Annotated in this window: 42 protein-coding genes and 4 pseudogenes; 28 read left to right on the top strand and 18 right to left on the bottom strand. The window is 43.5% G+C overall.

Annotation, left to right across the window (positions count from 1 at the left end):
- From F6K64_RS30760 to F6K64_RS30745, 4 genes and pseudogenes are all read right to left on the bottom strand, one after another.
- Window positions 1–230: pseudogene (locus tag F6K64_RS30760) on the bottom strand (hypothetical protein); the annotation flags it as partial.
- Between the two features lie 730 nt (window positions 231–960).
- Window positions 961–1,263, bottom strand: coding sequence for a hypothetical protein (locus F6K64_RS30755; RefSeq protein WP_008181974.1), 303 nt, complete (start codon window positions 1,261–1,263; stop codon window positions 961–963).
- 20 nt (window positions 1,264–1,283) lie between these two features.
- Window positions 1,284–1,448, bottom strand: coding sequence for a hypothetical protein (locus F6K64_RS30750; protein ID WP_154659739.1), 165 nt, complete (start codon window positions 1,446–1,448; stop codon window positions 1,284–1,286).
- 345 nt (window positions 1,449–1,793) lie between these two features.
- Window positions 1,794–2,846 carry a F510_1955 family glycosylhydrolase gene (locus tag F6K64_RS30745; protein WP_287267362.1) on the bottom strand — a complete coding sequence of 351 codons (1,053 nt, stop codon included), beginning with the start codon at window positions 2,844–2,846 and terminating at the stop codon, window positions 1,794–1,796.
- A 346-nt stretch (window positions 2,847–3,192) separates the two neighbouring features.
- Here F6K64_RS30745 and F6K64_RS30740 point away from each other — a divergent pair.
- Window positions 3,193–3,483: pseudogene (locus F6K64_RS30740) on the top strand (type II toxin-antitoxin system RelE/ParE family toxin).
- Window positions 3,484–3,492: 9 nt separating this feature from the next.
- Window positions 3,493–3,780 (top strand): addiction module antidote protein, encoded by a 288-nt coding sequence (locus F6K64_RS30735; protein ID WP_008181971.1) that lies wholly within the window; start codon window positions 3,493–3,495, stop codon window positions 3,778–3,780.
- Window positions 3,781–3,987: 207 nt separating this feature from the next.
- On the opposite strand, the gene F6K64_RS30730 is transcribed toward F6K64_RS30735, so the two are convergent.
- Entirely contained in the window at window positions 3,988–5,190 is a 1,203-nt protein-coding gene (locus F6K64_RS30730) for a nucleoside hydrolase (protein ID WP_008181969.1), read from the bottom strand.
- Window positions 5,191–5,472: 282 nt separating this feature from the next.
- Here F6K64_RS30730 and F6K64_RS30725 point away from each other — a divergent pair, with 282 nt between their 5' ends.
- The 5 genes from F6K64_RS30725 (at window position 5,473) to F6K64_RS30705 (ending at window position 8,215) form a co-directional block, all read left to right on the top strand.
- Window positions 5,473–6,813, top strand: coding sequence for a cytochrome P450 (locus F6K64_RS30725; RefSeq protein ID WP_008181967.1), 1,341 nt, complete (start codon window positions 5,473–5,475; stop codon window positions 6,811–6,813).
- Window positions 6,814–7,092: 279 nt separating this feature from the next.
- Entirely contained in the window at window positions 7,093–7,266 is a 174-nt protein-coding gene (locus tag F6K64_RS30720; RefSeq protein WP_271968735.1) for a hypothetical protein, read from the top strand.
- Window positions 7,267–7,318: 52 nt separating this feature from the next.
- Window positions 7,319–7,495: a hypothetical protein gene (locus tag F6K64_RS30715; RefSeq protein WP_154659679.1), complete on the top strand. Its 177-nt coding sequence runs from the start codon at window positions 7,319–7,321 to the stop codon at window positions 7,493–7,495.
- A 130-nt stretch (window positions 7,496–7,625) separates the two neighbouring features.
- Window positions 7,626–8,015, top strand: a complete 390-nt coding sequence (locus F6K64_RS30710) for a tail fiber domain-containing protein (protein ID WP_143764191.1) — start codon at window positions 7,626–7,628, stop codon at window positions 8,013–8,015.
- Window positions 8,015–8,215: a hypothetical protein gene (locus F6K64_RS30705; protein WP_287267361.1), complete on the top strand. Its 201-nt coding sequence runs from the start codon at window positions 8,015–8,017 to the stop codon at window positions 8,213–8,215. The genes F6K64_RS30710 and F6K64_RS30705 overlap by 1 nt, the downstream gene beginning before the upstream one ends.
- 362 nt (window positions 8,216–8,577) lie before the next feature.
- Here the strand turns inward: F6K64_RS30705 and F6K64_RS30700 are convergent, their stop codons facing one another.
- Entirely contained in the window at window positions 8,578–8,907 is a 330-nt protein-coding gene (locus F6K64_RS30700) for a hypothetical protein (RefSeq protein ID WP_287267359.1), read from the bottom strand.
- Window positions 8,894–9,142 (bottom strand): DUF4160 domain-containing protein, encoded by a 249-nt coding sequence (locus tag F6K64_RS30695; protein WP_044492297.1) that lies wholly within the window; start codon window positions 9,140–9,142, stop codon window positions 8,894–8,896. The genes F6K64_RS30700 and F6K64_RS30695 overlap by 14 nt, the downstream gene beginning before the upstream one ends.
- Before the next feature lie 1,044 nt (window positions 9,143–10,186).
- Between F6K64_RS30695 and F6K64_RS30690 the strand changes: the two genes are divergently transcribed.
- From F6K64_RS30690 to F6K64_RS30645, 10 genes and pseudogenes are all read left to right on the top strand, one after another.
- Window positions 10,187–11,143, top strand: a complete 957-nt coding sequence (locus F6K64_RS30690; protein ID WP_071105777.1) for an ATP--guanido phosphotransferase — start codon at window positions 10,187–10,189, stop codon at window positions 11,141–11,143.
- A 152-nt stretch (window positions 11,144–11,295) separates the two neighbouring features.
- Window positions 11,296–13,140: an ATP-binding cassette domain-containing protein gene (locus F6K64_RS30685; protein ID WP_287267358.1), complete on the top strand. Its 1,845-nt coding sequence runs from the start codon at window positions 11,296–11,298 to the stop codon at window positions 13,138–13,140.
- 266 nt (window positions 13,141–13,406) lie between these two features.
- Window positions 13,407–14,081, top strand: a complete 675-nt coding sequence (locus tag F6K64_RS30680) for a glutathione S-transferase family protein (RefSeq protein WP_287267357.1) — start codon at window positions 13,407–13,409, stop codon at window positions 14,079–14,081.
- Window positions 14,082–14,467: 386 nt separating this feature from the next.
- On the top strand, window positions 14,468–16,864 hold the full coding sequence (locus tag F6K64_RS30675) for a heavy metal translocating P-type ATPase (protein ID WP_287267355.1): 2,397 nt from the start codon (window positions 14,468–14,470) through the stop codon (window positions 16,862–16,864).
- A 114-nt stretch (window positions 16,865–16,978) separates the two neighbouring features.
- Entirely contained in the window at window positions 16,979–18,958 is a 1,980-nt protein-coding gene (locus F6K64_RS30670) for a WD40 domain-containing protein (protein WP_287267353.1), read from the top strand.
- Window positions 18,959–19,111: 153 nt separating this feature from the next.
- Window positions 19,112–19,699 (top strand): Uma2 family endonuclease, encoded by a 588-nt coding sequence (locus F6K64_RS30665; protein WP_008179851.1) that lies wholly within the window; start codon window positions 19,112–19,114, stop codon window positions 19,697–19,699.
- A 99-nt stretch (window positions 19,700–19,798) separates the two neighbouring features.
- A complete protein-coding gene (locus F6K64_RS30660) occupies window positions 19,799–20,134 on the top strand; it encodes a class I SAM-dependent DNA methyltransferase (protein ID WP_008179852.1) in 336 nt (111 codons plus the stop codon).
- Between the two features lie 79 nt (window positions 20,135–20,213).
- Window positions 20,214–21,689, top strand: coding sequence for an RNA-guided endonuclease InsQ/TnpB family protein (locus F6K64_RS30655; RefSeq protein WP_008179854.1), 1,476 nt, complete (start codon window positions 20,214–20,216; stop codon window positions 21,687–21,689).
- An 8-nt stretch (window positions 21,690–21,697) separates the two neighbouring features.
- Window positions 21,698–21,955 (top strand): annotated as a pseudogene (locus F6K64_RS30650) (SAM-dependent methyltransferase); the annotation flags it as partial.
- Window positions 21,895–22,065 (top strand): hypothetical protein, encoded by a 171-nt coding sequence (locus F6K64_RS30645; protein WP_154659680.1) that lies wholly within the window; start codon window positions 21,895–21,897, stop codon window positions 22,063–22,065. The pseudogene F6K64_RS30650 and the gene F6K64_RS30645, both read left to right, overlap by 61 nt.
- A gap of 14 nt (window positions 22,066–22,079) precedes the next feature.
- Here the strand turns inward: F6K64_RS30645 and F6K64_RS30640 are convergent, their stop codons facing one another.
- On the bottom strand, window positions 22,080–22,748 hold the full coding sequence (locus tag F6K64_RS30640; RefSeq protein WP_008179856.1) for a hypothetical protein: 669 nt from the start codon (window positions 22,746–22,748) through the stop codon (window positions 22,080–22,082).
- Window positions 22,749–22,969: 221 nt separating this feature from the next.
- Window positions 22,970–23,809, bottom strand: a complete 840-nt coding sequence (locus F6K64_RS30635; RefSeq protein WP_008179860.1) for a M15 family metallopeptidase — start codon at window positions 23,807–23,809, stop codon at window positions 22,970–22,972.
- A gap of 152 nt (window positions 23,810–23,961) precedes the next feature.
- On the opposite strand from F6K64_RS30635, the gene F6K64_RS30630 reads away from it, so the two are divergent.
- From F6K64_RS30630 to F6K64_RS30610, 5 genes are all read left to right on the top strand, one after another.
- Complete coding sequence (locus tag F6K64_RS30630) at window positions 23,962–24,543, top strand: TetR/AcrR family transcriptional regulator (protein WP_008179862.1); 582 nt, start codon at window positions 23,962–23,964, stop codon at window positions 24,541–24,543.
- Window positions 24,544–24,634: 91 nt separating this feature from the next.
- Entirely contained in the window at window positions 24,635–25,291 is a 657-nt protein-coding gene (locus tag F6K64_RS30625; RefSeq protein WP_008179864.1) for a peroxiredoxin-like family protein, read from the top strand.
- 353 nt (window positions 25,292–25,644) lie between these two features.
- Window positions 25,645–25,992 (top strand): thioredoxin, encoded by a 348-nt coding sequence (gene trxA, locus F6K64_RS30620; protein WP_008179866.1) that lies wholly within the window; start codon window positions 25,645–25,647, stop codon window positions 25,990–25,992.
- Between the two features lie 300 nt (window positions 25,993–26,292).
- Window positions 26,293–26,892 (top strand): glutathione binding-like protein, encoded by a 600-nt coding sequence (locus tag F6K64_RS30615; protein WP_008179868.1) that lies wholly within the window; start codon window positions 26,293–26,295, stop codon window positions 26,890–26,892.
- 752 nt (window positions 26,893–27,644) lie between these two features.
- Window positions 27,645–29,096: a pre-peptidase C-terminal domain-containing protein gene (locus F6K64_RS30610; protein WP_008179870.1), complete on the top strand. Its 1,452-nt coding sequence runs from the start codon at window positions 27,645–27,647 to the stop codon at window positions 29,094–29,096.
- 774 nt (window positions 29,097–29,870) lie between these two features.
- On the opposite strand, the gene F6K64_RS30605 is transcribed toward F6K64_RS30610, so the two are convergent.
- On the bottom strand, window positions 29,871–30,587 hold the full coding sequence (locus F6K64_RS30605; RefSeq protein ID WP_008179877.1) for a thermonuclease family protein: 717 nt from the start codon (window positions 30,585–30,587) through the stop codon (window positions 29,871–29,873).
- A 781-nt stretch (window positions 30,588–31,368) separates the two neighbouring features.
- Here F6K64_RS30605 and F6K64_RS30600 point away from each other — a divergent pair.
- Both F6K64_RS30600 and rpsD read left to right on the top strand, forming a co-directional pair.
- Window positions 31,369–32,331: a deoxyhypusine synthase family protein gene (locus F6K64_RS30600; RefSeq protein ID WP_287251123.1), complete on the top strand. Its 963-nt coding sequence runs from the start codon at window positions 31,369–31,371 to the stop codon at window positions 32,329–32,331.
- Between the two features lie 508 nt (window positions 32,332–32,839).
- Complete coding sequence (rpsD, locus tag F6K64_RS30595) at window positions 32,840–33,448, top strand: 30S ribosomal protein S4 (protein WP_008179879.1); 609 nt, start codon at window positions 32,840–32,842, stop codon at window positions 33,446–33,448.
- A gap of 384 nt (window positions 33,449–33,832) precedes the next feature.
- On the opposite strand, the gene moaA is transcribed toward rpsD, so the two are convergent.
- Both moaA and F6K64_RS30585 read right to left on the bottom strand, forming a co-directional pair.
- On the bottom strand, window positions 33,833–34,819 hold the full coding sequence (moaA, locus tag F6K64_RS30590; protein WP_008179882.1) for a GTP 3',8-cyclase MoaA: 987 nt from the start codon (window positions 34,817–34,819) through the stop codon (window positions 33,833–33,835).
- A 51-nt stretch (window positions 34,820–34,870) separates the two neighbouring features.
- Window positions 34,871–36,082, bottom strand: coding sequence for an RNA-guided endonuclease InsQ/TnpB family protein (locus F6K64_RS30585; protein ID WP_008179885.1), 1,212 nt, complete (start codon window positions 36,080–36,082; stop codon window positions 34,871–34,873).
- Window positions 36,083–36,613: 531 nt separating this feature from the next.
- Here F6K64_RS30585 and F6K64_RS30580 point away from each other — a divergent pair.
- Window positions 36,614–37,537, top strand: a complete 924-nt coding sequence (locus F6K64_RS30580) for an alpha/beta hydrolase (RefSeq protein ID WP_008179887.1) — start codon at window positions 36,614–36,616, stop codon at window positions 37,535–37,537.
- 3 nt (window positions 37,538–37,540) lie between these two features.
- Here the strand turns inward: F6K64_RS30580 and F6K64_RS30575 are convergent, their stop codons facing one another.
- On the bottom strand, window positions 37,541–38,800 hold the full coding sequence (locus tag F6K64_RS30575; protein ID WP_008179890.1) for an RNA-guided endonuclease InsQ/TnpB family protein: 1,260 nt from the start codon (window positions 38,798–38,800) through the stop codon (window positions 37,541–37,543).
- A gap of 777 nt (window positions 38,801–39,577) precedes the next feature.
- Here F6K64_RS30575 and cbiD point away from each other — a divergent pair.
- The gene (gene cbiD, locus F6K64_RS30570; protein WP_008179892.1) at window positions 39,578–40,717 is read left to right on the top strand and encodes a cobalt-precorrin-5B (C(1))-methyltransferase CbiD; all 1,140 of its coding nucleotides are present in this window, start codon (window positions 39,578–39,580) and stop codon (window positions 40,715–40,717) included.
- A gap of 430 nt (window positions 40,718–41,147) precedes the next feature.
- Complete coding sequence (gene guaA / locus F6K64_RS30565) at window positions 41,148–42,791, top strand: glutamine-hydrolyzing GMP synthase (protein WP_008179893.1); 1,644 nt, start codon at window positions 41,148–41,150, stop codon at window positions 42,789–42,791.
- Window positions 42,792–43,666: 875 nt separating this feature from the next.
- On the opposite strand, the gene F6K64_RS30560 is transcribed toward guaA, so the two are convergent.
- Window positions 43,667–44,185, bottom strand: coding sequence for a choice-of-anchor E domain-containing protein (locus F6K64_RS30560; RefSeq protein ID WP_008179897.1), 519 nt, complete (start codon window positions 44,183–44,185; stop codon window positions 43,667–43,669).
- Window positions 44,186–44,300: 115 nt separating this feature from the next.
- Window positions 44,301–45,400 (bottom strand): annotated as a pseudogene (locus F6K64_RS30555) (IS701 family transposase).
- 361 nt (window positions 45,401–45,761) lie between these two features.
- Between F6K64_RS30555 and F6K64_RS30550 the strand changes: the two are divergent.
- Window positions 45,762–45,911, top strand: coding sequence for a hypothetical protein (locus tag F6K64_RS30550; protein WP_154659681.1), 150 nt, complete (start codon window positions 45,762–45,764; stop codon window positions 45,909–45,911).
- Window positions 45,912–46,029: 118 nt separating this feature from the next.
- Here the strand turns inward: F6K64_RS30550 and F6K64_RS30545 are convergent, their stop codons facing one another.
- From F6K64_RS30545 to F6K64_RS30535, 3 genes are all read right to left on the bottom strand, one after another.
- Entirely contained in the window at window positions 46,030–46,500 is a 471-nt protein-coding gene (locus tag F6K64_RS30545; RefSeq protein WP_008179902.1) for an IS66 family transposase, read from the bottom strand.
- A 50-nt stretch (window positions 46,501–46,550) separates the two neighbouring features.
- Window positions 46,551–47,048 carry a hypothetical protein gene (locus F6K64_RS30540; RefSeq protein ID WP_048815169.1) on the bottom strand — a complete coding sequence of 166 codons (498 nt, stop codon included), beginning with the start codon at window positions 47,046–47,048 and terminating at the stop codon, window positions 46,551–46,553.
- A gap of 174 nt (window positions 47,049–47,222) precedes the next feature.
- Window positions 47,223–47,420, bottom strand: a 198-nt coding sequence (locus F6K64_RS30535) for a transposase (RefSeq protein ID WP_287265468.1), incomplete at its 5' end; no start/stop codon positions are given.

The following is a 47,420-nucleotide window of genomic DNA, read 5'->3' as shown; positions in this document are numbered from 1 at the left end:
GGGGTGGTCGGCTGAGGGAGTGGGGGGTCGGGAGGAGGGAATCGGGAATCGGGATTCGGGAGTCGGGAGTCGGGAGTCGGGAGTCGGGAGTCGGGAGTCGGGAGTCGGGAGTCGGGAGTCGGGAGTCGGGAGTCGGGAGTCGGGAGTCGGGAGTCGGGAGTCGGGAGTCGGGAGTCGGGAGTCGGGAAGAGAGAATAGTCTTTAATCCTCAGGTGGGCAGTGCCTAGCAACCTACATTGCCAGCTTGGTGAATCTGTCTGCGACCCTGCCCACCCTACAGGAACTTAATCCTCAGGTGGGCAGTGCCTGTGTTATGGAAGTTCTCAATTCGGTCAGGTACTTTAGTCCTGGGTTTTAAGGAGTAGGGAGCAGGGAGTAGGGAGTAGGGGTAAGAATGTGGAGAGTGGGGGGAGTGGTAAAAAATCCTGTGTACCTCATGATTATGAGAATTGCTATATATTAAGTTGAGTTAATATAGCACTACGCATTAAGGTGTTTGACATTGTCTTGATGCAGTCGCTCATGGGGGAAACCCCCAAGACCGTAATGGTGCGTTTTCCGTTGGCGAATTAAATTCGCCACGGGTCGCACCTCTGCATCGCTCCTAAACTCTGAAACTCAGTCATAGCTTACTTCTGACTTCTGACTTCTGACTTCTTACTTGCGCGTAGCGCTATAACTTCGTTTATGACCGCTTGTTTGTTGTAATTTTTTATTAAATGAAGTGTGGATTAAACTACCGATAGGATGTAAGCATTCAGCTATCAGCGTGTCGCGTATCAGCTATCAGCTAATGGGCTACTTGAGGTGCTTTTGAATAAAACAAGTAAGCATTGGTTTAATCTCTGTTACATCACCTGAAGGTTCCATAGCCTGAGCTTTTAGCTGACGGCTGACGGCTGACGGCTGACGGCTGCATGCTTACGATAGGATAACGTTTATGGTCACACTATAGGGTTTTCATTCCCTATTTCGTGAGCGCTGCCCTATAACCCGTCGCCGAGTCTGAAACCACATAGAAATACCTGTAATTGCTAAGGTTAATAAACCAAAGGCATTGAGAAACGGATAAATCATTTGTAAGTTAATGGCACCAAATTTTCCTTTGTGCAGATCCAAAAGCCAAATAAATTCACTACTTTTATCAGTAAGAGCTGCCACCTGAAACAAGGAACCGGTAATCACAGTCAACAACACTGGCAATACCATAATTGGGGCAAACCAAGCGTGTAATTGACGTAAACGAAATCTATTAATAGCCATAGTAATATATATAGCAATTTTCAGGACGATTGAAGTATAAATATCTGGGTTTTAGGGAGCAGGGAGCAGGGAGCAGGTAATAGGCAAGAGGCAAGAGGCAAGAGGCAAGAGGCAAGAGGCAATAGGTAATAGGTAATAGGTAATAGGTAATAGGCAAGAGGCAATAGGCATGGGGTGCATCTCATATTTGTAAAAAAGTTGCGTAGGGTGCGTTAGGGGGGCCTCATTTTCCGCCTCGTAGCCAGGGTTTGGATAGCTCGCCCCGTAACGCACCACCGTGTCAAACAGCAAAAATGAGATGCACCCTAGGCATGCTAGCAATAGGCAAAAAATAATGTGTACATCATAGCTATGATAAACGCTATATAATAGTAATCTAATAGTAATATAAATTCTATAGGGTACCTAAATGAATTGTGATAATTTTTGATTACCGACTCCCGACTCCCGACTCCCGACTCCCGACTCCCGACTCCCGACTCCCGACTCCCGACTCCCGACTCCCGACTCCCTTTACTCTAGTAATATAATTAGAATAATGGTTGCCAAGTTTTGCCGCTATCTTTGGATTGTAATATCCCATTCTGATCATTAGCAGCGTATAAAAATTCGGGATTAGACGGGGCGATCGCCATATACAAAAATAAGTCTCCTGTTTCTGAGCTTATGGCTTCCCAATTCTTACCCCCATCGGTACTTTTAAAGAATCCTCCGGAGTCTTCGGAAAGAATGTGAAATCCATAAATTACTGTCTTTTCTGCTTCGGATTTCAGAGCCAAACTAGCAACAAGGGACTCTTGAGAATTAGGGACTAAAATCCAGCTTTTTCCACCATCCCTAGTCTCAAATAATCCCAGAGTTGTAGCGGCAAACAGGTGCTCAGGATTGCGCGGGTCAACTACTAAGTTATGGGGATTATCCTCCAGTCCCTGCGCTGGTAATTGATTCCAGGTTTTGCCACCATCTTTTGAAACCAACAAGCCTTGTTTTCCAGAAACCGCCCATCCATAAATTACCTTGGGATTAGCTGGTGCGATCGCTAAAGTCAGAAAGTCTACCCCGAGCAGGGATTGGAGCTGCCAATGTTGCCCTTGATTGTAGCTAGTCAGAAAACCGAGCTTGCCTCCTGATGGTGGATGTAAGCTAGCATAAAAGCGTCCGCTATCCTTAGGATGAGCCACAAAGCTGGTGAAATTAGAACGAGTTTCCCCAACTTGCAGCCATTTCCCTGCTTCAGAACGCTGCAATAAGCCATGATGGGTGGCTACATAGAGGATTTCCGGATTCTCTGGACTAACAGCCATAGCGTGAATATTAGTCTTCTGCCACCAGTTCTCAGGAGCATCACTAAGAATAACGTTGTTATTAGTGACATTATTGGTCACTCCTGTTATGGTTGACTGAGTGATATTGGTTTTAATTGTGGTGGTTTGACAACCCATCACCGTAATAGCAACAATACTGTAAATAAACCAATTTTTAACCATATCGTTTATCTCTACATTCATCTCTACATCAATTGCTTGATTGAAACCAGCACAAGCGACTCTACTACCAGTAATCCAAAGATGAGTTCTCCCCATCCAAGGAGTGGACTGGTAATTTCAATTCTGGTAGTTAACGTTTTACTATCCACTGTTGCTGCTTCGGAAACTGTAGCGGTTGCCACAGGATGAGTTATTGGTACTGATACCGATTCTAGATCAAGCTGGTTTGATGGTGATGGCGTAGTTGCTACTTCTGGGGTTTGTTGAGGTATGTTTGTTTGTGAAAATGTCCGGTGTGGGCAAGCAAAGGTTCTTTAATGTATTATATGTCTGGTGTATAACTCCATTATTTGGGAGTTGTCGCTCAGGAGTGGCGAGCTACAATATCTTAAAATATTAGTTAGACATTCGTTGTCTTTTTGTATCCCTTAGGATACAAGCCATGATCGAAATCCGGCAGACCGAAGCTTATTCCAAGTGGTTCAGTGGCTTGCGCGATCGACAAGCAAGGGCAAGTATTGATATTCGTATTCGTCGTTTGTCGATGGGCAACCCCGGTGATGTGAAACCAGTGGGAAGAGGAGTTTCGGAACTGCGTATTAACTATGGACCTGGCTAGAGAGTGTATTTCGTGCAGCGCGGGAGTACCTTGATAATCCTCCTTGCAGGTGGTGACAAGCGCACCCAAGACCGGGATATCAAGACAGCCCTAGATCTAGCACAAAAGGTATAGGAGATCGTGATGACCAACATCAAAACCCATCCCTGGGATGTGGCAGAACATCTGAAAACCAAAGAAGATATGGCTGCCTATCTTGAAGCTGCTCTTGAAGATGGGGATCCTGCCTTGGTAGTGGCTGCTCTACGGGATATTACTCGTTCCAAAGCAATGACACAAATTTCTCGCGAAACGGATCTCGGACATGAGAGTCTTGATCAGGCGTTGTCGATGAAAGGTAATCCAGAGTTAGCCACTTTTCTCAAGGTAATACAGGCACTTGGTCTACGGTTGCGGGCTACTCCGATATGAAGTATTGGGTAGCTCGATCATTGTGATCTCGTAGTGGACTGATTACTTTTTTGCTATTTACTTGTAAGTTAGTCAGCCCCCCGCATGGTTTTTAACGGGGTGCTGAATCTATTTAGAATACTATAGAGTTTCTCATCTTAATAAGATACAGACACATATTTTTGCCATGTTCTGTGTTCCATAAAATCTCAAACTTATGTACTTGAGCTATTTAAGAAATGCTATATATCCTTTATTAGTTACTCGCTTTACCTTCAGAACTCCTCCTAACAATCCTGCTGCCAAAATACCCACAATAGAAGCAGGCTCAGGAACAGAAGCGGGTTCAGAAATGGATGCGAAAACGCCACTAGCACTGTATGGGAGATTATCAAAACTAGGATCGAGAGAGACTAAAACATTCGGACTAAGATCTTGAATCGCTTTGGTCTGTCCTTGTGTTGTTCCTGGATCTGACTGTGTATCAACTTCAATATGCAAAGGTGTTTCAGGGGAGAAATTGGGTTCACTTAGATTTAATGCCGCAACTAAATCCCAAACGGGATTAGGGTCATTATCACTTTGGATAACAGTTAGGGCAAAGTCTAATAACTCGGCAGCAATTAAGCTCTCAGGTGTTCCAGTTTCTATCCATGCCGCTTGATCTTCACGAGTGAATTCGATTTGGTTTGTTGCATCCAGGGGAGTTAATTCAATTTTCAAGCCATTGTTTCCCGCCTCAAACACTTCTTGAGCAGCTACTGGGTCAATCCAGATGTTAAATTCAGCCACTGTATTGGTTGAAAAAGGCGGATCAGGCAGCACAGGTAGATTTCCGGGCACAAACACTGCACCACCCATGATTTGGACAACAGAGATATTTTCAACAATAGTGGGGTCAAGGCGAAGTGCTTCTGCAATATTAGTGAGTGGACCCGTTGCCAGGATAGCCACAGGAGAAGGTGAATCCTTAACGGTTTCTACAATTAATTCCGCTGCATTCCTTCTTTCAACAGATGGAGCACTATCGGGCAAGGTGACAAAGGGTGACCAAAAGGTATCCGAAGCATCTCGGATGAATGAAGGAAACTCGTTGTTTCCTGCAAGTGGATCAGGTCTGCCGATTCCCACAGGGATGCCTGTGATATTGAGTCGCCCTAGCATCCCCTCGACATTATCGACAAAGATGTTGGGGCGAGCAATCCCTTGGGAAAGAGTGAGTGCTTTAACGTCAAATTGAGGATTGCCTAGCATGTAAGCCCAAGCAGTCATTCCATCCTGGCTGCCATCATCATCAAGAATAACGGCAGTTTTTTGTGTCACCGAGGCAGCAAAGGCGGCCTGGTTAGGAAGACTGAGATTAAGCGCGATCGCTCCTGATAAAGCAGTTGTCACTGCTGCAAAGCTAAGAAAACAGGGATTGCTTTTCATGTGCTTATGTTATGGTGAATAATTACGAACTAGAAGTCTATGAGAAATCCATCCATTTCATGGAATAACTGCTGCTAACAGTAACAGTAAAGATGCGCCCAAGACATTCTACCATTAGCAATATCCCCATAAGTTAAACCTTTCTTAGTCAGGACTTACGCTACAAATTTATCTTTAGGGTCTCCCTAAAGACCCTACTACTGGGACTTGATATTAGGGTTTCCTCGATGAGTGGATCAGGCAAGAGATAATAAGTCTTGACCCTGCAGCTTGCTTATTTCCATGGAAACCACCACTCAAGATATGCGTTCGCTTCCATTGCCCCCTGGTAATGTCTGTTTACCCATTATCGGTGAGACCATCAGCTTTTTAACGGATCGAAATTTCCACAAAAAGCGGTTAGACAAGTATGGGCGCATCTACAAAACCCACATTTTTGGTAGTCCTGCGGTGACGATGACTACTGCAGAAGCGAATCAATTTCTGTTTACTAACGAAAATAAGTATGTTGCTGCTAGCTGGCCCAAAAGCACAGCAACCTTACTTGGAGCGGCCTCACTGACTAACCAAAATGGAGAATTCTACCAGAAGCGCCGCAAGTTAATGTCCCAGGCGTTTCAACCGAGAGCATTAGCTAGTTATATTCCCACCATGGCCAACATTACTAGCAACTATCTTGAGAAATGGGAAGAGATGGGAACCTTAACCTGGTATCCTGAACTGCGGGACTATACCTTTGATATCGCTAGTACCTTGCTGATGGGAACTGATGCAGGTTCCCAAACCGCTTTGGCTCAAGTATTTAAGAACTTTTGTGAGGGATTGTTCACTATCCCAATTTCTCTACCTTGGACAAGGTTTGCTAAAGCATTGCGTGCTCGTCAAGGATTGCTGACCCATATTGAAACCATTGTGCGACAGCGACAGCAACAGAAAAATTCCGGACAGGACGCCTTAGGATTATTGTTACAAGCCCGGGATGACGAGGGGAATTCCTTGAGTTTAGATGACATCCAAGACCAAGTAATTCTGTTGTTGTTTGCAGGCCACGAAACCTTAACCTCTGCGATCGCATCCTTTTGTCTGCTGACAGCGCAGCATCCAGATGTTCTTGCCCATCTCCGTGCTGAACAACAGCAGTTTTCTGGTTCAGAACCCCTAACCATGGAACATCTCAAGCAGATGACGTATCTAGAGCAAGTGCTCAAAGAAGTGCTGCGCATAATTCCGCCTGTTAGTGGTCTGTTTCGGAAGGTTATTCAGTCTTTTGAATTTAACGGTTACTTGATTCCTCAAGGTTGGACTATACTGTGCCAAATTACCGAAACCCACAAAGATGAGGAAATTTATCAATATCATCAACGCTTTGACCCAGATCGGTTTGGCCCAGAGAGGACAGAAGATAAACAAAAAATATTTGGATATATCCCCTTTGGTGGCGGTTTACGGGAATGTTTAGGCAGGGAGTTTGCCAAATTAGAAATGAGGATTTTCGCGGCTCAATTGCTCCGGGATTATGACTGGAAATTAGTGCCCGATCAAGATTTAGAAATGGTGGTGATTCCAACTCCCCATCCCCGGGATGGACTTAAGGTTAAGTTTAGCCGTAGAGTAAACTATTAACTATAGGATTTTTATTGGATAAGAAAATGTCGCCCTGTCTAAGCCATCCTAAGACACTGCTGTAGCTAAATGAACTTGTGTTAACATTTGATACAACTTATGAATCTACAGGTGCTGTTATTGACAGCTTAGATCGGTCTCCTATAGAATAACCCCGTGACTTGCTACGCTTAAACACAGGTGCAACCTTTACTGGCTCAGAACCCATAAATGATTTCTATGTAGTTTGGAGATATCTGTGTTTTGGCGTTAACAATCAACTATCTAAGGAGAAATCCAATGAACCTGAAAAAGTGGCTAACTACTGCAATATCTGTCCTGGTTGTGGTATTTCCCATTGTAATCACATTTTTGATGATCGCAGAGCCTGCACTAGCTCAGCGTAGCGATCGCAACCTCAAGCAAAACATTGCCGATGTTGATGTAGATCAGGTTTTGGCCTCTTTGCTCTGAATGTTGGCTTGGCTTTCAACTTTACCTAAAAATCTATCTAAGGAGAAATCCAATGAACCTGAAAAAGTGGCTAACTACTGCAATATCTGTCCTGGTTGTGGTATTTCCCATTGTCATCACATTTTTGATGATCGCAGAGCCTGCACTAGCTCGTACTCGTAGCGATCGCCACCTCAAGCAAAACATTGCCGATGTTGATGTAGATCAGGTTTTGGCCTCTTTGCTCTGAATGTTGGCTTGGCCGTAAACTTTAGGAAAGCGGAGATCTCGACAGGGGCTCTGCTTTCGTTTTGACCATAGATTTGTTCCAGAATGACCATTATGTTCTCAAATAAAACATGAGCATTGTTAACGACATCATGAAGCGTTTATCGCGGCGGGCAATTCCATTGTCGGCTGATCCGGAGTTTGTGGAAAATGTAGAGGCGACCAATCCTCAAGTGGTTTTGAAAAAATTAGCAGACATCCCCATCCAAACCTGGAACTATAAATCTGAGGATCCTGCAATCCGTCATATGGGGCCAATGGCACAGGATTTTTACGGAGCGTTCGGTCTTGGCAACACGGACAAGCACATATTTCATATGGACGCCATTGGTGTTTGTCTGGCTTCCATCAAGGGGCTAAATCAGCTGATTGAAGAGCAAAACCATCGCATTGCACAAAATCAGGAAAAGCTGGAGAAAAACGCCCGCTTGCTGGAAAAACTTGCCGATTTGGTGTCGGAGCAAAGTGAGGGAATAGACTAATGCTTGATACTGCTTATAAGAGATTGAATGTCGGTCACAAAGATGTGTCAATTGATGATAATGGCATCATAATGGCTGCGCTCCAAGCCCTCTATAAAAAATTTCTGGAACAGGAAAAAATTATAGCTCAACAGGAAGTATTACTACAGGAACAAGAGCAGGCAATCAGTCGGATCAAGTTGCCTGATCAGTTACGTTGAGAAGCTCGGATGGTGGGCAACCCTGCAGGTATTTCTGTATGGCTGTTTGATCAGAAGGAAGATGGTGTGATCAGTCCTGAATAATTTTATAATTTGCTCAAAACCTGGGGAGTTAGCGATGAAGAATTAGAGATTGCTTGCTCTAAGCTAAATCTGAAAGCAGGTAACACCTGTCTTATGGATCAGTTTAAAGACTTGCTTGAAAAATTTCACAAAAGTGATGACCCAGATTCTCCTGGTAATTATCTTTTCGGTTCTTTCTAAGTTCGATAATTTGATATTGTAGATCTCGTAGGGTGCGTTAGGCGAAGCCGTAACGCACCATCAATCATCTCAGGGCTGACTTTTTAGGTAAGTGCCATTCAGTCGATTTCTAAAACAAGGTTTCGATCGTCTAGAAATTCAACAGGTTCTTGATCTTTGCCATTTTCCCAGGTTAGTGAGAAAAACCAGATACCACTTTCACCAATACAAAAGCTAGCAGGGGTAAACTCCATTTGAGAGTCTAATGGTGGATTAGCTTGCTCAGAGGTATATTCCGCTGACCAGCTAAATGCTTCCCCTGTCCAGGTTAGCCCTTGGGCATGGAGTTGGTGGGCAAATATACGAACTTCATCCAGATTGGGAATGTAAATGGGAATAATCGGATTGTAGTTGTCGTCAATCTGGAGTTGAACTTTAGTTGCTATCACTTTTTTTCAGCTCCTTATACCAAACTTCTAAAATAAAGCTCTGATTTGCTTTTAAGATACGTTCAATTTCGTTAAGTTCATGTTGTTTGAACCCAACTGACTTAGCAAGTGCGATTGGTTCTAACCAAAATTTTGCCTCATGCTTATCCTTGTTGACATGAATATGAGGTGGTTCAGCTAGATCAGCCATATAGAACGAAAACTTATATCCTTTAACTCGCAAGACAACAGGCATAGCGCAATCATTGTGATCTTGTAGGGTGGGTTAGGCCAAGCCGTAACCCACCATTATTTATTATAAAAAATACACAACATTTATAATCTCCTCAATTCAGTGATCCCAAAACAGTAGCAGCCGATCACACGAACTGCCAACAATAGTAAGCCCATTAGGTTAGCTTCCGCCTTTGCTGATGTCCGACAGACTATCACTCAGGCATGGGAAAATTCTCAGATGCGCTAGTTCTAGTGAACTTGTGGTGGCAGGGTTGGGTTGTTGCGATCGCTTTCTGGATCAGTTGTTTGTGATCGGGGTGGGACGATCATTTGCTTGCGCGCGATTCGATCATAATCCCTGACTGAGCCAGGATTATGATTAAGGGAATATTAAGAAAAGATTAAATTATACGTCTGATTCCATAATTGCATTACACGTCTCAAGTATAATTCTCTTGTTGCTTCAATTCAATGATTATGATAAAACGTAAAAAATATAATGATTATGACTCTTGGTAGATAGGAGATCTGAATCATGTATTATGGGTCAGGTTTATAACTCCATTATTGAGGAGTTTTACATCAGGAGCAGTGACCTACACTATTAGTTATACTAGTGCTTCCTTCATCAAGGTTTTTGGTTGGGGTTGCGGGGTGATCGTTCTTCTCAGTTGCCAAACAGAGTGCGATAAATCTCACTGTTAGATTGGGGTGCATCACCTCATGATACATTGTTAAGCTGCTAAAATTGCCAAAATAAACAGCAAAATTTCCCTAACTACATCAATTCCAACTACAACTAGTATTATTGTTTTTTGAATACACCTATTTTTTGAATACACCTATAAGGTTGGGTTTCCTGCTTAAAACAAACCTACAGAGAAGGTCATTCGCACTGGTCTATCCCTGGAAATTTATCATTACTCTAGAAATATTAAAGCCTTATCTATTAGGATGGTTTAATATTTTTAAGGAAGCCCTAATTATAGCATTGTTAGTGTTAAGCTAACGCTCCTATAGTGATGCTATATTAATCAATTCAGGCAAAAACAAAGATTAACCTATGTCTTCCGCTAGACTATTGCAACGAGTATTAAATCCAAGAATGACAGAACATGGAGTCACTTGGTCTCATATTTGCAAATCAGGTTTAGAAAACCCTGATAGCAAAATTGGTATTTATGCGGGTGATGAAGAATCCTATTCTTTATTCTGGGATAAATTTAAGCCCATTGTCGTTGACTACCACTACAATAATTCCACTTCAGAGTATGGACAATTCAACTGTCAACATTTGCCCTCTTGTTTTCATACACCGCCTTTTGTTCATCTTCCTGATGTGCTCACAACCCGCATTCGCTTAGCCAGAAACTTAAAGGGATGGGCATTCCCATCCTCTATGACTCTTGAGCAGCGCATACAGGTTTGTATGCAGATTGAACATGTCTTAAAAAAAGTCCCTGGTATGTTCTTGAGGCTCAGTGATAACATACCACTGTCTCTACGTAAAAAACTCCAGGACTGTGGGTTTTGGTTTGATAATAGCGATCGCTTTATGCAAAGTGCAGGTATCTATGACCATTGGCCTAAAGGACGAAGCATCTTTGTTTCTAGGGATTGGCATGTTAGTGTCTGGATTAACGAAGAAGACCATCTCCGGTTAATGTGTGTTGTTCCAAATTTCGATCTCCCAAAGGCGGTTTCTTACCTATTACCCGTCTTAAAATTTCTAGAGCAACAGTTGTCATTTTCACAAACCCGACAACTTGGATTTATCACAAGCTGCCCCACGAATCTGGGCACAGGATGTCGTATTAGTGTCCATGCCTATTGCAGCCCTGAAGCCGTTGCCAATCTCCAATCTCGTGGCTTAGTGATTCGTAATCAGCATGGTGAACACGTGTCAGTATCTACGGATACTTACGGCATTTATGATATTTCTGTTGCTGAGCGTTTGGGTATTACAGAAAGCCAAATTATGAAAAAACTACACCAATCACTAGTAGATGTTTTAGGCTAAAAGGTACCAGCTTTAGACTAAATTTTAGTCTCTGATTCTGGGTGGCTTAAAACTATCCCCTTCAGGGGAAAGCTTCAGCAGGTTTTCTGAGGGTGTAAGTTTGCAACTCGAAAAAGTAATGATACTCTGTAAAACACGTTTGACCTAGGCTTATGCAGTCAATTGATATCCATCTTACACAAAAAAATAATTTCAAACTTCTAAGGCACTATAGCAAAAAGCTTGGTGGGGTTCTGATCATTATTTTAGTGACCAGTATTTTTATTGGTAGCTACCCATCTGCTTTAGCATTTCTGTTTACCAAAGTTGTTGAAAATATTATGGAAGTTAAGTCTCGTAATTCGGGACTATTGATTCTGATTGGTGGAATTTTGGGCACCTATAGCTTAGCTGCTGTCTGTGAAGTAATTAAGTTCTTTACTGTTCCTCACTTTATTGCTGGTTTTACATGTCAGATCCGCAAGGACTTACATGAAAATTTGTTGCAGCGATCATATCTAGACATCAATAATGATCAACGAGATGAAGGTAAACAATCTGTCACGTTTCTTCGGGATTTAACTATTATCGAAGAAATGCTACATCGAGTTCTTGATGTCTCAACTATTTATATTTCTCGAATTTTTGCTTGTTTTGCGATCATCTTTTATTACAGCCTTAGTCTTGGCTTGTTGATGTTAACTGTCTTTTTAGCCGTACAATTCGCTATTTGGAAACTGAATCGGATCTATGCCGAGTCCAGCCAAGCACGAGCGACAACTGAGGATGAAATTTCAACGATGTTAAGTGAGACTCGTGATGCATTGGAAGTTCTACATTACTACAATGCTACCCAAACTGTGAAAGAAAAATTTATCACTAATCTCGACATCTTCCAACGGAAGCTCAATTTAGAATTGCGCTACATTACCATGAGTCCAGGGATTCCCCGTATTATCTTTCGGGCATTTGTTTGCATTATGATCGCGATCGCCAGCCTCATGGTTATTCAGGATAACATGAGCGTGGGTGAACTGACTGGATTAATTGCAATAGGAACCAATATTGTTGATCCTCTGCAAGAAATCAATATTGCTTGGAGCAAGTGGACAAGAGCATCTATCAGTCTAGAACGCATTGAAAATGAGCTACCGTCGGTTTTTTCTCCAGTAGCTTCGACAGACTCTGTAGAGGAGTCAATATCTGATCAAATCAGATCAGAGGAAACCTCTCAACTGTTGCCTGGTCAACAACTATCTGAACAAGTTCAGCCTATCATTAATCCTGGAGATGTCACTTATCCTCTAACCAAAAGTTTACGATTGCAGAGCATTTCGTTTGGATATCGAGAAGAAACGTTAGTGCTGAAAAATATTCAACTAATGCTTCCGCCTACTGGTTTATTTTGGATTAAAGGGGTGAATGGTTCTGGTAAGACGACATTTTTTCGATTGCTTTCAGGTGACATTCCACCTAACAGCGGAGAGATTTATTGGGATGAGCACAAGTTGAGCGATTTTTCCTCTTTTCAAAGACGAAAAATGATTCGAACGATCCCTCAACGGGTTTTTCTATTTGACACCACCATTCTGGATAACTTGCTGATTTGTAATGCAGGTAAAACAGAACAGGATGTCCTAAATATGTTTAATGTCCTGGGGTTAACATCGTTGATTGAAGATTTTCCTGACGGGCTATCAACCCGTGTTGGTCGTCGGGGAGCTTATCTATCTGGTGGGCAGGCTCAGATTATTTGTTTGGTACGGGCATTGCTTTCTGAACCAGAAGTGTTACTACTCGACGAACCCTTTGCAGCAATCGATGCTGGTAAATCCGAAATGATGATCGGTGTTCTTCAGACCATTGCGAAGAATCACCTATTATTGATCATTGCTCACGATGATATGTTAAGCCAACATGCTGATCAGACACTTCTGTTTAGCAATGGAAATGTGCAGCTAATCAATCCGGAAATGAGCACATTTTTTAGCTTACCCCAGGCTGAAGCACGGGGGTAAGCTTACAGTAACTGCCAACAATAATAAGCCCATAGGTTGCGTTCCACGTTTGGTGATGTCCGATAGACTCTGGCTCAAGACCTGCACCCAACCGTTTGGGTTGCAGGTCTTGAGCAGTAAGCCGTTCTGTGGAAAAATAGCTAACTTTTTGAGTTCACAGACCCTGAAGTTTCAGAAATAACCTTACCTTTTAACAAGCAACCACAACCGTTTTTTTCGGCAAACTTAAGCTAAACTTCAAAGGTAAACTTCAGGATAAATAATCGATGCTAAAATTCTACTACAATACCCTCTCGCCCAATGTTCGTCGTGTCTGGCTAACTTTACTAGAAAAAAAACTTACCTTTGAAACAGTATTAGTTAAATTAGATGGCGATCAATTTGAACCAGAGTTTTTAGAAATTAACCCCTTTCATCACATTCCAGTTCTGGAAGATAACGGCTTGCGGTTAGTAGAATCCTTGGCAATTATGGACTACTTGGAAGCCAAATATCCCACACCTGCGCTGCTGCCAACTTCACCAGAGGCATTAGCCAAGGTACGGATGGTACAATTGTTGACTGCTAATGAGCTATTTTCCCCAGTAGTTCAACTAATCTGTCAAAAGCAAGATTCACCACAATTTAAACTAGCCAAGCGGAAGCTAGATAGAGTACTCAAATTTTTATCCGAGTTATTAGGAAATAGCCCTTACTTTGCTTCGGAGCAGTTAACCTTAGGAGATATCGTTGCTGGAGCAGCAATATCGTTATTGCCGAAGTTAGAGATTAATCTTACTGATTATCCTAACATGGATCAGTGGTTTAAAAGATTGATGCAACGGGAACCATGGCAGAAGACAGACATGAGTGCAGAGGATTTTGAAGAATTCAAGCGCCGAATAAAAGTTCTGGTAAAACTGCGTGCTCGTGAACTGATTGGGGGAAATAAGACAAAGTAAATGTAAGCTATCAGCGGTCAGCGGTCAGCTATCAGCTATCAGCTATCAGCTATCAGCTCACAGCTTTTGAATAAAACAGGTAAGGGACTTGCATGTAAAAAAAATACCAATTAAAGTAGGGTGGGCAAAGTTATCTTATCTATAAGACTCATTTGAACCAAAATGTTTTTGCCCACCCTACAAGCTAAAATCTGGTATTTTATTTTTTGGCTACTCCCTAAGCATTGGTTTAATTTCTGTTACGTCAGCTGACGGCTGACGGCTGAAGGCTGTTCGCGTAGCGTGCGCGTAGCGCTTAAGCTGAATCCTTACCCACTAAAACTCATCCCCTTGACACTCCACTAAACTAGAGAGTTTATCCTTTAACCATAGGGTGAGGGTAAATCATGAAACAACAAAGCTTTCGTTTACAAGGAATGAGCTGCGCTGGTTGCGCCAGACGCATTGAAACCCTGATTCAAAGGGTTCCAGGTGTGGTAGAGTGCAGGGTCAATTTTGGTACAGAAGAAGCTAGTATTACCTACAATACCGAGGAAACTAACCCCAAAAAAACTAACCAGCAACTAACCAAACTGATTCAACAGGTAGTAAGTGATGCTGGCTACCAAGCTTTCCCGATCGAGGATATCAGTGATCAGCCTGATAATCTCGAATGGCAACGTCAAGCCGAAACCCTTGACCTAAAACGAAAATTCCTTGTCGGTGCTGTGCTTAGTACTGTCTTAGTGATTGGTTCACTGCCGATGATGACAGGATTATCTATTCCCTGGATTCCATCTTGGTTACATCACCCTTGGCTACAGCTGGTATTAACCACACCAGTTCTGTTCTGGTGTGGACAGTCCTTTTTGACTGGAGCATGGAAAGCCTGGAAACACAAAACAGCAGATATGAATACCCTAGTCACCCTTGGGACTAGTGCTGCCTATGTCTATTCTCTGTTTCCCACAGTGTTGTCCCCGGTTGTTTTGAAATCTTTCCTACCCCAAGGGGTAACTCTCCCTGTGTACTATGAAACCACTGCTGTAGTGATTACCCTGATTTTGCTAGGGCGATTGCTGGAACACCGGGCTAAAGGAAAGACATCTGAAGCAATTCGTAAGTTGATGGGATTACAAGCTAAAACGGCTCGTGTGATTCGCCATGGTCAAGCCGAGGATATTCCCTTGGCCGAGGTGCAAGTTGGGGATGTGGTATTAGTGCGTCCAGGAGAAACTATTCCGGTAGACGGCATAGTTATGGAAGGGGTTTCTACTGTGGATGAAGCCATGGTCACAGGAGAAAGTGTTGCGGTCAAGAAACAGCCGGGGGATGAAGTGATTGGAGCAACGATTAATAAAACCGGTAGCTTCCAGTTCCAGGCGACTCGGGTCGGGAAAGAGACCGTACTGGCACAGATTGTTAAGTTAGTACACCAGGCCCAAGGGTCTAAAGCACCGATTGAAACCTTAGCAGATCAGGTAACAGGGTGGTTTGTGCCGGTAGTGATTGCGATCGCAATGGTCACTTTTGGAGTTTGGTGGATGACCACGGGAAATCCTACCCTAGCCATGATTAATATGGTGGCGGTGTTAGTCATTGCTTGTCCCTGTGCTTTAGGTCTAGCTACTCCAACCGCAGTGATGGTAGGGACAGGTAAAGGCGCAGAAAACGGGATTTTAATTAAAAATGCCGAAAGTCTGGAATTGATTCATCAACTGCAAACCATCGTGCTAGATAAAACCGGAACCCTAACGGAAGGGAAACCTACGGTAACGGATTTTATTACAGTTGGAGGCATCTATGAATCCTCGTCGGAACTGGGCAGGTTCATCGGGAGCAATGAAATCAACTTGCTGCAACTAGCGGCAGTGGTGGAGAGTCATTCCGAACATCCCTTAGCTGAAGCAGTGGTGCGCTATGCCCAATCTCAGGGAATAGGGTTCCAGTTACCAACACCAGAGAATTTTACCGCTGTTGCTGGCAGTGGGGTACAGGCAATTGTTGATCACGATCATCCTCTGTTATCTACCAAACCGGCGGGGGGTGGGCTTAAGGGCAAGAGATTGGTGCAGATTGGGACAAAACGATGGATGGAAGAATTAGGGATTCAAACAGATGTTACAGTGCAACCGAATCGGTCTTTAGCAGACTATCATGGGGATTGGGAGGCGAGCAGTAAGACGGTAGTTTGGATCGCAGTTGATGGTAAAGTTGAAGGCATTGTGGGCATTGCTGATGCCCTCAAACCCGCTTCAGCTGAGGTGGTGAAATCCTTGAAGCGGTTGGGATTAGAGGTAGTAATGCTAACGGGAGATAATCAAAAAACTGCTGATGCGATCGCAAACGAGGTTGGCATCCATCGGGTATTTGCTCAAGTCCGACCTGACCAAAAAGCTAGCATCATCTCTACTCTCCAAAAAGAAGGCAAAATTGTAGCAATGGTAGGGGATGGGATTAATGATGCCCCAGCTCTGGCTCAAGCAGACGTGGGGATTGCCATTGGTACAGGTACTGATGTTGCGATCGCAGCCTCTGACCTTACCCTAATCTCGGGAGATTTACAAGGTATCATTACAGCCATTCAACTAAGTCGTGCTACCTTCCGCACTATTCGCACTAACCTCTTTTTTGCCTTTATCTACAATGTACTAGGAATTCCGATTGCGGCTGGTGTGTTATTCCCGATCTTTGGCTGGTTACTCAATCCCATTATTGCTGGTGCAGCGATGGCATTTAGTTCAGTATCTGTGGTAACTAATGCATTGCGCTTACGGAAATTTAAGCCCATTTCTGGGTTATGAGAGACTGTTATTGGTGGGTTACGGCGGATAGGTCGGTTAAAAGGTGAGCTTTTAGAGTATTCGCCGCCTAACCCACCCTACCCTTGGATTTAAGTAATCTAACCAGCTGTTTGTGTGAGCTACTGTCTCAATCCCAACTGCCCTAAGCCTTACAATCCTGATGGCAACAAGTTTTGCCAAACTTGCGGCACTAAACTCTTGTTAGCAGAGCAATACCGCCCTATTAAGCTGATTGCAGCAGGAGGCTTTGGCAGAACCCTTTTGGCCATCGACGAGGGAAAAGCCTCTAAATCCTACTGTGTGATTAAGCAATTTTACCCCCAAGGTAACAATCAAGCTAATAATCAAGGTAACAATCAAGGTAACAATCATCCTACCAGAGCTGCTCGATTATTTCACCTGGAAGCCTTGCGCTTGGAACAGTTGGGCAAACACCCCCAGATTCCTGAACTCTTCGCCCATTTTGAACAAGATCATCACTGGTACATAGTTCAGGAATTTATCCATGGGCAAAATTTAGCTCAAGAGTTGGCAGCAACTGGACCATTCCGAGAAGGTCAGATTCGTAGACTCCTGAGTCAGTTGTTACCAGTGCTGCACTTTATCCACCAAGGTAAGGTGATTCATCGGGATATCAAGCCAGAGAATATCATTCGTCGTGCTACCATCCCCCCAGGTGCTGGCGTTGGGATTGTCACTCCCCCAGACCTGGTACTAGTAGATTTTGGTGCAGCAAAGTATGCCACAGCCACGACCTTAGCCAAAACAGGCACAACTATTGGTAGTGCTGGTTATGCCGCCCCCGAACAAATCTTTGGTAAAGCAGTATTTGCCAGTGACATCTATAGTTTAGGGGTCACCTGCATTCATTTATTGACCCAAACTGAGCCATTTGATTTATACGATCCGATGGAAAATGGCTTTGTCTGGCGGGATTTTTTGGTTCATAATCCCGTCAGTAGACAATTGAGTCGGATTCTCGACAAAATGATTCAGAGTTCCATCAAGCTCAGGTATCAATCCGCGATCGCAGTGATGGACGATTTAGGAATCACCCAAGAAACCGAAACTGGTCTGACCTGGGAGCCATTCCACCGTAATCAACTAACTCCCCAATCCACTGGTAAAACTGGTAAAACTGGTAAAACTGGTAAAACTAATGTAACAAGCAACTCTCGGCCACCAAGAGTTAATCCCAGGATTATCGTTTTTGCCGCAACCACTCTCAAAGGTCATTCCGATGAAATTTATTCTGTAGCCTTTAGCCCTGATGGACGTACCCTAGCCAGTGGATGTAGGGACAAAACTATCAAGTTGTGGGAGTTGAAAACAGCCTGGGAAATCCTTACCTTTGGAGGTTGGTTTTCTAAGCATTCCGCTGAAGTGCGTGCTGTGGCATTTAGTCCTCAGGGAAAAAGTCTTGCCAGTGGTAGCGCTGACGAGACCATCAAACTCTGGAATGTCCGTAATGGTAAAGAGATTTTCACCTTCACAGGGCATTGCGGTGACGTGAATTCCATTGCCTTTCACCCCCAAGGATACCACCTTGCCAGTGGCAGTAGCGATGGTACCATTAAGCTTTGGGATGTTCGTACCCTAAAGCAGCTCACTACTCTGACCGGACATTCATCATGGATTCATTCAGTAGCCTTTAGGCCAGATGGCCAAATCCTTGCTAGTGGTAGTGCTGACGCTACCATCAAGCTGTGGGATGCTTTAAGTGGTCAGGAAATTCACACCCTTGAAGGACATTCAGACCAGGTGAATGCGATCGCGTTCACTCCCAATGGACAGACCCTAGCCAGTGCTAGTGCTGACGGTACTATCAAGCTTTGGGATATTAGCACTGCCCAGGAAATTACCACCCTCAACGGTCATAATGGTTGGGTTTATGCGATCGCATTTGACCGTAGTGGCCAAATCCTCGCTAGTGGTAGTGCAGATACTACTATAAAGCTATGGGATGTTGATACAACTCAAGAAATTGGCACTCTCAACGGTCATTCAGACACCATTCATGCTCTTGCCTTTGGTCCGAATAACAGAACTCTTGCCAGTGGTAGTTTCGACAACACTATCAAGATTTGGCGCTAGGTAGCTAGGGGGCAACAGGCAATAGGCAATAGGCAATAGGCAATAGGCAATAGGCAATAGGCAATAGGCAATAGGCAATAGGCAATAGGATGATTAAAAAATAATAATTAGACGTAGGATAAACAGAATAACAAAGGAAAATTTTAAATACCTATGCAACTAATATCTGAACCCAAATATTCTTCTCCAGAAGACTATTTAAAACTAGAAGAAACAGCAGAATACAAGAGTGAATATCGGGATGGAGAAATTATACCAATGACTGGTGACACTACCAATCATAATCAAATTGCCCTTAATATTGCTACCCTTTTCAAACTCGGATTAAAGGGAAAACAGTACAAAGTTTACATTGGTGATGTGCGTTTGTGGATACCTCGTTACCGTCAGTATACCTATCCAGATGTTATGGTGATTCAGGGTGAACCAGTTTACACAGGTAAGGGTACAACTACAGTAACGAACCCGATGTTAATTGTCGAAGTTTTATCAAACTCTACTAAAAACTATGACCAAGGTGATAAGTTTTTATACTATCGTTCTATTTCAGAGTTCAAAGAATATATTCTAATCGAACAAAGTGAGTATCGTCTACTGCAATATAATAAAACTGCTACCAATCAATGGCAGTTCACTGAGTATGAATCAGAAAATTCCGTTATTTCTCTTAACTCCTTAGAGTTAAGCGTTTCTTTTCAAGATATTTACGAAGGGGTAAATTTTAAACTTACTCAAGATTAATTTTTGGATTAATCATTAAATTTGCTCCCTCCTCTACCATTTAACTATTCAAGCTACCCTACACCGAAAATCAAAAGCGAACAATATTTAAACGTCATAATGAGTAGTAATTTTTTTAGCATCAAAGAAAAGTTCTTTGATCTGTGGGCACCAAACTACGACATCCTGTTCACCACAGTATTTTACCAAGCACTCCATAAACGGCTGTTAGAGTATATAGAACTCACAAATCAGCCCAATGTATTAGACCTTGGCTGTGGCACAGGTCGTTTACTGAATCGTCTTGCTCAAGAGTTTCCCAATCTTCGAGGCACTGGGGTAGATTTATCTACTAAAATGCTCGCTCAAGCCCGACAGCAAAACCAGCATCGGCAGCGAATAATCTATCAAAAAATCCGGGAACGTGAGAACCCTGCGTCTAAAGACCGGGGATGAAACGGACGCGACGGGGTTTACCCCGCCGTATCCATTCAATTCAATTAAGCTATAATAGGAGCAATTAGGTGATAGTAACATGTATAGAACAATCCCAGTTAAGGGGACATTTACAGATGAAGAAAATGCTTTCTGGGTGTTTCAATGCGAACAGGCCAATAGCCTAATCAATTGTGCGATATATTACGCCAAGCAAAAACACTATAGTTGGTTACGTGAACAACCTGAGGGCTATACGACTTACTGGCGTGATGACGTCCTTAAGTTTGGTTGGAAGACCTACAGATGCGCAGTTAAATATCCTGAATTAGACAAGGCTCTTAAGATGAGTCCTCATTATAAGGCTATGGCTGCCCAGTCAGCTCAACAAACGTTGAAGTCTGTAGGGGAGTCGATGACTAGTTACAACCAATTAGTTAGGCAATATTATAAAGGCGAAGTTGACAGGCCAAGGCTTCCTAGATATCGCCAAAAAGGTGGCTTAGCTGCTGTTACTTTTCCAAAGCAAGCATTAACTTACAAAAAAGGGCTGTTCTATCCATCGGTTAGCAAAGAGTCTAAACCCGAGTTACTCTGCGAGATAACATTGGAACCGCCAGAATTTATAGATCCCGACTGGGTCAAAGAGGTAACTATTCGCCCCTACCTAGGGCAGCTTTGGCTCGATTGGGTTATTGACGATGGGAGGCAGTCGTACGAACACAATCCTAATCTTGATTATTCGCAGGCTTGGAGCTTCGACCATGGGGGCGACAACTGGCTCACCGGCGTCTCTACTCAGGGCAAAAGTCTCATAATCGACGGTCGTAAACTCAAGTCGATGAATCAAGGGTACGCCCGCTTGGTAGCAAAGTACAAGACCGGAAAGCCTGAATTTTTCTGGGACGCTAACCTCGATCGGGTTCAAAGAAAGCGTAATAATCAAATGCGCGATGCAATCAACAAGGCGGCCAGATTTATTATTAATCGGTGCTTAAATGATAGAGTTGGTAATATCATTTTTGGCTGGAATGAGCGGCAAAAAGATTCAATCAACATTGGGCGACGAAGCAATCAAATCTTTGTTGCAATTCCCACCAAAAGATTGATAGAGAGGTTGAAGCAACTTTGCCCCGAGTATGGCATCAAGCTAACAATCACTGAAGAATCTTATACCAGTAAAGCGTCTTACTTAGACGAGGATCCATTACCGAAACATGGTGAAAAACCCAAAGGATGGAAGCCCTCAGGAAAACGGGTAAGACGTGGTTTGTATGAAACAGCCAAGGGATATCTGATTAACGCAGATACTAACGGAGCGGCAAATATCGCGCGAAAAGTAGCCACACAGTTAGGTCTTGATCTGGCCAAGGTGGGTAGCGGGAGCTTGACACTCCCACATCGGTACGATCTTTTTAACTCTCTAAAAAAATCATACCGAACAAGAAGCGAAGCAGCACGGGTTCACCCTGCTGCTTCGCAACCTTGTAGAATCCCCCGTGCTTCAGCCGGGGGAGATGTCAAAGAAAAGGCAATGCTGAATTTCTACCCTTTGCTGACAAAGAATTTGAAGTAGTATTTAATACCATCAGCTTTTTACACTACCTAAATCCTCAACAAGTTTTCTCAGAAGTTAGTCGGATCCTGGAACCCAAAGGACATTATTACCTAGTAGACTATTCTGTTAGAAAGCGAAAAAAGTCTTTACCAATTTCCCCTAACCAGATTCGTTTCTATAGCCGACAGCAACGGGAAGAATTTGGCCAGGTAGCAGGTTTGTCATGCTTAGGGCATCACCATCTCCTCGGACCAGTTGTGCTAAGTATCTTTCAAAAACCTTAATAACTATAATAATAATTCCCTCTCTTCACACCTCCGATCACCTACCACACCTCCTTCTCTTTCCCGATTCCCGACTCCCGATTCCCGACTCCCGACTCCCGACTCCCTAACCAAAGCGCTATAGTTACTGAATCACCTCACAGCACTCTGCCACAGATGCCCGTTTTTCCATAGCAGCCACCAGTGCTTCATAAGATTCCCAGTGTTCAGTAATCATACTAGTCGCCTGACGCTCAGCCCATCGTGCTTTCACTGAGTACTCACTACCAGAAAAACCTAACCCTTCCAAAGCATCTCGGAGTTTTTCGCAGTCTTCTGCTCCGCCCTCAACATTCTCATAGACTATAGTTTCCGCAGCAATCCCTGCCATCCAAACCGTGCAAAATCGATCTAAGGTTAATCGCATTTCTCGAAGATTATAAGCCTTAGCCGATAGTGCTTCAGTATCAAAGCTCACACCACCATTACCCAGTTGTCCCTCCTTCAAAGCTTCCCAAGCACTTAAGGTGTAACCAGTGATTGGAATACCAAGTAAGTAAGCCACCAGAAAATGACCCGCTTCATGGCGAATTATGCGTCCGCGATGTTCAGGATTAGTACTCGCCAATACATCTAACAGCAGCGTTAACCCTTTGCCTTGGAAGCTGAAGCCATCTAAAGTAACAAGACTCAAGACACCAAAAGTAGTTACCGCAGGGATTGCCGGAGAAATATTCAACAGTGGTCCTAGCAAAACCGAAAGGGTCATGCCAAAAACACCAATAGCAATTAAATTCAGCGCAATTTGTTGCATTTGTTCTTGGTTACTTGTTAGTTAGTTATTAATTATACTTGGTTAATTGTTAATTATTAATTGCCATTTTTACTGTCGATCCATCCAAGTATCCAAGCCTTTCAACCAGATAACCAGCTAACCTTCAACCAGCTAACCTTCAACCAGCTAACCTTCAACCAGCTAACCTTCAACCAGCTAACCTTCAACCAGCTAACCTTCAACCAGCTAACCTTCATACTTCATACTTCATCCTCAAACTTTGGTGTTTCCGATGGAAGAGGAAGAGGAGTAGGTTTCTTACCTTTGTAGAACGTTTCCAAGCTCTTGGTATCTCCCACAAACCTCCAGTGCCAAGGCTCATAACTAATTCCTTGGGGATTGTCTCTAGGAAAAGACAACTCAAAGCTGTAGAAAGCCGCATTCTTTTCCAACCACTTAAAAGCTGCCGTATTCTCAAACTCAGGATTCAGGTTGGTAGCTGGTGCCATGGCATCCCCAATATCGATCGCATAACCAGTGTGATGCTCACTGTAGCCAGGGGGAGCACTTACTTCAGCCCGTTTACTAGCTACCTGTCCTCGCTGTTCCTTTACTTGAAAAAACAGGTACTTTTGCTGGTCCACAGAACGGAAACCCGAAATTGGCACTAGGATTACCCCCTGTCTTCTTGCTGCTGCTGCCATGGCTTTGTATTTCCGAGCTGCAGCAGCCTCCAATTTAATCCGACCATCACGGGTAATTGGTTGCAGTTGTGAGCTTAGCACTTCAGAGTAGGGTAAGTGTCCCAGAATGTTATCAGCATTATTCCCCTGTGAACTAGCTTCTGTCTGACTTTGAGTCGATGTTGCTTTACCCGACGGGGTAAGATTGGACTGAGCTTCAGGAGTTGGTTCCATTGGAATCAGGCTAAAGGCGATTCCTCCTATTGCTAATAGTCCAATAATTAGTAAGGTGACCTGCCAACGAGACCGGGGTTTTATATCTTGTCTATCCCTTACTGCCTCGGGAATATCATCTACTGTTACCTCTGTTACCTCTGAAAGGTTTGCTGGTTCGCCCGGGAGACCTGCGTTATTCAATAGTCCACTCCTGCACTGACATCCAAATTATTACATTTATTTATGACATACTTATAGTTACTGCAAATCCCAGCAGTGTCAGCGAAGCAACTGGATTACTTGACCAATCGTTCCAGAATTGTTATAGTAAAGATACGAGTTAAGCAAAGGTGATGGCAAGGCACAAAACCTTTGACCCAGAAGATGTTCTAGAAAAAGCCATGGAAACCTTTTGGCTTTATGGCTATGAAGGAACCTCAATGCAGGACTTGGTCAAAAGCATGGGGATTAACCGAGGCAGTCTATACGACACCTTTGGTGACAAACGTTCCCTATTCATGGCTGCGATCGCTCATTACAATGATACCTGTGTAAAAAATGCGATCGCATCCCTAGAAGCACCCACAGCCTCAAAGCAAGCCATTATCGACTTTTTCTACAACCTGATCGAAGGGGCTGTAGACGATAAAGACCATCGAGGCTGCTTGCTCACCAACACCGCTGTTGAACTGTGTCCCCACGATCCACAGACTAAATCCCGGATTGCTGCTAATCTGCGCTCAGTGGAAAACGCCTTTAAAAAAGCCTTATCCACAGCAAGGGAGCAAGGGGAAATCACAACCAACCATGACCTTCAGGCATTAGCCCAATATTTCACCAGTAGTATACAAGGGTTGCGGGTTATCTCCAAAGTCAACCCAGACCCAGAAACCCTAAGAGCTATTGTCAAGGTCATACTTTCCGTTCTCGATTGACAGAGTAAATTGAGACAGTAAATTGACAGAGTAATTTTTTTTGCTCTTAATTGGAACGATTGTTCAAATATAACCTAACTAGGAGTAAATCATGACCTTAAGCCAAGACTTGATTAACCTAAATACCCAGCTTCGCGCTCAGCAACCAGAAGAAGCCAAACTCATCATGGCAAAAGCAGGAGAAGACCTCGCTAATTCTGGCATTGTAGACAATAGCCTCAATGTTGGCGACAAATCCCCTAACTTTACCCTGCCTAATGCTGTAGGTAAACTGGTAGAATTGCAAGACCTACTAGCCACCGGAGCCGTAGTAATTTCCTTCTACCGGGGTCAGTGGTGTCCTTACTGCAACTTAGAATTACGAGCATTGCAGCAATTCTTACCAGAAATTCAGAAATTAGGTGCAACCCTAGTCGCTATTTCCCCTCAAACTCCCGATAATTCCCTGTCCACTACAGAGAAAAACCACCTAACCTTTGAAGTACTAAGCGATGTTGGGAATAAGATTGCCAAAGAGTTTGGTCTAGTCTTTACCGTACCAGAAGAACTCCGACCAGTTTACCAAAACTTTGGCATTGATTTACCTGCCCACAACGGTGATGAAACCTTTGAATTACCCATTGCCGCCACCTATGTAATTAATCCCGATGGAACCATCACCCATGCCTTAGTTGACCTAGATTACACCAAGCGACTTGACCCAGAAGAGATTGTCAGCGCATTACAAACCCTGGCTGTAGCGGTATAAGTAGCTCAATAAAAATCGTAAGCATTAAGCCGTCAGCCGTCAGCCGTCAGCTAAAAGCTCAAGTAACTCAGATTAAACCAATGCTTACCTGTTTTATTCAAAAGCACCTCAAGTAGCGTGGGCGTAGCGCATTAGCACCTCAAGTAGCACCTCAATTAGCCTGGCCTACGGTCAATGACTCATAGCTGATAGCTGATAGCACCTCAAGTAGCGTGGGCGTAGCGCTTAAGCTGATAGCTGATAGCACCTCAAGTAGCGTGGGCGTAGCGCTTAAGCTGATACGCGACGCGCTGATAGCTGATAACTGTCAGTCAACACTCAACAATCATTCCTAGTTTAGGAGGAATTAAACTATGTCAGAAACAGCCAAATATATTACCCTAAATGACGATAACTTTGAAACCGAAATCCTCAACAGTTCCATTCCAGTCATAGTAGATTTTTGGGCACCATGGTGTGGACCTTGTCGGGTAATGAATCCAATCGTCACTGAATTAGCCACAGAATTTGATGGGGTTGTCAAAGTAGGCAAATTAAATGTTGATGACTACGAACAACTAGCCAGCCACTATCACATTGAAGCAATTCCTTCCCTATTTTTATTCAACCAAGGTAAAGTAGTTGAGCGGTTGGAAGGTCTTGTGCGTAAACCGACTCTAGTTGACAAAATTAATGCCCTAACTAATCTCATTTATGTTTAAGGATGTGATAACGATTCTCGGATAATGGGTAATCGGTAATGGGTAATCGGGAAAACTTTATTTGTAATAGCTAATTGCCCATTACAAATTACCTTTATAGAGTCAAAAATTGTGGCACGCACTTAGATAAAATCAGGGAGAAATTCAGGGAGGAATTTAGATCAGCGCGTTGCTCATACTGTTGAGCATACTTATCAGGTAAATTTAATTTATTACCACTACTCCCTACTCCCTACTCCCTACTCCCTAAAATCCAGAAATAAAGTCCATCACCCAATTGAGAGTTCCTATAAAATAATCATGATTGATCTATATACCTTTTCCACGCCTAACGGACGCAAACCTGCTATCATGCTCGAAGAAGTAGGACTTCCCTACACCGTTCACACAATTAACATAGCAAAGGGAGAACAGTTTACTCCCGAATATGTAGCAATCAATCCCAATAGTAAAATTCCTGCTATCATTGACCAGGATACTGGTATAAAAGTTTTCGAGTCAGGAGCAATCCTAATTTATTTAGCAGAAAAGACAGGCAAGTTGTTGCCAACCGATACAGCAGCAAGAATACAAGTGATTGAATGGTTGATGTTCCAGATGGCAAGCGTTGGACCAATGTTTGGTCAACTGAGTCACTTCCGACGCTTTGCTCCAGAACAGATTCCCTATGCTATCGATCGCTATGAAAAAGAAACCCTACGTCTGTTTGGTGTCTTAGATCAGCAATTAGCAAAACAAGAATTCATTGTTGGAGATTACTCCATTGCCGACATAGCTACCTATCCTTGGGTAGCTGCCTATGACTATTTGGGAGTCACCCTAGATAACCATCCCCACCTCAAACGCTGGGTCGAGACAATGCAGCAGCGACCCGCTGTGGAACGGGGCATGGCAGTCTGAACGTTTGTTGAAAGTTGAAAGTTGAAAGTTGAAAGTCATGAATCCTAGGTGGGCAGTGCCTATCAAGCCTATTAACAGCTGATCTGATCTGTCTGGTGCACTGCCCACCCTACATGAACTTACTGAAACTCAAGGATCTACTTTTATTGAACAATTGAAAAGTAATAATTATGATTTAAAACTATTTGAAAGAGGGGATTATAAGCTATAAACCTGGCTGACCATAGAAGATATTATGGTATTGATTCCAACCGTTTTAAATAACCTTTTCCGCACCCTGATTATGAAAGTTGTTAGGATCCGGTAGACCACTATAGCTATAGTAGGAGAGTTGACCGTTGGGCTTTAGAGCGACTAGGCTTAGAAACTTTCCTCAACATTGCCTCAACATTTTCCGGACTCAAAGGGGATGTTGAGAATTTAGAGTAATCCAGCAGAGCTAATTTATAAAGTAAATATAAAGAGCTCAAATCCTTTGACAGACATGGATTTCCGGGAACAGGGCGTGCACAAGCGCCCGAATTATTGAAAGCCTTTCAGCGCCATGGTTATAGCTTCTTTTACCAATCAGCTCTGACCGCTGTGATAATTCAGCTAATTTCGTTCAAAATTAAGAGCTGATAAACTTTGCTTACAAATCTTAAAAAACTAGGTGTGGTTTATTACCCTGTAGATGTAGGAAAGCGCCAGTAAAATCCAGTTTTTGGGCTAATTTACAGTGCTTTTCACAGAAAAGAAACAAGTAGTTAATCATGGGTACTTTCAATTTAGGCACTTTCAGCGGCAATCCCATCAGCCGCAATCGGTACACACTCACTACCTCAGACGCCACTGATGTGTTTAAGTTTAGGGTCTCAAACAACCGTCAAATTAACCTAAATCTACACAATATCAGTGCGGGAGATGATGCTAACCTCAGACTCTACCGGGACACTAACAACAATGGCATCTTTGACTTGGGCGACCAACAAGTGGCTAGCTCTTTACAGGGTGGCAATGCTAACGATGTTATCAACTACAGTGCTACCAGTGGCACTTACTTTGCCCAGGTAAAACGCTACGCTCCTAGTAGCAATGGAATTGTTTCCTATAATTTAGAGTTGTCTGGAACTAGCAAACCAAATACCTATCAGCCCTTGAGCCCGAACCAAGTCTTTTCCCTCAACAGTAACTTAGAGGCAGACCACATTATCTACCTTGACTTTGATGGTCATACTACCACAGGTACCTCATGGAACAAGAACTTCGGGAGTTCCATTGTGACCCCTGCCTATGACACGGATGGGAATACTTCCAATTTCTCCACTGCTGAGAGAGAGACTATTTGGCGCATTTGGCAACGGGTGGCAGAAGACTTTAGTCCCTTTGATGTGAATGTGACTACTGCCCAACCTTCCGATGACCAACTCAAAAAAACCAGCGGTAGTGATTCCCAATGGGGCATTCGCGTTGTCATTGGGGGAGATGGTTCCTGGTATCAAAAAGGTACCGGTGGTTTGGCTTATATGGATTCATTCAACTGGGACAGTGATACCCCCGCCTTTATTTTTTCAGAGAATCGCGCTGGAGGCAGTGAGAAATCGGTGGCTGAAGCTATTAGCCATGAGGTAGGTCATACCTTGGGTTTGTCTCATGAGGGTGATTCCACCAACGACTACTACTATGGTCATGGCAATGGCAGTGTCGAAACCGGGTGGGCTCCTATTATGGGAGAGGGCAACGATCGAAATCTCAGTCAATGGAGCAAAGGTGAGTATACCGGTGCCAGCAACCAAGAAGATGACCTAGACATCATCACTGGGCAAAATGGTTTTGGCTATCGCCGGGACGATTATAGTAACCAGCTAACCAGTGCAGCAGCGCTATCGATCAATGATGGTCAGGTGGAAAATTATGGCATCATTGAAAAAAATAACGACATTGACTGGTTTGAGTTCAATTCAACAACGGGCAACATAGCCCTAGATATTAAGCCTTTTGAGCGAGGACCTAATTTAGACATTCTGGCTAAGCTATATAATGCTTCCGGTCAACTGATTAGCTCTTCTAATCCCATCGGTTCTCTGTCCGCTAGCTTTAATCTTGATCTCAGTCCAGGGCAGTATTATCTAAGCATTGATGGTACGGGTCAAGGAAACTTAGCTACCGGATACAGTGATTACGGCAGCTTAGGACAATACTCTATTACTGGCACGGTTGCTTAGACTCTGCAATCTAATGCTTTAGAAACGTTCCTCAACATCTTCTGATCTCAAAGGGGATGTTGAGAATTTAGACGAGTTTAACCCTTCCTCACCCAATTCCGAAATTCTGCTACCAACTGCAAATAATCTTTGGTGTCCACCTCTGCTAAAAATCCCTCAATTTCCCCTATAGGTAAACCAGGAAAAGCCAAACTTTATTGACTATATTCTCGATCTCGTAACTGATAAATCTCAAAAGATTCACCATCATAATGCCAAACTTCTGAAACCCCTAACTCGGCATATATAGCGCTACGCTTAGCGTCAGAAGTGAGAAGTCAGAATTCAAAAGTAAGCTAGGACTAGGTTTCGGAGTTTATAAATGTCCTAATCTTAATGCGTAGTGCTATACTGCCAAACGGTTCATAGAACTACTGGTAATATCAATTTATACTACATCTGGAGCTGGAGCGGTTTCTAAGTTAATCCTTTTTTTGCCCTTAATTATGCTAATATTTTGGATATAAAAGTTTTTAGGTAACTTCGGAATAGGGAATAGGGAATAGGGAATAGGGAATAGGGAATAGGGAATAGAGCAGTTGGCATTCAACCTAAGTATTGATTATTGCCAATATATAAGTGGACTGTATCTTTTTTGTCCAATTTTATTAATTAACTTATCTGCCAATGGCTATATGACCTACATTCAATGTTCTTAACCCTACTCCCTACTTCCTACTCCCTACTCCCTAAAACCCAGAACAAAAGTACCTCAACCAATTGAGAACTGCTATATTACTTCAGCGTCTGCTTAAAGGTATCCTCAAACTGATCTTTAGTAAGATTTCCAGCTTCTAGGTCTTCACAGAGGGTTTGAATTTTTTCTGTAAGCTGCTGATATTCATCTGGGTCTGCAAGTAGGGCTTTTTGCTTTTTCTTAAGGGGACGAAACAACCAAGGCTCGATAAATCCGGACTTCGGTTCTTGCCATAACCCTTTTCCTTGGCGTTCCGCATCTGCCTCTGCCAACAGAAGGGAAATAGCCATCTCACGAGGGCACTTACTAAAATAATCGTAATAAATCAGTGCTAATCCTTCTTTTACTAAACTATGCTGAATAAACGTGCCATCCAATAAGTAAACTTCGCCAATTCTACGATTGTAGCGAGTGTCGATGTCGGTAATTCTCAATTTAACTTTATTCCTGTTTTCTTCTACCAACTGTTTGACCCAGTCTTTCCCTTCGTTGCCCCACTTAAATTGACTTTGATAGAACGCATTGTCCTGATTTTTATCCTCAAGTTTTTTGTAACCCCACCCCTTAGGAGTTTCTGGTGCATCAATGTAAACGAACCGCACTGTAATGTCTTCTCCGGAGGCATCAATCACATCAATAGTGTCAGCATCGGAAACTTTCTTAACAGCGTAGGTTTCTAGGGACTCAAAGTATGGCGGTACTTGAGGAGCAACTGACCCTACTTTACTTAAAATTTCACTAATCAAGTCTGTCATGGCGTTAATTGTATCAGGACTGAGGTAGGAGTAGTGGATGAACAGGCAATCAGTGCCTCAAACCCACAGCCGATTCTACTCTAGATTTTAGACTAACCATAGCAAAACACTTACTAGCTGTCCATTCCCTTCAATCATCCTACAACAAAAGCAACGCCAGATGAGGGAGGTCACTTATTTCCCTGTCCGCTCCACCAGTGACCTTCAAGACAGGTGTTACCGGATTGATATACAATAAGAGATTGTGATAATTGTTAAAAACAACACCAAATAGAGAACCGTTGCTGGTGATCAGGCATTTCTTGATCTCAAACGCAGTTGAAACCCCTTGTGTACAAGCGGCGGGGATAAAAACAACTTAGGGGCGTTATTTTCCTTGTCTACGAAATTTGTGGCGAGGAATCATAAACGTCAAAAGCTAGTTTACTAGATCAGGATTTTATAGCAGTGTTTGGTGGTGAAAAAAACCCTAGCTGCTTCCCCCTGAGAGACTGCATCAAGGCTTAAGTATAGTCAAAGTCAGCCCTGGGAGTTTTGCTCCGGAGCCAACGGTACTATGTTTTAAATTATATGAAGACTTGATCTCCTAGCTTGTTTTCTTCCTGCTTTAACTGAGGGAGAGTTCAAGTTCGCACTAGCAGGTTTTTAATCAAGGCTGTTAACTAACTGCTGCTTCCGTTTTTTTACCATTTTATCAATGGGTGATTCTGCTGTTTCTAAAACGTTTATCTATAGTTCTGTAAAGTACTCAACTGTAAGACCCACTATTGGAGGAAAAACTATGATTCGAGAGTTCATGAAGAGAAATTTTCGACACTTTAATGCAGCTGTGTGTGTTGAGGCGGCTGAAGGATGGGTGAAACACCTGGAATCTGGTAATAAAATGTTTCTGACTATGGCTGGTGCCATGAGTACAGGAGAGCTGGGTATCTCTCTGGCTGAAATGATTCGCCAAGACAAGGTACATGCCATTTGCTGTACCGGAGCGAATCTTGAAGAGGATATCTTCAATCTGGTTGCCCACTCTCAATATAAGAGAGTACCGGATTATCGTTCACTGAAACCAGAAGAGGAAAAGGTTCTTTTTGAGTCCGGTATGAATCGAGTTACTGATACCTGTATCCCTGAAGAAGAAGCGATGAGGAAAATTGATCGGCATATGGTGAAACTGTGGCAAGCAGCTGATCAATCTGGCAAAAGCTTTTTCCCATACGAGTTCATTTATCAACTTATTGAAAGTCAAGAGCTTAAAGACTCTTATGAAATTGATCCTTGTGACTCATGGGTGATGGCAGCATGGCAGAAACAAATTCCTATTTTTGTTCCTGGATGGGAGGATTCAACTCTGGGAAATTCCTTTGTTTCTGAAGTTATCAAAGGCAATATCAGTCGCTTGAATGTTGTGCGGAGCGGTCTGGAGCTGATGGTATTTCTTGTGAATTGGTATCAGGAAAATACTAGAGATTTTTCCATGGGGTTCTTTCAAATTGGGGGTGGAATTGCTGGAGATTTTCCCATCTGCGTTGTGCCACTGATCCACCAGGATCTCAAGGAAGACTGTAAGTTGTGGAGTTACTTCGCCCAAATTAGCGATTGTACCACCTCATACGGTTCCTACAGTGGCGCACTACCTAGTGAAAAGATTAGTTGGGGCAAACTTGATACGGACACCCCTAGTTACGTGATTGAATCGGATGCATCAATTGTAGCTCCGCTGATTTTTACTTACGTCCTGGGTCACTAATATCATGTCCGGTTGAATACTTACACCCTTGGCCCAATCGAAGGCATGTGGCACAAGTAAAGGAATAAGGTTTAATCGGAGATGGTTTTTTATCACTAATTATCCGGACATGATATAACCCTAGAAGTGATTATTTATGGTAGTTGTGTCATAATCATTGAGCGGTCAGCTTATTTTATTCAAAGGTGCGCTTTCCGCATCTAATTATTAAATTCGCCACGGGTCGCACCTAAAAGCACCGATTGCGCTACGCGCACGCTGCGCGAACAGTACCGTGGCCACAGGCCAATCGCTGAATGCTGAATGCTGATAGCTGAATGCTGATAGCTGACCTTCTCAGGTGGTTTGCACTATGGAAATTCCCGTAGATAGGGCTATTGAGCTAACACCTGCCCGGAATCTTCCCCATGGCAATTTCCTTATGCCCACGGCCCTAATAAATTGTATGATAATAGTTTTGGGAAATCTTTAGTCAAGATAGTACACAAAATAGTAAAGAGGAAGTTATATGGCTCGATATAGAGGCCCGCGTCTGCGGGTCGTTCGCCGTCTGGGTGATTTGCCCGGTTTAAGTCGTAAAACGCCGCGCCGTGCCTATCCCCCAGGTCAACATGGTCAAAACCGTCGGAAACGCTCAGAATATGCGATCCGTCTCGAAGAAAAGCAGAAACTGCGCTATAACTACGGAGTGACTGAAAAGCAGTTAATTCGCTATGTCCGTAAAGCTCGTCGAGCCACCGGTTCCACTGGACAAGCTTTGCTGCAACTGCTAGAAATGCGACTGGATAACACAGTCTTCCGCATGGGTATGGGAGGTACCATCCCAGCGGCTCGTCAGCTCGTGAGTCACGGTCATGTTACAGTAAATGGTACAGTAGTCAATATTCCTAGCTATCAGTGTCGCCCTGGCGATGTGATTGCGGTTAGAAACCGTGATCAATCCCGCCGTCTAGTAGAACGTAACTTGGAATTTCCTGGCTTAGCAAACCTTCCTAGCCATTTAGAGTTTGATAAGAACACCTTCACCGGGAAGGTGAATGGGATTATTGATCGGGAATGGGTGGCATTACAAATTAACGAGCTACTGGTGGTTGAGTACTACTCCAGGAAAGTCTAACCCGAGTTGAAGGTTGACAACGGTTGAAAGTTAACAGGTTGAAGGTTGACAACGGTTGAAAGTTAACAGGTTGAAGGTTGACAACGGTTGAAAGTTAACAGGTTGAAGGTTGACAACGGTTGAAAGTTAACAGGTTGTTCGCCTGTGGCGTTCCTGTAGGGTAGGTTGAAGGTTATAACCTGGAACCTGCTAACCTGTAACCTGTAACCTGCTAACCTGCTAACCTGTAACCTGGAACCTTCAACCTGACTAACCTGCAACCTTCAACCTGACTAACCTGCAACCTTCAACTTGACTAACCTTCAACCTTCAACTTGACTAACCTTCAACCTTCAACTTGACTAACCTTCAACCTGCTAACCTGCTAACCTGCAACCTAAAAAACTATCCGCCGATTTGTGACATCGTCCTTGTATATGAACCATCGATACCAGAGTCTCTCTCCTTGAAATTGATTTCTGGTTTAATCATCAGCAACTGTCTGACCTGCTCTCTTAAGTCAGCGGTATCAACGCCGCTGCGTAGAGCAGTTTTTAAGTCAACTTGACCTTGTTCATTAAGTAGGCAGGGACGCAGCCAACCATCAGCAGATAGACGCATCCGATTGCAGCGATCGCAAAAACATTCTGACATCTGACTAATAAATCCCAGGGTGCCCTTGGCACCAGGAATCTGGAACACATCAGCTGGGCCATTACCCCGGACACTGGATTCTATCAAACCCCAGCGTAAGTGAATCCGTTGCCGTAATTCTTCCGAAGGTACCCACGCCCGCTGACCAAATAGCTGGGAGTTCCCGATGGGCATAAACTCGATAAATCTAACGTGCCAGGAGCGGTGAATGGTTAGAGCAGCTAAATCCAGCACTTCCTGGTCATTAACTCCTGGAATTACCACCACATTCAGCTTTAACGGGTCAAATCCAACCTGATGGGCAGCTTTTATCCCTTCCCAAGTCTGTTCCCAGCGCGAACGTCCCCGATTGCCGATAATTTTGTCAAATGTCTCTCGATTGAGGGAGTCCAGACTAATATTAATCCGCCGTAAACCCGCCTGGTAGAGTTCCTTTGCCATACCAGCCAGTAAAAAGGCATTGGTAGTCATCGCTAAATCTTGTGTTTCCGGTAAAGATGCGATCGCTCTGACTAACTCCACTACACCTGGACGCAATAGGGGTTCACCTCCCGTGAGGCGAAACTTTCTAAATCCGACCGGGATAAACACCTCCTTGACCAGAGTCAGCAGTTCTTGATCAGTGAGTAATTCTTGCCGTAGGATATAGTCAAGCTCTGCTCCTTGAGGCATACAGTACTGACAACGGAAGTTGCAGCGGTCAATCAAGCTAATCCGGAGATAGTCTACAGTATTCATATATTGCACCGGATCATGGGGTTTCAAAGGGTTTTGTTGACACTCCCCGGCCTAAAGGCGCGGGGATTCTTCAATCAACGACCCGACTTGCTGAACCTGGCCGGAACCAAGAACAGTAGAGGTCAGATCTCCTGAAGCCTTCGGGTCTATGACCCAAGTTCCGACGTGCCCCGTCGTACTTATGGCTCGATTTCGGATATTGATAGCGGCATTATGGTCTCTGTCAAGTTCACACCCACATTTACAGGCATGAGTTCTAGTAGATAAGGATTTCTTGACAGTTTCGCCACACTCAGAGCAGTTTTGACTGGTATAGGCGGGGTTTACTGCGACAGTTACCCTGCCTAACTTAGTCCCAAAGTGCTCCAACCATTTCCTGAATTGATACCAACCAGCGTCATTAATAGACTTAGCAAGGCAGTGGTTTTTAACCAGGTTTTTAACTCTTAAATCTTCGTAGGCGACCAGGTCGTTAGACCGGATTACGCAACGTGCCAGTCTCTTAGCATGTTCTTCACGTTGCCTACTTATTTTAAGGTGCTGCCTGCCTAATCTGTTAACCGCTTTCCTGCGATTGGATGAGCCTTTCTTTTTTCGAGAAACTCGACGTTGATAAAACTTTAAGCGTTTCTCCCCTTTTCTATAAAATCGGGGATTTGGTTCGGAGTGACCATTGGAATCTGTATAGAACTCTTTAAGTCCTACATCCAGCCCAATCATCTCACCTGTGTACTCTATTTCCTCTTTTACGTTAACTGCAACGCAAAATTGAACGTAGTACCCATCAGCTCGCTTAACTATCCGAACTCGGTTGATTTGCTTTTTGTCGAAGCGCCATAAATCCCAGGTACCTTTGAGCTTAAGCTTTCCGATCCCCTTCTTGTCCGTGAACGTTATTGATTTCTTGTCAGGGGATAATTTCCATCCTGACTTCTTATATTCGACAGACCGAGCATGTTTTTGGAACTTGGGAAAACCCTTTTTACCTGGGACTTTTTTCTTGCAATTATCGTAGAAGCGAACAATCGATGACCATGCCCTCTCAGAGGCAGCCTGACGGGCAGTAGAGTTCAATTCATTAGCAAAGGGAAACTCTTTAGCCAGGATTTTAGAATACCTACTAAAGTCACTTTTCCCTGTCCCTTTATTGTCTAACCATAGACGAATGCAGCTATTACGAATGAATTTAACCGTCCGGAGCGCCTCGTCTATTGCTGAATATTGGGACTCTTTACCTTTCGCTTTAAACTCTAGTATAATCATTGACCTTGACCTTGACCTTCGGTCACGCTACCCGAACGGTCACGCTACCCGAACGAATCTCGACCTCTTTCGATATATATTTATACTAACAGAATCGTATAAAACTTTCAAGTATCAATCAAGATTCTCTTCTACGCGACTTTAGTCGCTAGTCACTTTCATCCCCGGTCTTTAGACGCGGGGCTTTCAGTGTTGGGAACTCGAGTAAGCACTTACACAGAATTAATCGCCTACTCCAAATCTCTGTAACCTTTACCCTGCAAGGCTTTGAGTTTTGGAAAATGTGTAATTAATTTTGTGTACCTGCTTAATAGGTTATACCTATTCCGGAATATGTCCCTCAGCCCTTGTAGCTAATGCTATGCAGCATCTCTTTCCAAGAATCCAGTGATACTGCAACTGTTAGGGTGCATTCCTTTTCTTGCAAAGCCTATTCTGTGTCCCTCAAGGGAGTGTCACAATTGGTTACTCATGGTGTCCTCCCCTACCTAAAATCGATAAGAAACTACCAGTATTCCAGATTTAGGGGAAATGACCGACAAACCAGATTTTCTTCTATACGCACAACACGGATGGGCGGATAACTCTAAAGCGATGGCACGCCTTGCCCAATCCTTAGCCACATCCCGCACTGCCATCATTACTCCCGATCTCGGTTGGTTCAAAACTTGGCTCTGGATAGAACCCCTAATCAACCAACTCGAACACATTGTCTTAGATACCATTGTCACTTATCCCCAGACACCAATCCGAATTATTGGTCATTCCATGGGTGGCTTAATTTGGCTAGAACTCCTCAGCCGTCACCGAGACTGGTGGTCACAAGTAGAATCCTTAGTGTTGATTGGTTCTCCTATTGGTGGTGCAGATGTAGCTAGAATTATTGACCCCTTGGGCATTGGTATTGGTATCGCAAAGGATTTAGGTATCAACCGCCGACAACTAGCAGAGTCCATTGGCGCAGTGATTCCCACATTAGTAATAGCTGGTGATAGTGATCACGGTAGCGACGGCACGATTACAATAGAGACAACCAAGTTTTCTCGTAGTCAATTCGTTTGTTTACCTAATGTGCATCATGCTGCTCTCAAAAATCATCCTTTAGTCGCAGCAGAAATCCAGAAATTTTGGGCGAATCCAGTTATCACACAACCTCCTCCACCAGGAGACTTTATTACTAGCTTAATTCAACAATTACACTCAGTCCCAGGTATGACTGATGGTCATGGTAGAGATTTTCACCGAGCCAAGACCTATATAACATTTAAAAATGGCATTTCCATTCGGACTTGGAAGAATCCTTTACTAATACACCATGTATTTGTGGCTAGCCCTGAAGGAGACTGTCTCTACAGTGGTTTTGTAGGTTGGATACATAATCAAGCCTTATATCAAACCCTTGGGACTTTGACATGCTCCCTCGTTAAATCGGAGATTATAACGAGGGATTCCTAAACCTCACGACTTAGGTTTACTGCTTTTGCGGCACTTATCTAGGTTGTTACCAACCCCTGACAGAACGCCTACACAGTCAATTTCCTCCACGGTCTGCCCGACCGCAGCGATACCTCGTTGACAAATCACTTGGGCGGCTGCAACATCTCGGTGAATTTCATAACTACATTCAGGGCATTTGTGGAGTCGTTCAGATAAATCTTTCTTGCCTGTATGTGCCCCACAATTGGGGCAAATTTGACTCGTATACCTATAATCGACCTTGCCAAAATATATACCCCGTTTCCAACACACCCAAGCCAGAATATTGAAGAACTGACCAAAACCTGCATCAAGAGTATGCTTACTCAGCATTCCTTTTGCCCAGGTTCTAAAGTCTAAGTCTATGTCCTTCGGACAGGCTTCGCCAACAACAAATATCATGCCCGCTTGGTCACACAAATGATCAGCTAACTTAAAGTGGAAGTCTTTTCGGGTATCTGTGATTTTTTGATGTAGTCTAGCAATTTTATGATTGAGTTTATGTCGATTCGCTGAACCCAATTTCTTTAACTTCAGTCTACGTTGCAGTAATTTCAACTCGCCGTGTAGTTTTGTTAAAAACTTTGGACGTTCAATTAACTCACCATCAGAAGTTGCTAAGAACTTATCTAACCCAACATCAATCCCCAGTGGATGCCCCCATACTGGTGTATCAGGAACACTTACGTCACTCTGCAAAGCAATCATTGCAAAATAACCACTGGCTCGTCTAACCACTCTCACTTGCTTGATTTTGAACCCCTCAGGTATTGGTCGTGATAATCGCATCTTGACCATCCCAATTTGAGGTAATTTAATCAAATCATTGACTACGGGATTAGCCTTAAACTGAGGGAAGACAAAAGACCGCATTCGATACTTATTTTTGAATCGTGGGAACCCATGTCCCTGATTCTTCATGCTTGTAAATGCTTTGTCCAGTGTCTTAAGCACTTGTTGTAGGACTTGTGCGTTAACACGCTTCAGTTCGGGGTTAGACTTTTTAGCCTTGGTTAAACCTGCTGACTGTTCTTTGTATCCCGGATAAGGTGCATTCGCTGGGATGATGTATTCTTGCTGTAACGAACAAGAATTTATCGAACACTTTCTACTGTTATACCAGTCCTTTCTCTCCCTTAAGGCATAATTCCAAACCTTTCTTGTGACCGCTAACATTTCTTCAATGATTGCGATCTGATCTTTTGTCGGGACTAGCTTGTACTCGTAGGTTAGTGTCAACATTAGCCTATTTTAACATGATTCTATCAAAACCAGATATTCTGAGTAGAATTAGATACACCAATACTTTCAACCGTAACGCTATCCCGTTGTTAATTTATTAGTCGTGATTCATCTCACCGCTAAATCAAAGATTATAGCGGTGAGATGAATCACGACATTTTCTGATAGCAAAGGGAACAGGGAGTAGGGAGTAGGTGCGATTCGTTAGCTAGAAACCTTACCCGATCAGGGTATGGGGGATTTGCTGCCCTTGACACATGAGCCCTTACAACTTGATAACCATGCAGGTGTTAGCCCAGCCGGAGCGGAATCCGAGTGACAGCCTTACCCCTATTAGTAAGACATAACTTGCTTACTGATAAAGCGGGGTCAAGTAGTGAAGCACTGCCAGCTATCATGTGGTGTTAGTAACAGGCTTCGACTCATGGGTACACACCGAAGGTATGTTTAAATCATCGTCATGCTCACGTGGCGCAATAGGCAGCAATCGCCACAGACAAAAGTCAATGGGATTTTGACTAAAAGTTCTACTCCTTTTAGAGATTCCACTATACTATCCTCGGTGAACAGTACCGCCCTAAAAGTCCAATCAATGGTTATCAGGAACGAAGTAACCTCTGTATTTGCTCTGATGAAGGTCGATACTAGAGTAGGTAGTTAGCCGCAAGGGATAGGTCGGCAAGATTGACCTCAGAAGCCAAAGTCACCGGGTAATGCCTAGAATATGCTGACGGACTCACATTTTAGGAAAAGAAATAGTTGTAAGTACCAATTGATATGTCCCTACCTCAATCTGGATATACCTTACCGGTATTCGCCTGTGCCTCAGCAATAGCCGCCCTCCATCAGTTACGCAACGGCCAACCCTTGGAAACGGTTTCAGTGGACTTAATTAACCCTCCTGAAACCGTAGACATTCCCATTGAGCAAGTGGCTAGGATTCGAGAAGGGGTAGCGCTAGCTATTACTCACTCTAACCCTGGTGATAACCTTGACCTTACCCGTAATACCCCAATTTGGGCAGTCGTAGAATGGGGTTCCTCGGAGCAAACTGAATCGATACAGTTATTAGGGGGTGAAGGAATTGGACGACAAATCAATGCCGGAGGCAAACCAGCCATCTATGCTTATGCCGAGAAACTATTGCACCATAACTTGAGTTGTCTGCTAGCACCGTCAGAGAAAATTCAGGTGACGATTATCTTGCCGGAAGGGCGGAAGTTGGCACAGCGTACTTCTAATTCTGCCTTTGGTGTAGTAGAAGGACTTTCCCTACTAGGAACTACTGGCATTTCCCAGCCTCTGAGTGCTCCTGGTCAATTAGCTGCTTACCAGGAGGAATTAAAAGCAAAAGCCAGCAAATTGCTAAAAGAGCAAGCCTCCTCACATTCGACAACACTAGTGTTCTGTGTCGGAGAAAATGGCTTAGATTTGGCGCGAGGCTTGGGGATTAATCCCGAGCGGCTGGTTAAAACAGCCAATTGGCTCGGACCGTTGTTGGTAGCAGCTGGATACTCCCAGGTGCCAGAACTTTTGTTATTTGGCTATCATGGTAAGTTAATTAAACTGGCAGGAGGAATTTTTCATACTCACCACCACCTAGCTGATGGACGACTGGAAATACTCACCGCTCACTGTGCGCAGTTAGGAGTACCAACCCCACTGATCAGGCAAGTATTTGGCAGTCAAACCACTGAAGCTGCTCTCAATTGTCTGCGTCAATGGGATCAGACTCAGGGCACTGATTGGGTAAATCAGGTTTATCATGCGATCGCATTGACCATTGACCAACGCTGCTTTGACTACATCCGCAAACACAGTGAGCAGCATATCCAGGTGGGCTCTGTATTGTTCGATCGCGGACGCAAAATTATTGTTACCAGTCCCACAGGTTGGACATTGATTTCAAATTTGTGATAAATTTTTATAAATCTTAATATATTGGCGGGCGGATCTTGTAGCCGAACCCAATGTATGATAAATTAACCTGATTATCAGCTGAAACTTCGCATTTCAGGACATATAGACTGAAACCCTGAAAAATCTTCTGACTAGAAGTCACGAGATTGTCAACAGACATACCACTGCCAGGCAGGTCTATGAAGTGCGTGTGGGAGTGGAAACTGAAATAACCGTAAACAGATTGAGTTCTGTATCGTCGATGAGAGTCTACGACTCAGACTAACTGGTTAATGCCAGCGCTACCATCCACATCAAAGTGTTGGGGCGTTGAAGGATTAATTTACGGAAACCATCAGCTTTCAACCTATCTGTTCATAGCAATCAATTTATGCTGCCCAGAAGCACACCTAGGCAGCGACCTGTTCGTACATTCACACAACTAAACATGACGAACACAGCAGTAACCCTAAGGACCAACAAACTATCTTACCAGAAAGAGGCATTGGCTGTAGCCTCTCTAGCAGAGCAGTTGAATCGCCAGATGATTGTGATTCTGGACTTCGGCTCTCAATACTCGGAACTGATTGCTCGTCGCATTCGCGAGACTAACGTTTACTCCGAGGTGCTATCCTATCAGACCACAGCTCAACAGCTACAGCAGCTTCATCCCCAGGGCATCATTCTCTCTGGAGGTCCCAATTCCGTCTATGACGATGGAGCCCCCCTATGTGACCCAGAAATTTGGAATCTCGGTATACCCGTGCTAGGGGTTTGCTATGGGATGCAGTTGATGGTGCAACAACTAGGCGGAACAGTTACCAGAGCCAAGAAAGCTGAGTATGGTAAAGCCGCCTTACTCATTGATCACCCCACTGAGTTACTGAGCAATGTGCGAGACCACTCAACCATGTGGATGAGCCACGGAGATTCCTGTGTGACTTTGCCAGATGGCTTTGAAGTCCTTGCCCATACTCAGAATACCCCTTGTGCGACCATCGCTAACTATCATAAAAAACTTTATGGCGTGCAATTCCATCCAGAGGTTGTGCATTCAACCGATGGTCTTGCCCTAATCCGTAACTTTGTTTACAACATCTGCGAGTGTGAACCCACTTGGACCACTGCTGCTTTTATTGAGGAAGCGATTCGAGAAGTGCGTGCCAAGGTTGGGGAAAAACGGGTTCTGTTGGCTTTGTCTGGTGGAGTAGATTCCTCTACCCTTGCCTTCTTACTCCATCGCGCAATTGGGGATAAACTAACTTGTATGTTTATTGACCAAGGCTTCATGCGCAAAGGCGAGCCAGAGCAGTTAGTGAAGCTATTTCAGGAAGAATTTTGTATTCGAGTAGAGTATGTGAACGCTCGCGATCGCTTTTTGGCTCGCCTTGCTGGTGTCACTGACCCAGAAGAAAAGCGTCGCCACATCGGTCACGAATTCATTCGCGTCTTTGAAGAAGAATCCCAACGTCTTGGTCCATTTGATTATTTAGCTCAGGGTACCCTCTATCCGGATGTAATTGAATCAGCCCATACCAACGTTGATCCCAAAACCGGTGAGCGGGTAGCTGTGAAAATCAAGAGCCATCACAATGTCGGAGGCTTACCCAAAAACCTACGCTTCAAGCTGGTAGAACCATTACGCAAGCTATTTAAAGACGAAGTGCGCCAACTTGGTCGTGACCTCCACTTGCCAGAATCGATTGTGCGCCGACATCCCTTCCCCGGACCAGGATTGGCGATTCGCATCATTGGTGAAGTGACCCCAGAACGGTTGAATATTCTGCGGGATGCTGATTTCATCGTTCGAGATGAAATTCACCGACAGGGGATGTATAACGACTTTTGGCAAGCCTTTGCCGTGTTGCTCCCAATACGCAGTGTGGGAGTAATGGGGGACAAGCGCACTTACGCTCATCCGATTGTATTGCGCTTTGTTTCGAGTGAAGATGGTATGACCGCTGACTGGTCACGAGTACCTTATGACTTACTTGAAACTATTTCCAACCGAATTGTTAATGAAGTCAAGGGAGTTAATCGGGTAGTATATGATATTACCTCCAAACCTCCTGGAACCATAGAGTGGGAATAGTTTCTTCAAAGCGTGATTAGTGATTAGTGATTAGTGATTAGTGATTAGCCATTGTTCATTGGTCAGATGACGTAAGCGCTGAGCCAAAGGCTCACGCTACGCGAACAGGTTATTTTATTCAAAAACATCGATTGCGCTACGCGCACGCTGCGCGAACAGTAGCGTTGCCACAGGCCAATGGCTCATAGCTGATAGCTGATAGCTGAATGCTTACCAGATGAGTGACAGCTCCCACACTGACTCTTTGAGTTCAGTGTGGGCAACAAGCGCCAATCCAGCTATTGCGCGCGGAGGCGCTGGGCTTTAAGAACGGACTGCCCTCTCTTGATGCAAAGCGCGAGTGGGGGAAACCACGGCAGTCGCTCATGGGGGGGACCCCCAAGACCGCGCTGCCTCCCCAAGACCGCGCTGCATCGCTGCCGCTCTGTTTTCTTGGTCTTTTGTTTAATAATGTTTGACCAACTTTCCAGCATTTATGGCCTTTGGCCACGCTACGCGAACGGCTTTGAAAGTCAGTATTTCCAGTATAACACATCGATTGGTCTAAAGTGAAAGACTCTGTGCAAAATTCATCCCTGGAGACGAAACCTTAGATAGGGTCGCTTTATTACAAAAGATTTAACCCTTTTACCCATAACCGACTAACCATAAAAGCGACCCGATCTTACGGTAACTTTAAACACTCATGCTGCGCATGTTCGTTGTGGGGCTTCTTTTGCCGGAAGCTATAGTGATTTCAATTTATATTGAGAAAACTATTTATTGCTATAAAAGGGTTTCATACGAAAAAGTGTTCCATTGTTATTTGAAATGACTATAATCACTAAACAACATAAAACCGAAGTTTCCAGTTTAGTGGAACTTCGGTTGATACACTATGGCAAAAGCAATAATAAATAATTTTCAACTCTTCCTAGCCCAGACATAAACGTATTACTTGTGCTATCCGAAGCGGTACGCTCAGGCAATGTGACTCCAGAAGATCCTGCGAAATCAAGTACACCGTCATAGCTAGAGAGACCAACCTGTTCTAAAACTAGGGGCTTCACCTCAACTAGGGTAATATCAGGTTCACTCAAGATTAAGGCAATTTTAGATGCCAGATCCAAGGTTACTGTACTTGGAGCGCCTTCCTGACTTTCCGCACGGGCATTTCCCTGGACAAATCCGATCAGGTCAATCGTGACACTTTCGAGAGTCCCCAAAGCCTCATCGAATTTGGGGAGAATGAAAAATTTATCAACAGTTGTCGGTCGCCATTCAATGGTCTGAGTATGGGTGATACTAGCTGCATTAGCTGCACCAGTAGTCGCCAGCATACCAGCCAAAGTAGTCGCAGTAGTTGCTAGAAATACTTTCAGACGGGAATAGGTTTTTGCTGTGGATTGAGTCATGGTACTAACGAGTGATTAAGGTCTTCTGGTCATATCTCTGTAAAAGTCACTCCAACTTCGGATTTAGCTGGAGACAGGACTTACGCAAAGACACCAGATATGGAGTAGATTCTGATCAGACTAAATTCATAACTAAAGAAGGTTTTTTAAGTTCTTTAGTTAAATATGAATATAAACTTTGGGGCTTAATTTTATAAACTGTACATTTAGTCAAGTAAGCTAGTCTTTTCAGAAAATTCCACACCAAAATAGCACAAGCAATATGGTTTCTTTGGATTCGAGATTTACGACACTGACAAGATTGTCTGCCAGTCAATGTCTTGATGCAGTCGCTCATGGGGGAAACCACGGCAGTCGCTCATGGGGGGAACCCCCAAGACCGCGCTGCCTCCCCAAGACCGCGCTGCATCGCTTGTTTAAGTTCCCGGTGAAACTCCTCTATTTTCCAACGGTAAGAACAAGTGGATTTTACCTGTTCAATATCTGAGGCAGTTAGTTCATTTGTGGCAATGTATTCCGTTCTATTGGTAGAAATAGTAACCCGAAACAACTTCACCTTTTTCTGGTCAGGAAACTTTTTTAGTTTAATCAATTTCCCTGGTTTGACATCTAACTCACGACCCTCCAATGAGTCAATTCTTTGGGATTTTTCCTTACCTCCTGTTTCATCCACCAATCGATTCTTTTTTAAGGGACAGTAGTAGATTTTTTCCCAGTTATCAATTAAGGCCATTAGTCTTTGAGTGGCATACCAACTATCCATTAATACTCTTTTAAAGGGGAGTTTCTTATGAAACAATTTATGAGTATGTCTTCTACATGGTCTAGTTTGGTTTTTCCATCCTGTTCTGGAGCATATATCCGGTAATCTATCACCCAAAACTTACCGGTTTTACTATTAACGTATATACAATTTACTACTCCTATTCCTCGAACCACACTATGAGTATTTCCACTGTATTGTTTTCGCACCAATTCTATTTTATGGGAATGGTTTTTATCCAAAACTGTATCGTCAAATACTAGATAGCCATTTTCATCTACTTCAATATATTCTTTGACATTTAACCACAACGTCTTAGGATTAATTTTTTCGTTTTTTAAATATCGGTTAATTTGATCATGACTTATTTTTGGTAGATGCTCTGCCAAATTAGTTATGGTGTAATTGTTTTGGCTACTCAACAAATATTGACAGTAATCTAGCTTGTCCAATCTTTATTCCCATTATTTTTTTAGTTGGTTTCTCCCTTGATCTTATCATTTACTTTATCTGTTTTTCCCCTTTAGGGATTAATTTGGTTTTTCCTCGAATTGACACGCTATATATAGCGTAATTGCGTAAGTCCTGTGGAGAGCTAATTTGTCTCTCTTTGAACTAAGCAAATCTAGCGATGGCATAAATTGCCTGATTTCCGACAAAAAGCTGAAAATTTATTTAGGAATTACCGGAGTTGTACGGGTTTGTAATTATAGATGGTGTTAAGCGGTTAAGTAGTAGGATTAAATTCAATTTAACTGTTAATAAAATGTAACTTAATACAAGGCAAAAATAAACATAAAGGGATTCAATGCCTTGACAATTATTGACAACGTTAACTTTATTTATTTCCAGGTACTTACCACTGCGACTCTGTTGAGCTTGCCAAACCAGCTCAAAAAAGTTCTACAAGCTGACCATAATAGTGATGCAATTGGACGAGTAAACCGTAGCTTTATGGGATAGCCATAGGGTTAGTCATGGTGGATAAATCAGTCAATTACATTTTTTTTATCTAAAATCATCATCAAAAAATAGGCAATTTCTCAATAATCGCTGGTTGATAAATTGGATCAGCAAATTATCAGGCAGGGCTACCCACCAGTCCACGCTCTATAGCCTTTTGTCGAATCAAATCTGGTAAGGGGGGGATTTTGTCATCCCCTCGCAAGCGGGACAGTAAATACGCCCAAAAACAAATCCCTAATTTGCGACAGGTCTTTTTCAGACCAATCATGGTATCTCTGGCTTGAAGTCCGGCCTCAGAGCGAGTGCCACCACTGATTTTTCGACGGGTCACAAATTCTCGGATGTCAGAAAAGGCGGCATTATTGTGCAGAGGAATATTGGGAAAGTCGAGCACCCGGAGCAATTGCTCCTTGTTTTGTCTAAATTGGTTCAATGCGTTGCTCAGAGTGGGGTGGTGCAGATAACACCGACCAAAGATTTCATCAAAGCGAACAGATAGGTACTCCTTTTGCTCGGCACTCGGGTGATCTTGATAGGCAAATAAGCTGTTGGTAGTACTCCCATAGAAGGGTTTGGACTTCCTCAATGTTCTCTCGAAACTCAGCGGTACTCCCCTCTAATTTGCGGATGATTCGTTCAGCATGAACCCAACACAACCCATGAATGAGAATATTGAACTGTCTGGCTCCATCCTGCATGAATCAACAATTTTCGGTTAATGCCACTCTCGATTAATCCACCCAGCAGAGCGGCTTCGGTGACCCTCTGTGCCACTTTGGTCTGCACAATGCCAATCGACTCTAAATAGTCCTGCCATTGCTCAGGGCTATTCCCTAGCACCGTTGAACCAAAGCTCAATCGGTTCATATGCTTGTCGGCTAACTGATAGGAAGCTAAATATTGGTGGGCATCCTGATTGAGTACATAAATCGGGGCATTGCCTTGTAATACTGATAAGAAGTTGCGTCGAGTCTTGCGGGGGGTGCTCGCAAAGAAAGTAAACCATTCATTACCAATCACCGTGCAATACCCATTTTTCCCACTGTGTCGTGCTCCGGTATCATCCGTGTGAACATACTCTGAGCATTTTAATCCTGCCCCTAAAACCGATGCCTGAGAGAGTGTGAAACACATCTATCTTTGCCCTGAGGTATGAATTGATTTGACCGACCGATATCTCGATACCCCATTCCAGTAGCTGCTCATGAATCTTTGGTTGCGTCACTCGATTGTGATAGTACTGGTGCAAGATATATCCCACTAGTTGCGGGCCATAATGTCCAGAATTGCTGATAAGCTGTTGCGCATTTAAACTGTGATAACAGCATTGCCTTTGTTTTTTATTTTTCGTACCCATTTTATAATTAACCCTCCTTCATTTAAAAGATGATTTAACAAACATTCTAATTCTTCAATTGATTTGAAAACTCGATTGGCAATATATTCTTTTGCTGAATGCCAAACCAATTCAATTAAGTTATAATCAGGACTATACTCGGGAAGATA

The sequence above is a fragment of the Moorena sp. SIO3A2 genome (assembly GCF_010672265.1).
Lineage (GTDB): Bacteria > Cyanobacteriota > Cyanobacteriia > Cyanobacteriales > Coleofasciculaceae > Moorena > Moorena producens.
The sequence above is the reverse complement of the archived record's forward strand: the minus strand, read 5'-3'. Positions and strand labels throughout refer to the sequence as shown.

What these genes read in the sequence shown, in the direction of transcription:
- F6K64_RS30735 (WP_008181971.1), top strand. Translation starts at nt 3,493, where the DNA reads ATGACCAACATCAAAACCCATCCCTGGGATGTGGCAGAACATCTGAAA.
- F6K64_RS30690 (WP_071105777.1), top strand. Translation starts at nt 10,187, where the DNA reads ATGTCTTCCGCTAGACTATTGCAACGAGTATTAAATCCAAGAATGACA.
- F6K64_RS30710 (WP_143764191.1), top strand. Translation starts at nt 7,626, where the DNA reads ATGAAGCGTTTATCGCGGCGGGCAATTCCATTGTCGGCTGATCCGGAG.
- F6K64_RS30580 (WP_008179887.1), top strand. Translation starts at nt 36,614, where the DNA reads ATGACCGACAAACCAGATTTTCTTCTATACGCACAACACGGATGGGCG.
- F6K64_RS30665 (WP_008179851.1), top strand. Translation starts at nt 19,112, where the DNA reads ATGCAACTAATATCTGAACCCAAATATTCTTCTCCAGAAGACTATTTA.
- F6K64_RS30615 (WP_008179868.1), top strand. Translation starts at nt 26,293, where the DNA reads ATGATTGATCTATATACCTTTTCCACGCCTAACGGACGCAAACCTGCT.
- F6K64_RS30640 (WP_008179856.1), bottom strand. Translation starts at nt 22,748, where the DNA reads ATGCAACAAATTGCGCTGAATTTAATTGCTATTGGTGTTTTTGGCATG.
- cbiD (WP_008179892.1), top strand. Translation starts at nt 39,578, where the DNA reads ATGTCCCTACCTCAATCTGGATATACCTTACCGGTATTCGCCTGTGCC.
- F6K64_RS30625 (WP_008179864.1), top strand. Translation starts at nt 24,635, where the DNA reads ATGACCTTAAGCCAAGACTTGATTAACCTAAATACCCAGCTTCGCGCT.
- F6K64_RS30575 (WP_008179890.1), bottom strand. Translation starts at nt 38,800, where the DNA reads ATGTTGACACTAACCTACGAGTACAAGCTAGTCCCGACAAAAGATCAG.
- F6K64_RS30750 (WP_154659739.1), bottom strand. Translation starts at nt 1,448, where the DNA reads ATGAGATGCACCCCATGCCTATTGCCTCTTGCCTATTACCTATTACCT.
- F6K64_RS30705 (WP_287267361.1), top strand. Translation starts at nt 8,015, where the DNA reads ATGCTTGATACTGCTTATAAGAGATTGAATGTCGGTCACAAAGATGTG.
- F6K64_RS30560 (WP_008179897.1), bottom strand. Translation starts at nt 44,185, where the DNA reads ATGACTCAATCCACAGCAAAAACCTATTCCCGTCTGAAAGTATTTCTA.
- F6K64_RS30660 (WP_008179852.1), top strand. Translation starts at nt 19,799, where the DNA reads ATGAGTAGTAATTTTTTTAGCATCAAAGAAAAGTTCTTTGATCTGTGG.
- F6K64_RS30725 (WP_008181967.1), top strand. Translation starts at nt 5,473, where the DNA reads ATGGAAACCACCACTCAAGATATGCGTTCGCTTCCATTGCCCCCTGGT.
- F6K64_RS30600 (WP_287251123.1), top strand. Translation starts at nt 31,369, where the DNA reads ATGATTCGAGAGTTCATGAAGAGAAATTTTCGACACTTTAATGCAGCT.
- guaA (WP_008179893.1), top strand. Translation starts at nt 41,148, where the DNA reads ATGACGAACACAGCAGTAACCCTAAGGACCAACAAACTATCTTACCAG.
- F6K64_RS30680 (WP_287267357.1), top strand. Translation starts at nt 13,407, where the DNA reads ATGCTAAAATTCTACTACAATACCCTCTCGCCCAATGTTCGTCGTGTC.
- F6K64_RS30730 (WP_008181969.1), bottom strand. Translation starts at nt 5,190, where the DNA reads ATGAAAAGCAATCCCTGTTTTCTTAGCTTTGCAGCAGTGACAACTGCT.
- F6K64_RS30585 (WP_008179885.1), bottom strand. Translation starts at nt 36,082, where the DNA reads ATGATTATACTAGAGTTTAAAGCGAAAGGTAAAGAGTCCCAATATTCA.
- rpsD (WP_008179879.1), top strand. Translation starts at nt 32,840, where the DNA reads ATGGCTCGATATAGAGGCCCGCGTCTGCGGGTCGTTCGCCGTCTGGGT.
- F6K64_RS30605 (WP_008179877.1), bottom strand. Translation starts at nt 30,587, where the DNA reads ATGACAGACTTGATTAGTGAAATTTTAAGTAAAGTAGGGTCAGTTGCT.
- F6K64_RS30540 (WP_048815169.1), bottom strand. Translation starts at nt 47,048, where the DNA reads ATGTGTTTCACACTCTCTCAGGCATCGGTTTTAGGGGCAGGATTAAAA.
- trxA (WP_008179866.1), top strand. Translation starts at nt 25,645, where the DNA reads ATGTCAGAAACAGCCAAATATATTACCCTAAATGACGATAACTTTGAA.
- F6K64_RS30655 (WP_008179854.1), top strand. Translation starts at nt 20,214, where the DNA reads ATGTATAGAACAATCCCAGTTAAGGGGACATTTACAGATGAAGAAAAT.
- F6K64_RS30685 (WP_287267358.1), top strand. Translation starts at nt 11,296, where the DNA reads ATGCAGTCAATTGATATCCATCTTACACAAAAAAATAATTTCAAACTT.
- F6K64_RS30745 (WP_287267362.1), bottom strand. Translation starts at nt 2,846, where the DNA reads ATGGGGAGAACTCATCTTTGGATTACTGGTAGTAGAGTCGCTTGTGCT.
- moaA (WP_008179882.1), bottom strand. Translation starts at nt 34,819, where the DNA reads ATGAATACTGTAGACTATCTCCGGATTAGCTTGATTGACCGCTGCAAC.
- F6K64_RS30645 (WP_154659680.1), top strand. Translation starts at nt 21,895, where the DNA reads ATGCTTAGGGCATCACCATCTCCTCGGACCAGTTGTGCTAAGTATCTT.
- F6K64_RS30755 (WP_008181974.1), bottom strand. Translation starts at nt 1,263, where the DNA reads ATGGCTATTAATAGATTTCGTTTACGTCAATTACACGCTTGGTTTGCC.
- F6K64_RS30715 (WP_154659679.1), top strand. Translation starts at nt 7,319, where the DNA reads ATGAACCTGAAAAAGTGGCTAACTACTGCAATATCTGTCCTGGTTGTG.
- F6K64_RS30630 (WP_008179862.1), top strand. Translation starts at nt 23,962, where the DNA reads ATGGCAAGGCACAAAACCTTTGACCCAGAAGATGTTCTAGAAAAAGCC.
- F6K64_RS30720 (WP_271968735.1), top strand. Translation starts at nt 7,093, where the DNA reads ATGAACCTGAAAAAGTGGCTAACTACTGCAATATCTGTCCTGGTTGTG.
- F6K64_RS30675 (WP_287267355.1), top strand. Translation starts at nt 14,468, where the DNA reads ATGAAACAACAAAGCTTTCGTTTACAAGGAATGAGCTGCGCTGGTTGC.
- F6K64_RS30695 (WP_044492297.1), bottom strand. Translation starts at nt 9,142, where the DNA reads ATGCCTGTTGTCTTGCGAGTTAAAGGATATAAGTTTTCGTTCTATATG.
- F6K64_RS30610 (WP_008179870.1), top strand. Translation starts at nt 27,645, where the DNA reads ATGGGTACTTTCAATTTAGGCACTTTCAGCGGCAATCCCATCAGCCGC.